Annotated in this window: 31 protein-coding genes and 1 pseudogene; 21 read left to right on the top strand and 11 right to left on the bottom strand. The window is 56.9% G+C overall.

Translation table 11 applies throughout. The annotated features are described in order from the left end of the window. Positions 1-532: 532 nt before the first annotated feature. The 15 genes from Q1A59_RS04105 (at position 533) to Q1A59_RS04175 (ending at position 25,012) form a co-directional block, all read left to right on the top strand. A complete protein-coding gene (locus Q1A59_RS04105) occupies positions 533-1,408 on the top strand; it encodes a DNA adenine methylase (RefSeq protein WP_367280891.1) in 876 nt (291 codons plus the stop codon). A gap of 389 nt (positions 1,409-1,797) precedes the next feature. Then, a complete protein-coding gene (locus Q1A59_RS04110) occupies positions 1,798-2,538 on the top strand; it encodes a restriction endonuclease, SacI family (protein WP_298490430.1) in 741 nt (246 codons plus the stop codon). Between the two features lie 1,526 nt (positions 2,539-4,064). Beyond that, the gene (locus Q1A59_RS04115; protein WP_298407421.1) at positions 4,065-5,522 is read left to right on the top strand and encodes a hypothetical protein; all 1,458 of its coding nucleotides are present in this window, start codon (positions 4,065-4,067) and stop codon (positions 5,520-5,522) included. 442 nt (positions 5,523-5,964) lie between these two features. Beyond that, positions 5,965-8,478, top strand: coding sequence for a hypothetical protein (locus Q1A59_RS04120; RefSeq protein ID WP_298407424.1), 2,514 nt, complete (start codon positions 5,965-5,967; stop codon positions 8,476-8,478). 307 nt (positions 8,479-8,785) lie between these two features. Next, entirely contained in the window at positions 8,786-12,841 is a 4,056-nt protein-coding gene (gene pulA / locus Q1A59_RS04125; protein ID WP_299643997.1) for a pullulanase-type alpha-1,6-glucosidase, read from the top strand. A gap of 18 nt (positions 12,842-12,859) precedes the next feature. Next, on the top strand, positions 12,860-15,070 hold the full coding sequence (locus tag Q1A59_RS04130) for an alpha-amylase family glycosyl hydrolase (RefSeq protein ID WP_299644000.1): 2,211 nt from the start codon (positions 12,860-12,862) through the stop codon (positions 15,068-15,070). A 247-nt stretch (positions 15,071-15,317) separates the two neighbouring features. Then, complete coding sequence (locus tag Q1A59_RS04135) at positions 15,318-16,433, top strand: metal ABC transporter solute-binding protein, Zn/Mn family (protein ID WP_298407430.1); 1,116 nt, start codon at positions 15,318-15,320, stop codon at positions 16,431-16,433. 77 nt (positions 16,434-16,510) lie between these two features. Next, positions 16,511-17,344 carry a metal ABC transporter ATP-binding protein gene (locus Q1A59_RS04140; protein ID WP_298407433.1) on the top strand — a complete coding sequence of 278 codons (834 nt, stop codon included), beginning with the start codon at positions 16,511-16,513 and terminating at the stop codon, positions 17,342-17,344. After that, positions 17,341-18,177 (top strand): metal ABC transporter permease, encoded by an 837-nt coding sequence (locus Q1A59_RS04145; protein ID WP_298407435.1) that lies wholly within the window; start codon positions 17,341-17,343, stop codon positions 18,175-18,177. The genes Q1A59_RS04140 and Q1A59_RS04145 overlap by 4 nt, the downstream gene beginning before the upstream one ends. A gap of 80 nt (positions 18,178-18,257) precedes the next feature. Continuing rightward, complete coding sequence (locus Q1A59_RS04150; protein WP_298407437.1) at positions 18,258-20,930, top strand: CapA family protein; 2,673 nt, start codon at positions 18,258-18,260, stop codon at positions 20,928-20,930. Positions 20,931-21,072: 142 nt separating this feature from the next. After that, complete coding sequence (locus tag Q1A59_RS04155; protein WP_012257866.1) at positions 21,073-21,648, top strand: ANTAR domain-containing response regulator; 576 nt, start codon at positions 21,073-21,075, stop codon at positions 21,646-21,648. Between the two features lie 51 nt (positions 21,649-21,699). Continuing rightward, positions 21,700-22,284, top strand: coding sequence for a hypothetical protein (locus tag Q1A59_RS04160; protein ID WP_298407461.1), 585 nt, complete (start codon positions 21,700-21,702; stop codon positions 22,282-22,284). A gap of 128 nt (positions 22,285-22,412) precedes the next feature. Continuing rightward, entirely contained in the window at positions 22,413-23,360 is a 948-nt protein-coding gene (msrP, locus tag Q1A59_RS04165; protein WP_298407464.1) for a protein-methionine-sulfoxide reductase catalytic subunit MsrP, read from the top strand. A 316-nt stretch (positions 23,361-23,676) separates the two neighbouring features. Then, positions 23,677-24,306: a sulfite oxidase heme-binding subunit YedZ gene (locus tag Q1A59_RS04170; RefSeq protein ID WP_298407466.1), complete on the top strand. Its 630-nt coding sequence runs from the start codon at positions 23,677-23,679 to the stop codon at positions 24,304-24,306. Next, the gene (locus tag Q1A59_RS04175) at positions 24,269-25,012 is read left to right on the top strand and encodes a response regulator transcription factor (RefSeq protein ID WP_066790185.1); all 744 of its coding nucleotides are present in this window, start codon (positions 24,269-24,271) and stop codon (positions 25,010-25,012) included. The genes Q1A59_RS04170 and Q1A59_RS04175 overlap by 38 nt, the downstream gene beginning before the upstream one ends. Here the strand turns inward: Q1A59_RS04175 and Q1A59_RS04180 are convergent. Further along, positions 24,984-26,042, bottom strand: a complete 1,059-nt coding sequence (locus Q1A59_RS04180) for a ketopantoate reductase family protein (protein ID WP_298407471.1) — start codon at positions 26,040-26,042, stop codon at positions 24,984-24,986. The two genes, Q1A59_RS04175 and Q1A59_RS04180, sit on opposite strands and share 29 nt — an antisense overlap. Positions 26,043-26,412: 370 nt before the next feature. On the opposite strand from Q1A59_RS04180, the gene bcp reads away from it, so the two are divergent. Beyond that, positions 26,413-26,877: a thioredoxin-dependent thiol peroxidase gene (bcp, locus tag Q1A59_RS04185; protein ID WP_298407474.1), complete on the top strand. Its 465-nt coding sequence runs from the start codon at positions 26,413-26,415 to the stop codon at positions 26,875-26,877. A 71-nt stretch (positions 26,878-26,948) separates the two neighbouring features. Here bcp and Q1A59_RS04190 read toward each other — a convergent pair whose 3' ends face one another. The 9 genes and pseudogenes from Q1A59_RS04190 to Q1A59_RS04230 all read right to left on the bottom strand — a co-directional run bounded on the left by Q1A59_RS04190 (position 26,949) and on the right by Q1A59_RS04230 (position 37,255). Beyond that, positions 26,949-30,551, bottom strand: coding sequence for a substrate-binding domain-containing protein (locus Q1A59_RS04190; protein WP_298490439.1), 3,603 nt, complete (start codon positions 30,549-30,551; stop codon positions 26,949-26,951). Positions 30,552-30,781: 230 nt separating this feature from the next. Then, positions 30,782-31,459 carry a TetR/AcrR family transcriptional regulator gene (locus Q1A59_RS04195; RefSeq protein WP_298407480.1) on the bottom strand — a complete coding sequence of 226 codons (678 nt, stop codon included), beginning with the start codon at positions 31,457-31,459 and terminating at the stop codon, positions 30,782-30,784. Between the two features lie 91 nt (positions 31,460-31,550). Beyond that, the gene (locus tag Q1A59_RS04200) at positions 31,551-31,757 is read right to left on the bottom strand and encodes a hypothetical protein (RefSeq protein ID WP_298407482.1); all 207 of its coding nucleotides are present in this window, start codon (positions 31,755-31,757) and stop codon (positions 31,551-31,553) included. A gap of 91 nt (positions 31,758-31,848) precedes the next feature. After that, positions 31,849-32,589: a hypothetical protein gene (locus Q1A59_RS04205; protein WP_298407491.1), complete on the bottom strand. Its 741-nt coding sequence runs from the start codon at positions 32,587-32,589 to the stop codon at positions 31,849-31,851. After that, the gene (locus Q1A59_RS04210; RefSeq protein ID WP_298482472.1) at positions 32,586-33,296 is read right to left on the bottom strand and encodes an ABC transporter permease; all 711 of its coding nucleotides are present in this window, start codon (positions 33,294-33,296) and stop codon (positions 32,586-32,588) included. Before Q1A59_RS04210 ends, Q1A59_RS04205 begins: the two co-directional genes overlap by 4 nt. Next, positions 33,293-34,147, bottom strand: coding sequence for an ABC transporter ATP-binding protein (locus tag Q1A59_RS04215; RefSeq protein WP_299644012.1), 855 nt, complete (start codon positions 34,145-34,147; stop codon positions 33,293-33,295). Before Q1A59_RS04215 ends, Q1A59_RS04210 begins: the two co-directional genes overlap by 4 nt. Before the next feature lie 315 nt (positions 34,148-34,462). Beyond that, on the bottom strand, positions 34,463-35,995 hold the full coding sequence (locus tag Q1A59_RS04220) for a tetratricopeptide repeat protein (RefSeq protein WP_298482474.1): 1,533 nt from the start codon (positions 35,993-35,995) through the stop codon (positions 34,463-34,465). 50 nt (positions 35,996-36,045) lie between these two features. Further along, a pseudogene (locus tag Q1A59_RS04225) lies at positions 36,046-36,192 on the bottom strand (zinc-ribbon domain-containing protein); the annotation flags it as partial. A gap of 100 nt (positions 36,193-36,292) precedes the next feature. After that, the gene (locus Q1A59_RS04230) at positions 36,293-37,255 is read right to left on the bottom strand and encodes a GGDEF domain-containing protein (RefSeq protein WP_298400414.1); all 963 of its coding nucleotides are present in this window, start codon (positions 37,253-37,255) and stop codon (positions 36,293-36,295) included. Positions 37,256-37,768: 513 nt separating this feature from the next. On the opposite strand from Q1A59_RS04230, the gene Q1A59_RS04235 reads away from it, so the two are divergent. The 5 genes from Q1A59_RS04235 to Q1A59_RS04255 all read left to right on the top strand — a co-directional run bounded on the left by Q1A59_RS04235 (position 37,769) and on the right by Q1A59_RS04255 (position 42,914). Then, positions 37,769-38,863 carry a site-2 protease family protein gene (locus Q1A59_RS04235; RefSeq protein ID WP_298400416.1) on the top strand — a complete coding sequence of 365 codons (1,095 nt, stop codon included), beginning with the start codon at positions 37,769-37,771 and terminating at the stop codon, positions 38,861-38,863. Between the two features lie 180 nt (positions 38,864-39,043). Further along, on the top strand, positions 39,044-39,907 hold the full coding sequence (locus tag Q1A59_RS04240) for a fumarylacetoacetate hydrolase family protein (protein ID WP_298400418.1): 864 nt from the start codon (positions 39,044-39,046) through the stop codon (positions 39,905-39,907). Positions 39,908-40,021: 114 nt separating this feature from the next. After that, positions 40,022-41,263: a beta-ketoacyl-ACP synthase II gene (gene fabF / locus Q1A59_RS04245; protein WP_298400421.1), complete on the top strand. Its 1,242-nt coding sequence runs from the start codon at positions 40,022-40,024 to the stop codon at positions 41,261-41,263. Positions 41,264-41,268: 5 nt separating this feature from the next. After that, positions 41,269-41,955 (top strand): ribonuclease III, encoded by a 687-nt coding sequence (gene rnc, locus Q1A59_RS04250; RefSeq protein WP_298400423.1) that lies wholly within the window; start codon positions 41,269-41,271, stop codon positions 41,953-41,955. A gap of 101 nt (positions 41,956-42,056) precedes the next feature. After that, a complete protein-coding gene (locus tag Q1A59_RS04255; protein ID WP_298400426.1) occupies positions 42,057-42,914 on the top strand; it encodes an SDR family oxidoreductase in 858 nt (285 codons plus the stop codon). 2 nt (positions 42,915-42,916) lie between these two features. Here the strand turns inward: Q1A59_RS04255 and Q1A59_RS04260 are convergent, their stop codons facing one another. Continuing rightward, positions 42,917-43,957 (bottom strand): zinc-dependent alcohol dehydrogenase family protein, encoded by a 1,041-nt coding sequence (locus Q1A59_RS04260; RefSeq protein WP_299644020.1) that lies wholly within the window; start codon positions 43,955-43,957, stop codon positions 42,917-42,919. Between the last annotated feature and the right edge of the window lie 440 nt (positions 43,958-44,397).

A 44,397-nucleotide genomic window follows, 5' to 3' on the forward strand; every position in this document is an offset into this window, starting at 1 on the left:
TTCGTCACTGCACCGGAGCAGATTCAGATGCTTGAACCGTAGGACGCTTGTGATATATGTGAGGTGACGGTACAGCCCCGGCGACGACTCGGTTATTGGCATCATACTAACCAACGGTCGGCTCGGCGCCCGGATGGCGTAGTCGCCTATCAGTTGGTCTCATTCACGGCAATATGGCTAGTCGGTGGATGGATGATTGCGGCCGGTGCCACTAGCTCGTCAGCGTGGAACGTGGCACAAGCAGAGAGAGACGATGTGCGCTCTTATGGGTGGCAGGAGAAGCGATAGCTTTCCTCGATGCGATGAGCGTACTGCTGAATGGCGTCCTAGTCAAACAGTCGTATGTTGTTTGCGGTCTTGGGTGGATTATCCAGCAACAACAGCCGACTAGAATCGGCTTGAGATAGTTTGCAGCTAAATCTAGGTGAAGCATGTGGTCTGCCTCACTTTTCAAGAGATTGGTTTGCAACGGTGTACTATCAGCTCTATAATAGCAGCAGGAGCAATCTCATCTAGAGGCAGTAATAAGTCCATGAGAAGAAACAGCACAATCTCACCAGTCATCAAGCCAAGCAAAACGCGAATTATAGCATTTGGGTGGTATGGCGGAAAATTTTCACACCTTGATTGGCTCCTTCCCCTTCTCCCTGCCTGCCATCATTATTGCGAGCCATTTAGTGGTTCGGCTGCTGTTTTGTTGAATCGCGATCCCTCACCTATAGAAACATACAATGACATTGACGGTGAAGTTGCAAACTTCTTCCGAGTCTTGAGAGATGAGCCAGAACGTTTGATAAGGGCAATTGGACTCACGCCTTTTTCGCGGGAAGAATTTGCAATAGCTTGTAAGATAGACCCATCATTAGACCCGATTGAACGTGCAAGAAGATTTTATGTTCGTGCCCGTCAAGTTCGAACAGGTTTGGCTCAATCTGCAACGCTAGGACGATGGGCCAATTGTAAAAACACCAGCCGAGCAGGGATGGCAGGCGCTGTATCTCGTTGGCTCGGTGCCGTTGAAGACCTACCAGATATAGCGCTGCGCTTATTGCGTGTGCAAATTGAAAACAGGCCTGCTATCGATGTCATACGTTTGTATGATTCACCAAGCACACTTTTTTATTGTGATCCTCCATATATTCATGACACACGGGGTGACAATAATGCTTATGCCTACGAAATGAGTGATGAAGAACACTGTGAGCTAGCATCAGTATTAGATTCGGTTCAAGGTCTTGTGGCTATTTCAGGTTATGATTGTGACTTAATGAACGAGCTATATCCTTCTCCAAAGTGGTACAAGAACATCGCTCCAACTAAAACAATACACTCAACCAAAGACGAGCGAACAGAGATTCTGTGGACAAATTACGACCCCAAAACAGTCAACTCCAAAACGCTATTTTAGGATAGAGCAATGAGCAGACCTGACGAGATTCTTTCAAAAATCCTGAGACGTGCTTCGGCAGATATAACCACGCCAGTTCTTTCAGACGATGATATTCGCTCACGGGTTGAGTATGTATGCCGCCAGATTAGCAATCGGGCATGTGCGAGACTCCTCATGGCTTGCCTATTAGCTAAAATAGATCGACCAGAGGTTGATCCTCGGAAGCCATATACTGAAATCCGCGACTCTGATGCTTTCTCTGGTCGCTCTTATGATGAAAAGTACATTACTCAGTTAATAAAAATCATTTGCCATTAAACTCAACAACCGCTTTTCTTACCCCTGCATTTCGCAATTTAGACAGACCTCTTACGACAGATTTAGATTTGGTAGGAAGACCTCGGCAAGTGTACAAAGCGACTCTACAATTACTTGATGACGTTTATCAAAAGAAAGTAACAGCAGAAGATTTATTAACTGAATTAGTGCGTATACTACTGCTTATGCGAGAAGAGAAGCAGACAAGAATCAATACCTTACTTGCTGGATTTTCATCTGAAAATACGTTACCCCTATCATCTGAAGAGATTATCAATTTGATTAAACAACACCTCCAGTGTAAAAACTCTAGCAGATTGCCCGTTTTGATTGTGGCTGCAGCTTATTATTCTGTGGAAGAAAAACTTGGTGAGCGCATATTGCCATTACATAGTCATAACGCCGCTGATGAACAAACGGGTTCCCTAGGAGATGTGGAAGTATGTCTCAAGAATGATGACCACGTAGTAACGGTGTATGAGATGAAATTGAAACAAGTGACTGTTAATGATATTAACCGTGCGCTTGAAAAGATTGCTTCGACTACTAATAGGATACATAACTATATCTTTATCACCACCGATGATATTAGCGATGAAGTCAAGTCTTATGCGGCAAGATGCTATGAAGAAACTGGTGGAACTGAGATTGCCGTACTTGATTGCATAGGCTTTCTACGTCATTTTTTACATTTTTTCCACAGATCACGAGCTAAATTTTTGGACTCCTACCAAAGTCTTGTATTGAGCGAACCAGATAGTGCAGTGAGTCCGCCTCTAAAAGAAGTCTTTTTGGCATTAAGGCAAGCGGCGGAAGCTGACAGAGAATAGCGTCCCAACCGGCTTTGTATATAATTAGCGCCATCCTACTACAACCTTACGACTCTGGCGAAGGGAAAGGCACGAGGTACCAAAGCATATACATCAAAGCAGCTACCACGTATTTTACAAATGGGTCTTACTATCCTCTCTCCTTGCAGATAGGTGAGTGAATCGGAAATGTTATGACAATTACTTGTAAAAAACCTACAGATTATCTCATCGGAGCAGTACATATGCACGGTTTGCGGTGGTAATGACAATGTAGCTTGAAGAATTAGAACGTCTTTCATAAAAGTAGTAACTTGGATCCAATTCGAGAAAAAGCAAGCCATGTTGACATTTACCAATATTGTCATAGATTGGTTTGATGGCTATACTACAATTTAAACCAAGATATATACAGCCCGGTTCCTTGCTCAGTATTGAGCCGTCCGGCACAAGCTTCTGTTCAATAACTTGACGTCTGAGCGAATGTCATTAACCGACTGACCCAGTAAGGAGATTTGGTAGGGCTACTCCAGACCTTGAAAGATACCCCACTGCCTTCGATTCTTGTTATTGGTAGTATTGTATTTCTGCTCCTCACTTTCGTGAGAAAACAGATGGAGTGGTTAAAATCGAAATGAATGAATTCAACCGATTTGGATCTGCTCTTATTGGTATTATTTTGATCATATCTGGAACTAGTCTTTATTTAGTACCGACATTTGGAATTGATGCTGTTCCAGCCCCAAGAGCAAACGACTATTCAACGAGCGTAGGCGACCATTGGACGTGTCACAAGGTAAGAGACTGGGCATTACAACCCGATGGTTCGTACTAGTGGAAAGGGTTATCACCCGGTTCATCCGATTGCTTAGAAGTAGGCTAAGATGGGGGGCTACTCTAACAACTACGGAACGGCGAGAACCTTAAACTCGTTATTCGGGCAGATGATGATTTTATTGAATTGAACATTTGCAATAGTCAATACACTGTCGATGAAATTACCGCCGGTGAAATCTGCATTCCCCAACAACCTGAGCTGTGGCCCAAAGTCAAGGGAACATTGATCGTAACAGGATCAGATAGATTTTTGGTGGGTGTGAGAAAGTAGGGAAGGCATGTCATAACATACATACCGTTGGGCGTCGCGAATGTATCTGGAGGGGTTTTGTCTGTATAACCGCATCGAGCAACATTCCACAGGAGAGTGCAAGATGTCAGGACGCGACGATACCCTAGTTGATGAGGACGGCTATATCTATAAAAGAGGCCCAGATGGAAGATACCATCTCGCAGGCCTTCTTGGCTTACTTCAAGATACTTATAGACCCAAAGATGATTTTCTACCTGAAGTAGCGAGGGACTCTCGCGGTGATATAATTTTTTCAGACGGACATAAGATTTTGTATCGTCCCAAGATTTTTTATTATAGAAAGAGTGATGGAAAGAGTAATGGGGAAGTTTTTTCCGGAGATATGGGGGCAGTGGGTCTTCTGCTTATCCTTGGAGCCATACTTGCTATCCACGTAGTCATACTTGCGGTTTACATCTTGATTGGGTTACTCAAGGGCTGGCTCTTCCTCGTAGAGCGGTTTCCCCGCACTATGCTAGTCATCCACCTGCTGATTGGAATGGCTGCTGTAGGTAATGGACTATATCTGGCCGGTTTTGATTGGAAGGTACAACTCATCGGAGTTGCGTTCGTACCAGCCTTGTGGGGATGGGTATGGCTTACTGTTCGACAACCAATGATTTTTATGCCAATCAACACTGTGCTGGTTGGTGGTGGATTGTGGATTGCTGCTCAATTAACTAGCTCTCAATGGCAACCCACGTGGTTTCGGCTTACCACTGGTATTCCCCTCATAGGTAACCTTCCACTCCTTTCGGCAGTTCTACCCACACTAATTTGGGTGTGGGTACTAGGCACCCAACGCTGGCCACGCTTCTTTCAACCACTGAACTTGTTGGTGTTAGGAGCCATTGCTTGCTTCCTGCTGCTGCGTGTTTGGACTGAATGGCAACCACTCTGGGAAACGTGGGTCAGACCAGTGCCAGTATTACCCCAAGTCACCGGCTGGCTCATATTGCTTTTGCCGTTAGGAATATGGCTGTGGCAAAAGGGACAAGTTCGCTGGCCGTTGCTTTTCACTATCTTCAATCTGCTCATCTTTGGCGGGATGCTAGGATTGACTGCCTATCATACCCAGCCGGCTTGGCTCGCTACGTGGTACCACTGGATGGCCGGCCTGCCCTTTGCAGTCGCCCCTATCCTGACTATTAGCCTAACTCCCATCACGCTGTGGGGTTGGAACCAAGTCAGCCGTCGTTGGGCAAAGATATGTGTCATTCCCAACTTGCTCCTTACTGGTAGCATTATGTGGCTTATTCTGGATCGCACCCGCTCGCTATGGGGCGATAAGTGGCAAACCATATGGGGGGATGTTCCTCTTCGTTTCGATCCGGCACTACTCGTGTTCGTCCTACCGTTAGCCGTTTGGACTTGGCATCAGGCTCGTCAACGCTGGCCACATTCTCGGAACGTCGCACGAGTCGTATTGTGGGGAGGTGCCCTGTGGTGGATCGCTGAACGCACCCGAAGTATATGGTACGAAGGATGGAAGACCTTCACCGGCCAAGCAGCCCTCGATTTGGCTCTGCTGGCATTGCTTTTGCCGTTTCTATGTTGGATATGGTCACAATTGTACCGGCGCTGGCCGAAGATGGTAAGAATTGTCACTTGGATAGGAGTAACTGTAATCCTGATGTGGACGATAGGACGACTGTTGCCTGAATCGACAACGGTCTTTCGTACCATCGTCGCCTTTCTCCCACTATGCACGTGGGGGTGGTTGCGGCTGTTACATTATCGGCCTCGCATAGGGTGGCCTGCGACTTTGCTACCGTTTGTCGGTGTAGGGTTGTTAGCTTGGCTAGCCCCCGAATATTTTCAAGCACAACTATCAATTCTTATAACTTGGCTAGCCGAACAAGGAATGCATATTTGAAAAACACTCTCATACTATCTCACCACGCACCCTACCCGCCTGCTGCCTAGTCGTAGCCGGTGACAACCGATATGGTTTGCCAGCACGGGCGGCATTGCGCGGGTCCGCGCTCGCACTGCGAAGGAAGTTTCGCTGATCTCAAGAACGGCTAGCTTGTCCGCTGCTTCTCAGCTTCGACAACGAGATACACCTTGACAAGAGGAAGATGCAGCGCGCTGAAGCCTAACCCTTCCACACTATACCCAACCGCACTTATCAGACACGGTGCATTGCACTTCCTCTACGTTGGGCTGGATCACGCACACGCTCCGTCACCCTTCCTGACTCTCAGTAGGTTTTGGTACGGCGAACCCTTACAATACGAAGTATCGATTTGGTGGAATAACACCTTCGCACGAAGGTAACAGTTCGTTTACCAATGTGACCACAAGAGGACAACGATATGCCCACATCACCTGTATCTCATCTCCGTCGGACTACGGTTACCTACGGGCTGCTCGTGGCATTGTTCGTTGTGCTCCTGCAACCAACGGCAGGTTTGTCACTGGCGAACGGTGACGCTGTCGTTTACAGTGACACTCTCGATCCGGCATTTCAGAATTGGTCGTTTCAAACCACGGTGAACCTCACGACCTCATCGCCGACGCACGGCGGCAGCGCCCATGCCATCGCGGTGACCTACCAGCCCGGCAACTGGGGCGCCCTGTGGCTGGTGCGACCCGGCGGCAATATCTCCCTCGCCGGCTATACCGCATTGCGCTTTGCTATCCACGGCGGCAGCGCTGGCGGGCAACAGATTCGGGTGCAGGTTGGCACTGGCACTAACTATCCGACCAATCAAGTAGACCTCACCACCTACCTGCCCGGCGGCCCGGTCGCAGGTGAATGGCGGGTTGTGACCATCCCCTTGGCCGATCTGAATGTAGCAGGTGGTTTCTTAGGCTCAATCGCCTTTCAGAGTGCGGTAAACAGCGGGCAAGCAACCTTTTACCTCGACGATTTGCATCTGCTGGCCGGGACAGAACCGCCGCCAGAACCCGGCGTCTCGGCCACCATTCGCATCCAAACCGACGGCAACACGATACCGATTAGTCCCTACCTCTTGGGGTCTAACTTACCTGTATGGTTGAATCCGACAAAACTCGCGAATGAAACCTTTCGCACCTATACTGCCGCCGCTGGCATTCGCCTCTTGCGCTTGCCGGGCGGTAGTTGGAGCAACCGCTACGGCTGGTTGAGCTGTGAGCTAGGCCAGAATCAGCCCGGCGCGGTTCCCTGTTCTGATTGGTTTTGGGCCGCGCGACCATCCGACGTGATCGCTTTTCTGCGTGCGACCGGCACCCAAGGGTTATGGGTGGTCAACCCCAACGGTACCTCTAAGGAAGCGGCGGCGCTGGTTGCCTTTTTCAACGGTGATGTGAACGATCATCGCCCCATCGGGGTGGATGTGCGGGGCACCGACTGGCGCACAGTTAGTTATTGGGCGCAGTTACGTGCTGCGCGCGGCTATCCAGAGCCGGTTGGTATCAAACTGTGGGAGTTCGGCAACGAAATCTACGGCGGGAAACCCACTACCGGCGGTGGGCTGTGTCAGCCTTGGGGCTGGGAAGAGGTCTGGACGTGCGATGGCACAGAGTACGTGCTGGGGAAAGGAAGCGGCGCACAGCGGCGTGAGGGCTATCTGGAGTTTCGCGCCGCAATGCGAGCAGTAGATCCGACCATCTTGGTTGGTGCAGTTGGGTTTGAAAACCCCGGCGATCCTCATAATCCAAGTTGGCAGAACTACAACAACTGGGGCAACAAAGTCATCGCCGCCGCCGGTGACGCGCTCGATTTTTACGCGATTCACCCCTATCCGTATGATTACCCACCTGCCAATAATGCGACTGGATACGCTGCTATCCTCGCAAAGCCGCAAGAGCATTTCCGTACCATCCGAACAGCCATCAACGCCGCCTTCGATGCGTTGGCTAGCGGACGACGCGCGCCGATTGCCGTCACCGAATACAACCTCGTTGCAATGCAAGATCAAGACAACGCGCAATTGATGACACGAGCGATCAATGCGCTGTTCTTGGCCGATTCAATCGGGCAGGCAATTCAGCACGGGTATACCATATTTACTCAGTGGGATTTAGCCAACGGGCGAGCCAGCAACGGCACCGAGTACGGCCTGCTGCACGAAGATAATAACTTCTACCGCGCACCGCACTACTACGTCTACCCGCTGTGGGCGCGGTTCGGTACGCACATGCTGCCCGTTACCACATCTCTCAATTCCGCTAGTGAAGCAGCCGTCTACGCCGGACGAGTCAACGCGACCACGCTGTCACTGCTGGTTATCAACAAAATGGCGCGACCGATCACCGCTACCGTTACAGCAGACGGTGAGACAATCGTTGGTGGCAGTGCTTACGAAGTGCGCACTGACTCACCAACGGCGCAGAGCGTCACCTACAACGGTGTCGCGAATCCTTCGGCGACGCTTGGCGAACCGCCTCGCACACTTCAAGCCACAGAGGGAAACCTGACGGTCACATTTGCGCCATGGTCGATCACCCTTGTACATGCAGAGATAGAAGCGGCCACCGGCCCAAGGTTGATGCCGGCCTCAACGACCCTGAGCGGCCGGCCGGGTGAAGCAGTGAGCTACACCTTGACCGTGACTAACAGGGGAAGTACCGCCACCACTTTCACTGTGACGGTCAGCGGTAACCATTGGCCAACGAATGTGCCGGCAACCATCGGGCCGCTTGCAGCCGGTGCTAGCACTACCTTCCACGTAGCCGTGACTATCCCCGATGATCAGACCGGCGTTCATACCGATACGGCCACGATCACAGTAACTGCGCAGAATGATCCGACGAAATCGGCGCAAGCTGTGGTGACGACAATCCGCGCTAGGTTCCGTCTCTTTGTGCCGCTCGTCACAGTAGGTTCAAGTGTACCCCGCTAAAGCGTCAATCACGTCGTGTGAACGTTGGTGCTCGTCGCTTGCGCGCGTACTGGAAAAGTGCGCCACGTGCAAAGCTATACCGGCTATTGCTCTGCACGCCAGCAAATGATGCATTTGCACTAGCCATCATCCGCGAGTGATAGTCCACGACAACTTAGCCCCTGTGTCTCCTAATCAAGCCATTGTTGTTAACAATACAGTTGCACAAACAACCAATAACGAGTATAATAGGACGCAATCCCGGTTATCGGCTCATACGTGCCAACGAGGCCACTCCGCTCAGTCACGCTAGAAACGAGGTTGTGTCGTGCATCACCGCCTGCTCTTTGCCCTCACGATCATTTCCAGCCTGCTCCTGTTGCTAGTACCCCTACCGGTTGCCGCCGCTGGCGAGGAGGTGCGCGGCGAACTCAACAGTTGGGGAAACACGCCGTGGCCAATGTCAGCCAGTCTCGGCGGAACCTTTATCTACGTCAGTGGGCCAATCACCGACGCGAACGACTCCAGCAGTGAATTTAAGTTTTTCAAACAAACCAACCAGTGGTTCGGCAAAGATGCCCCCAACACCATCACCTTTGGTCAAATCGTCAGCGGACTGAGCACCGGTGGCGGCGGCGAGCGCAATCTGCGTTTCAACCATATTAGCGGCAGCTACTATGTCTTTAAGTGGGATGGCAGCGGGCGCGGAGTGGTATTCCAATTGAGCGCCGCCCCCGCCACCATCACCGGCGTCACCCGCAGTCCTACGACACCCACTGCGGGGCAAGCGGTGACAATCACTGCCACCACTAACGTCGCACCTCCCGCTGAACAGGCACTCTGGCTGCGCTACGCCGTCAACGGTAATTGGACGGCGTCGACGGTGGTGAAGATGGCCGGCAGTGGTACGTCATTCAGCGCAACAATCCCGGCCCAAACCGCCGGCACGACCGTAAGTTACTACATCTTCAGTTCGGGGAATGTGAGCGCGATTGCCGGCGCTGACGCCGATCTGATGACGATCAATTTCGACACCAACGGCGGTAGTAATTACAACTACACTGTCAGCAGCAGCCCAAGCACGATTACCCCGGCCCAAGCGCGCGCACTCTGGCTCGATCTGTACACCATTGCATGGAACGGTGGCCCGGCAGCGAGCTTCCGCCTGCTCTACGATCCTGACGGTGGCCTAACGACCGCTGCCGAAGCAACTGCCTGTAGTTTTCCCGCCCCAACAGCGCCATGTTACGTGCCGTTAACTGCCAGCGGCACAGTGATCGGCTACGGCAAAAACCCGAATGCAACTGGCTTAACTCGGCTACTGACCGGCCTGAACGCCACTAATGCCCGCCACTTGCTGCGCGGCCAACTCGTTGTGGCAGCGTATGACAGCGGAGGTAATCGCATTGATGCTACCCGGGTGCAGATACAGAGTGTGCTCGATGATCTGTACGCTGCCAACGCTACTTCACAGACACTCGGCGTAAGCTACAGCGGAAACGTGCCCACGGTGCGGCTGTGGGCGCCGACAGCTCAGTCAGTTGCGCTGCGTCGCTTTACCACTTCGACAACAACCGCGTACACCGATCATCCGATGACGCTCGATCCGGCGAGCGGGGTGTGGAGTATCACCGGCGATGCTTCATGGGACCGGCAGTTCTACTTATTTGCGGTTGAAGTGTATGTACCAGCGGTGGATACCGTCGTTACCAACCTCGTCACCGATCCCTACTCGGTTAGCCTCTCGCAAGATGGCGCTGCCGCCGGTGATGTGCGCAGCCAGTTCGTTAATCTGGACGATGCCGATCTGAAGCCGGCGGGTTGGGATACGCTGAGCAAACCGGCGCTCGCCAATCCTGAAGACATCGTGATCTACGAGGTGCATATCCGTGACTTCAGCGCCAATGATAGCACCGTCGCACTGGCTGATCGTGGTACCTACCGTGCCTTTACCTACGACGGAGCCGGTCCACACCCGAACCCGACCCTCTCGAACGGCATGAACCACCTGCTACAACTGCGGCAAGCTGGTCTGACCCATATCCATCTCTTGCCGACGTTTGACATTGCTTCAGTGATTGAGAACCCTGCCGATCGCACTGAACCGACCATCTCGTTTAATCCGGCCACTGACCGCGCCTCGACCAACCCGCAAACGGCAGTCGCTGCGGCCCGCCAAACCGACAGCTTCAACTGGGGGTACGATCCTTACCACTACGGTGTACCAGAAGGGTCGTACAGCACCAACCCCGACGGCGTCGCGCGCATCCTTGAATTTCGCGAGTTAGTGCAGGCGCTCAACCAGAATGGGTTGCGCGTAGTGATGGATGTGGTCTACAACCACACGGCAGCCAGCGGGCAAGACGACAAGTCGGTGCTGGATCGGATCGTGCCCGGCTACTACTACCGTTACGACACCAACGGCAACCTCTACCAATCGTCGTGCTGCGCCGATACTGCAACTGAGTACGCAATGATGGAGAAGCTCATGATTGATACAGTCGTGCGCTTCGCCACGGCGTATAAGATCGATGGCTTCCGCTTTGACTTAATGAATCTGCATACCCGCCAAAATATGCTCAATGTGCGCGCCGCCCTGCAAGCCCTCACCCCGAGCGGGCACGGCGTTGACGGCAACACGATCTATCTCTACGGTGAAGGCTGGGATTTCGGTTCGGCCCGCGACAAGGGGTTGACCATCTGCCCACACTGCTACGCTCACAAACACAACATGACCGGCAGTGGCATTGGTGTGTTTAACGATGTGATTCGTGATGCGGCCCACGGCGGCTACAGCACCGACACGATCGGCATTCGCCGGCAAGGGTTTATCAACGGCCTCAGTTACGACTGGAACGGTTACAACTATCCTAACCGATTCCAGAGCGATCTACACGTCGTGATGGATACACTCCGCTCGGCGTTGCGCGGCAGTGGCACCGACTGGAACGGGCAGGGTAACCCGTTTACCGACGACCCGCAAGAGGCGATCAACTACGTCGAAAAACACGACAACGAAACCCTCTTTGATCAAAACGTCTTCAAATTGCCTAATGGCGATGGCAGCGGCAATCCGGGCTGGATCGGCAGCAATATTCCGGTCACCTCGATGACCGACCGCGTGCGCAGCCAAAACATGGGGGTGAGTTTGGTTGGGTTGGCCCAAGGCATTCCCTTCTTCCACATGGGCCAAGATATCTTGCGCTCGAAATCGCTCGACCGCAACAGCTACGATTCGGGCGATTGGTTCAATCGGGTCTACTGGGATCGCAGCGCCAACAACTTTGGCCGTGGCCTGCCACCAGCGTGGGATAACAGCACGCGCTGGAGCATTATGACGCCGTTGTTGACCAACACCGCGCTTGATCCCTCGCCCAGCAATATGAACTTCGCTGCCGCTCACATGCGCGAGACGTTGCGCCTGCGCATGAGTTCGCCGCTCTTCCGCCTCACCACCGAAGCCGCCATCAACGCGCGCGTCAGCCACTACAACACCGACAACAGCCGTGATGCGTTGCTGGTGATGAGATTGTCAGACGAAGTTGCGCCTGATCTCGATCCGAACTGGGAGAACATTCTCGTCTTCTTCAACGCCAACACGATCACCCAGACCATCACCATCCCCAATGCGAACGGCTTTGGTCTTCATCCATTGCACACTGATGGCGTTGATGACGATCCGGTGATTGCTACCGCAAGTTTCAACGACACCACCGACACCTTCACCATCCCACCGCGCACCACGGTAGTCTTTGTCTCGACCCAAGCGCTCGAACCGCCCAGCACCATCGACTGGGTGGGATTGATGTACCCGCGCGGCGGTGTCGCGCACGCCATCAACGAAGGCGACTTCGCACCCGCCGGGTTCGATGTCTTCGTGCAAGTCTACGAAGCGGGAGTGACACCGGGAGTTGGGCAAGGCGCCGGGATCGAGTGCTTCTTGCACTGGGGCCGCTACGGCCAACCGTGGAGCGACCTGCCAATGGTATACAACACCGATATTGGCAACAATGATGAATATCGTGCGACCATCCCGAAAGCCACACTAGAGAGCCTCGTACCGGGCACGTATGGCTTTACCGCCTACTGCAAGAAGACGAGTGAAACGGGGCGGAAGTGGAAGGTTGATAGCTACAATATCTCAGTTACCGGTGACGACGATCAAGGTGACGGGCAGATCACGATCATCCCCGCCAACGATAGCGCTAGCGAACCGAATGGCGGTGTCTTCGTTCACCTGTTTGAATGGCGCTGGACTGACGTGGCGCAAGAATGCTCGTTCCTCGGTCAGAAGGGCTACACCGGCGTACAGGTCTCGCCGCCGAACGAGCACATCGTCCCCACCGCCGATCTCGGCGGCAACCCGGCCAACGCCTTCCCATAGTGGGCACGCTACCAACCGGTGACGCATGACACCAGCCGATTCACCAGTCGCAGCGGCACATGGGCCGAGTTCCAGCAAATGGTGAATGCCTGCAACAGCGCCGGGGTAGCGGTGATCGTTGACGCCGTGATCAACCACATGGCCGACATCGAAGTTGGCAGCCCACCGACCGGTACGTCCGGCAGCCAATACCGCTCGCAACCGGCTGGCAGCCGGTTCTACGGCACCCAATACATGCCCGACGACTTCCACCCGGATTGTCTGATCACTAACTATCGGGATCGCAATCAGGTGCAACGCTGCCAACTCGCCGGCCTGCCCGACCTCGACACCGGCAAGCCGGTGGTGCAGAGCAAACTGCGCGCCTACCTGCAAGCGCTGCTCAACGCCGGCGTGCGTGGCTTCCGCATCGACGCTGCCAAGCACATGGCCGCCCACGAGATCGGCGCCATCCTTGATGGCCTCACCCTGCCCGGCGGCGGGAAACCCTACATCTTCAGCGAAGTGATTGACATGGATCCCGCCGAGCGCATCCGAGACTGGGAATACACCCCCTACGGCGACGTGACCGAGTTTGCCTATAGCATCAATGCTATCGGTACGAATTTCAACTGCGGCGGATCACTCAGCAACTTGCAAAACTTCACCGGCGGACTGTTGCCGTCACGGTTCGCCCAGATTTTCGTTGACAACCACGACAATCAGCGCGGCCACGGCCCCGGTGGCGCGTGCGTGGTCGATCACCGCGATGGGCGCGCCCACCTGCTGGCCAACATCTTCACCTTAGCCCAGCCCTACGGCCATCCGTCGGTAATGTCGAGCTACTACTGGACAACTAACCCCAACAGTAACGCTGGCGACAGCCTCGGCCCGCCGAGTAGCAACGATAGCGGCATAACGTGGGGGCCGGGGTTGGGGGCCGACACCCGACCAGTCTACGGGCCGGGCCAAACAGCGAGCGACTACCCGGCCAACTGTTCAGGCAACTATCCCAACCCGGTCACGAGCACCGATCTCGGCAGGTGGGTCTGCGAACACCGCCATCCGGGCATCGCCAATATGGTGCAATTCCGCCAAACCACCCACGGCCAGCCGATCACCAACTGGCAAAACATCGGCGGTGCGCCGAGCAACCACATCGCGTTCGGACGCGGTAACCGCGGCTTCGTCGCCATCAACAACACGGCGGCGGCAGCGACGACCACTTACCAGACCAGCTTGCCAGCCGGGTTCTACTGTGACATCACCAAATACGACTTCGTGGGAGGCATCTGTGTGCTACCGGGAACGACCACGCCAGCCCCGGCCAGCGCGTTGATTGAAGTGAACGGGAGCGGACAGATTGTCAATTACACGCTCGCCGCGCGCGACGCATTCGCTATCCATATCGATGCTCGGCCAGTCTACCAGATCACTGTTAGCAGCGAACCACCCGGCAGCGGCACGGTCAGCGGCGGCGGCACCTACCCGCATGGCGCAGTGATCACGGTTAACGCGACGCCGGCGAGCGGCTACAGCTTCGTCAACTGGACGGAAGGCGCAACTGTGGTTGCGACGACAACAAGCTATAGCTTTGTAGCAACTGGTAATCGGGTGTTGGTAGCCAACTTTGCGCCGGTAGCGACAGCAACACTTACCCCGACCGCCACGGCGACGGCCACCCCGACCGCCACCGCCACCGCCACCCCAGAACCGACCGCAACACCAACGGCGACGGCTACCCCGACCGCCACCGCCACCGCCACCCCAGAACCGACCGCAACACCAACGGCGACGGCTACCCCGACCGCCACGGCGACGGCCACAGCGACCCCAGAACCGACCGCAACACCAACGGCGACGGCCACCCCGACGGCCACCCCGACCGCGACCGCCACGGCGACCGCCACGGCGACCGCCACGGCGACCGCCACAGCTACCGCGACCCCAGAACCGACCGCAACACCAACGGCGACGGCCACGCCGACCGCCACGCCGACCGCCACGGCGACCGCCACACCGACCGCCACGGCGACCGCCACGGCGACCGCCACCCCGACCGCGACCGCAACACCAACGGCGACGGCCACGGCGACGGCGACGGCTACGCCGACCGCCACGGCGACGGCCACCCCGACCGCGACCGCCACGGCGACCCCGACGGCCACCGCCACAGCGACGGCAGTCACCACCGTCACGCCACCGCCCGCACCGCAATATCGGATATACATCCCGTTGATAATGCGGTAACTGCGGTGGATTGAAATATACGTCATCCCTGTAGAGACGCACGACTGTGCGTCTCTACACGGTCATTTGGCGACGCACGGCTGTGTGTCTCTACGACGGGATCACCATCACCTCGCTCACGTCACCGCAAACCGACGGCAGCAACGCACGACTGTACGTCTCTACGGATAACACCCCATTTGACAATTACCCATATATACGCCATAATTTTTTTGAAACAATGTTTCATTACATGGAGGCAAATGCTATGAAATGGATACAACGCATAGCCGTTATCGCCATCGCGATACTGCTGATCACGGCGTGCGGCCAAACCCCGGCGAGCCAACCTACCGCCGCACCTGCAAACACGCCGGTCAGCCAACCTACCGCCGCACCTGCGAACACGCCGGTCAGCCAACCTACTACTGCACCCACCAGCGCCCCAGCCAGCCAGCCTACTGCGGCGCCTGAACCGATCATGGTTATGGCCAGCACCAGCATTGTGGCCGATGTGGTGCGTCAGATCGGCGGTGAGCGGGTGCAGGTTGATACGATTGTGCCGATTGGCGCCGATGGGCATAATTACGAACCAACCCCACAAGATATTGCGCGTATCAGTGCGGCAAAAGCTATTTTCGTGGTTGGTGTCGGCTACGAAGAATTCCTTGATCGCCTGATCGCGAGTTCGGGAACGCAGGCAACAGTTGTGTCATTGTCGGAAAATCTTACCTTGCGCACAATGAGCGAGGAAGAGGTGGGCGGCCATATGCATGATGAACATGGTGACGAGCATGACCACGATGATAAGAAGGACGACGAACACGGCCACGAGCACAGCCATGCCGCCGGTGCAGTTGATGGCCATACGTGGACTGATCCGACCAACGTGAAGGTTTGGGCTGATCTGATTGCTTCCACCCTCAGCCGGATCGATCCGGCAGGCGCTGATATCTACACGGCGCGCGCTGCCGACTATCAGCGCCAGCTTGATGAGCTTGATCGCTGGATTGCCGAGCAATTTGCCGCTATTCCTGCTGAACGTCGGCTGATCGTCTCTGATCACGTCATCTTTGGCTACATGGCAGACCGGTATGGACTGCGGCAAGTGGGCGCGATCATTCCCAGTGTAAGCACCAATGCATCGCCGTCGGCGCAAGAGTTGGCTGCATTGCAAGACCTAATCACCGATCTAGGAGTAAAGGCTATCTTTGTTGGCGATATTGCTAACCAACAGCTGGCTGAGCAGATCGCTCGCGATACCGGCGCTCAGATTGTGCCAGTATTGACCGAGTCGCTCACTACTGCCACAGGGCCGGGGGCAACTTACATCGACTATATGCGCTTCAACGTCCAGCAGATGGCGAATGCGCTGCGCGAGTAATTGATTTCTAGTTTACAATCATGGGACGATGCGATGCATCGTCCCGCTGTATTGTTTTGTGCGACGGAGAATATCGTATGTCCGTCCCATCACTGACTGTATCGACGACAACTGCAGCGGCGACAACCGCGATAGCTGTCGCTATTCGCCATCTGACGGTGCGCTATCGCCAGATCGAGGCGCTGAGCGATGTTTCAGTCGATATTCAGGCTGGTGAACAGATTGCGATTGTCGGCCCGAATGGCGCCGGCAAGAGCACATTGCTGAAAGTTATTGCCGGCCTGCAACCGATTACCGCTGGCGAGGTTCGCATCTTCGGCGTCGAGCGGGCTGAACCAAACATGATTGCGTATGTGCCGCAGCGGTTGCAAGTTGATTGGCGCTTTCCGGTTTCGGTCAGTGATGTGGTCTTGATGGGGCGGGTAGGGCGAATCGGTCTCTTACGCCGACCATCACGTCACGACCGACTATTGGTGCAGCGGGCGCTTGAGCGAGTCGGGCTGGCTGCCTTCGCCAACCGCCAGATTGGTCAGTTGTCGGGCGGTCAGCAGCAACGAGTCTTTTTGGCGCGGGCGCTGGCCCAAGAGGCGCGCCTGTTATTGATGGATGAGCCACTGGTGGGGCTGGATATTCCCTCCCAAGATGAAATCTTTCGCACCCTAGTCGCCTTACGCGCTGAGGGGGTGACAATTTTGACCGCGTTGCACGATTTGCAACAAGCGGCTCGTTACTTTGACCGGGTGATGCTGCTGAACCGCCGGCTGATTGCGTATGCGCCAGCCCGCGAAGCTTTTACCGCTGCCAATCTCGTCGCCACCTATGGCGGTCATCTCCATCTGCAAAGCAGTGGTGATGGGCTGCTGACGGTGGCTGACACCTGCTGCAATCCACCTCTGGATGACACTGTATGATTGAGGTTGTTACCACTCCCCTTGCTTACCCTTTTATGCAACGTGGGCTGATCGCTGCCCTGCTGGTGGGAGTCGTTTGCGCGGTCGTCGGGGTGTATGTCGTCTTGCGCGGCATGGCCTTCTTAGGCGATGCCCTAGCTCACACCATATTGCCCGGTATTGCGATCGGCTATTTAGTGAATGGGGCTAACCGGGGTGCTCTCTTCTGGTGGGCCTTGGGTGCAGCACTGGTCAGCTCGTTCTCGATTGGCGCGGTGAGCCGGGCAGCGCGTATGCGCGAAGACACCGCGATCGGCATTGTTTTTGCAGCAATGTTTGCGCTCGGCGTAGCCCTCATTTCGACCGTGCGCAATTCGGCGGTCGATCTCTCGCATTTTTTGTTTGGGAATATTTTAGGTGTGAGCGAAAGCGATCTGTGGCGGATCGCCGCGTTTGGCGCGGCGGTGTTAGCGGTGATTGCGCTGTTTTACAAAGAGCTGATGGTGATTACGTTCGATCCGGTGCTAGCGGCAACGTTGCGCTTGCCGGTACGCTTCTTCGATTTCTTGCTCTTGACTATGCTAGCAGTGGCAATTGTGGTTGCAATCCAGACGGTTGGCGTCGCATTGACACTGGCAATTCTCGTTACTCCGCCAGCTACTGCCGCTTTCTTCACCTATCGCATGCATACAATGATGATTGCAGCGGCAATCTTAGCAATGCTGGCCGGCGTCGTTGGCCTCTATGCCTCGTATTATCTCAGCATTGCCTCTGGTGCAGCGATTGTGCTCGCCAGTACGCTGATCTTCGCGCTGGTGTGGGCCGGTTCGCACCTCCGTCGCCGCAGCGGCTAATTATGTAGTACAATTGTTGCAGTCCGGTCAACTGCAGGCCGGTTCAAGCCTCTGAACCAACGATTGGCAGAGGTGAGGCAATGATGATTAGCCGGCTGTGGCTCATTTTCACCATAGTGGTTGTATTCATCGCTACACCAGTCGCGCAAGCCCAGCCGCCAGCTGGGCCGCGTTGGGCGCTCAACCGGTGTGGCGCTGGTGATTCGGTGCAGTATACGATCGCAATTGCTGGCGCGATCACGCCCGATGCCCTCATCCCCGGCGGGATCGAGACGCCGAGTTACGCCGAGTCGTTCGCGCCGTTGCGCCCATTTTTAGCTGCTGCCGATCTCGGCTTGGCGACACTGGCCGGGCCATTGGCCGGCGGCCCGGCACCGGCACTCGCCGCAGCGATGGCCGAGAGCAACTTGCTCTTGCTCGGTGCTGCTCATCCACGAGTGCTCGACCGGGGGCCGGCTGGGGTTGATGCCACCTTGCAAACCTTAGCCCGCTACGGCATCTACCAGCACGGCGCTGCGCCTAGCGGCGAGACAGCGCCACCGTTTTTGAAGGTCACGGTGCCGCATCCGGCCTCACCGTTAACGCTCGGCTTCCTCAGCGCGACGTGGGGGCTCGGCGGTAATGCCGATCCGCGCGGCCAGATTAACCTCTTGGCCGACGCTGCCGGGGTCTTGCCAGCGATCAGTTCTGCTATCGAGCAGGCGCGCCGCCAGACTGATTTGGTCGTGGTGATGGCGGCATGGGGCCAGCCAAACGATCCTGATCCGGCCCAAGCCCGGATCAACGCTGCCAGCAACTTGATCACCGCCGGAGCGGATGTGGTCATCGGTAGCATACCGGGTGCGACCGCAACGGTTGACTGGGTGCGATCCGGCGATCGGGAAGGCTTGGTCATCTTTTCCGCCGGCGACCTGATTGGCGCAGCGGAAACGCCAGCAGTGTTGATATATGTGGGCATCACGCGCGACGCAGATGGCGCAGCCCGTGTGACCGGCATCCGCTATTTGCCGATGACCCCCGGCAACGGTAACCGTGGCCCGGCGCCCTTGCCGGTTGCACTCCGTGAACTATCGGCGCTGTTGGGTGATCCCGGCCAATTGCAGGTGGTTGCGCCCCTTCCCCCCACCGGCAAGATTGAGGTCTGTCCGTCGCTGGTGTTACCCGAAGCGCCAGCAACGCCGATTACCGGCGATTTTGCCCGCTTTTACCAGACCTTCGGCAGCGACCAACGACGCGATCTGATCGAAGCCATTGCTCTGCTCGGCTTGCCGCTCGGCCCGGTGCGCCGCGAATTGGCCGGCGATTGTCGGCAAGAAGTAGCTGTGCTCTATACCGAACGCCAGCGACTTGAACTACATCCAGCCAACGATTGGCCCAATCGGGTGCTTGGTTCGCATCTCGGGACAGTAGCCTTCCGGCTGGTATATCCCGATCAAGCAGTAACGCCTCGCACCGATCTGAACGATCCCGCTGCGTTCGCCCATCCACGGTTTCGCACGTTTTACGAGCGGTATGGCGGCCTGAGCGTATTTGGCTACCCCATCAGTGGCGCGCTGACCGAGCGTGATCCGCTGTCAGGACGCGATCTGGTGGTACAGTACTTTGAACGGGCACGGTTTGAGTTGGATCCAGTTGCGCCGTTGCCCGAACAACCAATCTGGCAGGTACGGCTGGGGTTGCTGGGGCGTGAAGTAGGGGCGCAAGCGGCGAGTGTGCTCTGCCCAGCAACCGTCGTACCAAACACAACGGTGCCATCTATAATGGCAACCCCAATCGCTCCGGCAACGAGCGGTGACGTGGTGCAGAGCAATAGCGGTGGAGCAGAATGGATAATGGCTGTCATTCTCGTGTTGGGATTAGCGGCAGTTGGGTTACTGTTGTATATGATGTATGACTTATATTGCTACAGCGAGCAACATCCCACAGCAGGCTTGCGGAGCAGCCGCAGCAGCTATCGATCGGCCAGCACCCCGCCACAATCGTCGCATAGCGACTCCCTTGTGGTAGATAAACCTCAGGAAACGTGGCAAGGCCGGCTGCGCAATTTTGTGCGCCGGAGCCAATCAACTCCCGCGCCGCCATCAGAAGAGACGGTGATCGAGCAACCAGCCGTGGCTGGTGGCCGCTCGCTCTTGGGATGGGTGACGAAACAGAGGAAATTAGCACGTTCAACCCGCAGCGGGCCGGCATGGCGACAACCAACCCGGACGGCAAGCCGCCAAGCCCAACCATTAAGCGCAGTAGCATCACAACCAGCGACCAGCTCGACCGTTCGCCAAACCGATCAGTGGCCGGCAGCCAATGATCGTCCGGCCAACCGGAGTCACTCTGCATCCGGCCAGCCGCCCAACCAACCTGATCCACTGGCCAATCATGAGCTTGATGCTTGGTTTGATGCGCCGGCAAGTATGTTGCGCAACGGGTATGATCCAGCGCGCCTCGAACCGGCCAGCGATCAACCGGTAGACTGGAACGATCTGCCGCCAACCGAGCGTGAACGTTGGCAGATGGAGCTAGGACCGCTGGACGATGATACGGCAGCCGACTTGCCGCCAGCCGAGCGTGAGCGCTGGCAAGCGGAATTGGCTGCACCAGAGTTTGAATTTGACTCTGACTGGCATCGCGCCGAACCGCCCAAGCAGCCCCGCACCACCCACCGGCTCGACGATGCCGAGTTGCCTGCTGATCCGACGCTCGGCCAGCGCTCCAGCACTGAGGATGATGATTTGTTACGGAAACTGCTTGGGTTATAATAAGGTATAGTGTCAAGCGGGCACAAAATCGTTCGCTAGACGGTTGATCGGCGAACGGTTGAATGCTATACTGCCCGCATAAACCAATCCGCTACCGATGCAGCCTGCCGCAGGTTGTCAATCACGATAGAGGAGAGAGCGTATGCCCCAGACGCGACTGGTGATCGCCGACGACGAATCGATCATCCGCATGAATCTGAAAGAGACGCTCGTGAGTCTCGGCTATCTGGTGGTCGGCGAGGCCGGCGACGGCGTGAGCGTGATCAATCTCGCCCGCGAACTACGCCCCGATCTGGTCTTGATGGATATCAAGATGCCGAAACTCGATGGTATTCAGGCTGCCCGCATCTTGACTGAAGAAAAGATTGCGCCGGTGTTACTCCTCACCGCTTACTCTGATCGCGATCTGGTCGAGCGGGCGAAAGAAGCTGGCGTGGTGAACTATATCGTCAAGCCGTTTCGCGAGGCCGAGCTGTTGCCCGCAATTGAGATCGCCATTGCCCGTTATCAAGAATTCCTTGAGATGGATCGGCAAGTGGCCGATCTGAAAGAGACGCTCGAAACCCGTAAGCTGGTCGAACGGGCTAAGGGCATCTTGATGGACACCCAAGGCCTGAAGGAGGCCGAAGCCTTCCGCAAGATCCAGCAACTGTCGATGAATACGCGCAAGTCGATGAAGGAGATTGCGCAGGCCATCTTACTGGCGCACGAGATTTAGTTCGCCAGAGGGCTACTCCCGCCATACGGTGGTAGCCCTCACGCCGCTGTCATGTCATCTGCCGATGCTCCACCACCACCTCCGCTATCACTGCCAGCGCGCTGGCAGCGATACGTTCGGCTGCTTGCACCGCATCTGCTGACGGTTATCGCTAGCTTGCTACTCTTTACCGCGATCCACGCTTGGGTATTCCCAGCGCCACAACCGGTGGCGCCGCAGTTTGCAACTGCAACCCCGGCGCCGACTGTTCCACCCACACCTCCACCCACACCGCTACCCACCCTCCCGCCAATACCTCTCGACGATGGCTTGCTTCGGCTGACAATCCTTGATCTTCAAGCCGAAAATGCGCAATTACGCACGGCAACCCAGTTATTACGGGCTGCTATGACGCTCGACGAAGCGGTGCAAGCTCTGCAACGGAACGATATGAGCGAAGCTGATCGCGCACTCATGACGGCGCGCCGCGCGCTTGATCGCGCTTATCAGCTTAGTATTGAACCACAAAAAGGCCCTATCGACGCTATCCGCTTGCAGATCAGCCAGATTCGCGATGACCTCGGCGTGCGACCCGAAGGCGCTGACCGCCGGTTGTGGCAGGTGCGCCGGTTGATTTTGGCGTTGGTTGACGAATGAAGGGCATCCGGTTGCAGGGAAGCGGCGTATAATACCGGTAGAGACGTATGGCTTGCATCTCTATGAAGATGCGTAGCCGTGAGTCTCTACCGGCCCTACAATGATGTCATCCCTAGAAAGACCCCATCATGTACCGCGATCCAACGATTCGCTCATCGGATATCACCCCCGAATCGGTCTATCTCAACCGGCGCGCCATCTTACGCGGGTTGGGGATGCTAGGGTTAGGAGCGGCGCTTAGCGCCTGCGGTCTTCCCACTAATACTGAGAATAACAACCAGCTATCTCCTGTTGTCAACGCCGATCTGCGCGACGAGCTGGGCGATCCGGCCAACACCTTTGAACAGATCACCAACTACAACAACTTCTACGAATTCACCACTGACAAAGAAGCGGTCGCCCGCCGCGCCGCCAATTTTGTCACCCAACCATGGACGGTGGAGGTGACGGGGATGGTGCGCAATCCGCGCATCTTCGCCATCGAAGACATCTTGCAGATGTTCGATCAAGAAGAGCGGATTTACCGGCTGCGCTGCGTGGAAGGCTGGTCGATGGTCATCCCGTGGCAGGGGTTCTCGCTGCATAAGCTATTGGCGCTAGTTGAGCCAACTGCTCAAGCGCAATACGTGCGCTTCGAGACACTCTACGATCCTGACCAGATGCCGGGCCAGCGCGATCGCTACTTTCCGTGGCCGTATGCCGAGGGGCTGCGGATCGATGAGGCAATGCACGATTTGACCATTCTCAGCACCGGTCTCTACGGACGCACGCTCTTGCCACAAAACGGCGCACCGTTACGGTTGGTCGTGCCGTGGAAGTACGGCTTCAAGAGTATTAAGTCGATAGTCAAAATCGAACTGACCGACACGATGCCGCTCTCGCTCTGGATGGCAGTTGCGCCGCACGAATATGGCTTCTACGCCAATGTCAATCCCGATGTGCCGCACCCGCGCTGGTCGCAAGCTACTGAGCGACGCATTGGCGAGCTGGGCCGACGTAAGACGCTGCCGTTTAATGGCTATGCCGAGCAGGTAGCGGCGTTGTATGCGGGGATGGATTTGCGGAAGAATTATTAGCGGTACGCTCTTTTGCTACTGCACAGGGCGCAGAGGGTGGTTTACCGCCGAGCGCGCGTGGCCCCGGCATCTGTGTCCTTTGCGTCTTTGCGTTCACCTGCTCTGCTCCTTGGCTCGCTTTGCGTCTTTGCAATCGCCCCCGCTTCCCCATCTCGGCAGGCGCGTGAGGGTGGTGAAAGGGAATTTACCGCAGGGAATGCAGAGGACGCGGAGGGTGGATGCCATCTCCACGGACTCCTCCCCCGCTGGGGGCTTGGGTGGAGAGAGGGTAGATCGAGAAACACGCTCTATTTTAATGATAACTGAATCCATATCTATGACAGCAAATTTCATCCGCCTCGTCCCTCATCTGATCGGACTGCTACCGCTTGCGTTGCTGATTGGTGATGCACTCGGTAACCGGCTGACAGCCAACCCGATCCAATACCTCACCCAGCGCACAGGTTGGTTGGCGCTGGCGCTGCTCTTGGCGTCGCTGGCGTGTACACCACTGAATCGCTGGTTGGGTTGGAAGCCGGTGATGCGCTGGCGCAAACCGCTCGGTCTCTATAGTTTTGGCTATGCTAGCCTGCACCTTGCCATCTTTGGCGCGCTGGATTATGGTCTCGACCTTGACCTGATTGCGCAAGCGGTGATCGAAAAACGCTACATTATCGCTGGCTTTCTGGCATTTCTCCTACTTGTACCGTTAGCCATTACCTCAACTACCGGCTGGCAACGGCGGCTCAAGCAGTGGTGGCGGCGCTTGCACCGGCTGGTCTATCTGGCTGCGGCGCTGGCAGTGGCCCATTACCTCTGGCTAAGCAAAGACCCCCGTCCGGCACTGATAGCCGGCGGCATATTAGCAGTACTGCTGCTAGCCCGCCTCCCGGCTAGGCAAAGCTGGCAGCGCGTGGTACAATGGCGCTATGAGCGAACTGAAAGACAAACTGGTCCTCGTCGTTGATGACGAGCCGCGCATGATTACCTTCATGCGCATGAATTTAGAGCTGGAAGGGATGCGGGTGACAACCGCCACCAATGGCCGTGAAGCGGTCGAAAAGGTGCGCGAAGAGATGCCCGACATCGTGCTACTCGACGTGATGATGCCGGTGATGGACGGATTTGAGGCGCTGCGTCGCATTCGCAGCTTCTCGCAGGTGCCGGTCATTATTCTTACTGCAAAGGATGAAGAAGAAGATCGGGTGCGCGGGCTTGAACTCGGCGCGGATGATTATGTTGGCAAACCCTTCAGTCAACGCGAGCTAGTTAGTCGTATCCGAGCCGTTTTGCGCCGCCATTACACTCAGCCGCCTATCCCGCAGACACTGGTCAAGGTTGATGACCGGCTGAGCATCGACTTTGCTCGCCGCGAAGTGTTGGTTGACGGTAAGCGGGTTAATCTACGCCCGACCGAGTACCGGCTGCTCTACCATCTGGTACAGAATGCCGGCTATGTGCTGACCCACGAGATGCTGCTGAGCAAGGTATGGGGGCCGGAATACCGCGACGAGAGCCATTATTTGCGTCTCTACATCACCTATCTGCGTCAAAAGATCGAAGAAGATCCGGCCAACCCCAAGTACATTTTGACCGAACGCGGCGTTGGGTACCGGTTTGTCGATTTCCCCGGTGCGCGCCGGATCAATCCTGCTGATGCGCCAGTGGTGTAACGTTGCACGCGGCCAACAGCCGTTCGGGTTGGCCGCGGTAATCGTCCCACGCCAATTCACCGCGCGCGATCCCGCCTAACACCCGCCACAACCCGGCATTGACCGGCGCAGCAAGGCCGTGCGCCGCCGCGGTAGCAGCCACCGCGCCGTAGAGAAACTCCCCCTCAGAACGTGGGCGTCCGGCACGCAGATCGCGTAACAACGACGGATCTTTGCCGCCACGCCCACCGGCAACACGCTGGCGCAAGATCGGGTCAAGCAATGCCGGCGGCAACCAACGAATGCCAAACGCGAGCAACGCCGCCGGGTAGCGTGGCAAATTGACCGGTTTCACCCTCATTGCCCGCATCACGGCCAACGCTTCACGCACGGCCGCCCGTTCAAGCGCAATCAGGCGGCGGTCGGCGTACACCTGATCAACCGGCCAGCCGAGAATGGCGGCAGTGGCATTCCCTAGCATGTTCAGTAACGCCTTCGACCACTTCATCGCCCGATAATCAGCGTAACGGCGCACCGTAAACCCGCCTGCGGAAAGTACCGTCTCGGCTAGCGTCAGATCACTCGCCGCACCAACTGGCGCCAAGCCAATTCCGCCCTCTTTGGTGACCGTAATCGTTGTTGGGCCGGTCACGTCAACCGAAGTGGTAATCGTGCCCGAGACGATCCGGTCGGCGCCGAAGGCGGCAGCGAGCGTCTCTTCGTTCCCAATACCGTTCTGCAACGTCAAGATTGCCGCTGGATTGAGTGCGCGCAAGGCAGGAATCGCGCCTGCGGTATCGTACCCCTTCACGCACAAGATCGCGAGCGCTGGCGACTGAAATGTCGGCGGTAGCTCGGCAACTGCGCCGGATACCGTCAGATTAGCTAACTCACACGCGCCGATCCCGCTGACAGCGAGCGGATTGGCGCGCAACGCCGCCGCACCGTTCGGACGGGTCAGCAACGCAACCGGCGGGATATTGGCGGCTTGCGCCAAGCGCGAGAGCACAAGTAACCCGATCGCGCCACCGCCGACAATCACAATGGACATGGAATGCCTCCAGATAGGTTCGATGCAACCGGAACGGGTTCAGTCTACTTCCCGCACTGATGCCAAAAAGCGCTCGGATGGGGTGCGGCGGTTCAACTGCTGCACTCCAGAATAGTACACGCTCACGCCATCAGCGCGTTTGCGTTGGCTATCATCTCAATTAGCCCTTGCGCGCACTGTTGCGAGAGATTGCGTCACCGCGCTCTGCACGGCTCACAATGACAACCATCAAGGTGCGCATCTCCCCGGTTCACCAAGCACACACCGTCACCAACGCTGTAGTATAGCGGAAAATGAACGCTGAGCGATACGCCGATTCGTGCTACCATGAAGGTGCTGGATTCGCGTTTGAGCTAAGGAACCCTAAGGTATGGCAACCCCTCCACAAGTTGGCGATAGCGCACCCGATTTTACGCTGCCGAACGAAGCCGGCGAGCTGGTCTCGCTCAGCCAGTTTCGCGGCAAGAGGGTCATTCTCTACTTCTACCCCAAAGATGACACCCCCGGCTGCACGTCGCAAGCGTGCGGGTTTCGCGATGCCTACCCGGTGATCGAAGAGAAGAACGCGGTCGTCATTGGCATCAGTCCCGACAGCACCAAATCGCATGCCAAGTTCAAGACCAAGCACAACTTGCCGTTCATCCTCCTCGCCGACGAGCAGCACAGCGTCGCGGAAGCATACGGCGTGTGGGGCGAGAAGTCAATGATGGGCAAGAAGTACATGGGCATCATCCGCTCGCATTTTGTGATCGACGAAGAGGGCCGGATTACGCAAGCCGAGGTGAAAGTCAGCCCCGCCGACAGCGTCAAGCGGGCGCTGGCGGCGTTGGAGTAACAGGGTAGGAGCAGGTTTGAAACTCTCTCTTATATCTGACCATAGCTATGGAGCAGGTTTACGCCTCGCTCCTATCCCTCTCCACCTCGTCGGCGGTACTCTTCTGGCGTTTGACCAACCTCTTTGCGAAACACCCGGCTAAAGTAGCTGCTGCTCGAAAAGCCGACTTCGAGCGCAATGTTGGTGATACTCTTGTCGCTTTCGAGCAGCAACCGGCGCGCTTGCAAGACGCGATAGCGGTTGAGATACTCGACTGGCGTGGCGCCGAGTTCTTGCCGGAAACAGTGGGTGAGGTAGTCTTCGCTCATACCAACATAATGGGCGATATCTTGCCGGGTAATCGGGTGGTCGTAATGGCTATGGATGTAAGCCATCGCTTTGCGCACCAGCATCTGCGCCTGATCACTCAGCCGCCGCCGCCGTTCGAGCGCAGCCTGTAGGTGGGTGAGCGTTTCACTGGCGCTGAACATGCCTTTGCCGAGCACCGCCGTCACCCCTTGATTGAGACGGGCCATATCCGTTTCACTCAGTATGCGCCCGGTAATCACGATCACCGGAATATCACGCCACTCTCTACGCGCGCGCATGGTCTCGAGCACTGCAAAGCCATCCATTTCCGGCATCATCAGATCGAGCAGCACTAAAGCGATCTTCTGCTGAGCCAAGATCGCAAGCGCCTCGCGGCCCGACCGGGCGCGTTTGACATGGATGGCGGCATTGTGGGACTGAATGAGGCGAGCGTGCAAGTCGAGCGTATCAGGATCGTCATCAACTACAAGGATGGTTGGATTGCGCTCGGTTGAGCTGGCGGCCAACCAGTATTGGTCGAGCGCGCGGCTGAGATCGGCCAGATCGATCGGCTTGGTGAGATAGTCGAACTCCATCACGGTACCGTGCTGCTCGGTCATCGCGTAGCACAAAAGTGGCAGGTCGCGGGTGGCCGGATTCGCTTTCAGCACCCGGATCGTCTGCCACCATGCCCGTTCGCCTTGGGTCGCATTGAGTACGACGGCGCTATAGCTCTTACTGAGCAATTCACTCAGCCATGCCGCGCTCTCGTCAATCGCGAAGGCGGCGACAGCAAAGCCGCGCTGTTCGAGATAGCGTTGCAGCCGCTCGTCCGGCCCCGTCGCGAGCAACAACACCCGTGGCAAAGCCGGAATAGCCGACACGCTGCGCCGCCGCTTGCTGGCCGGCGCAGTAATCACCGGCAACCGGAAGAAAAATTCTGAACCCTCGCCTTCGATGCCGCTCGAGCGCACCCCGATCTCACCACCGTGTAAGGCAACCAGCCGCTTGCAAATCGCCAACCCCAAACCAATCCCACCATAGCCGCGACTCGAGCTGCGTTCCGAACGCTGGAATTCGTCGAAAATACGCATCTGCTCTTCCGGCGGCAGCCCGATACCAGTATCGCGCACAGTGACCGTGACAGCATCGATTGCCGGGGTAACGGTCAGACTCACGCTGCCGCGCGCGGTGAACTTGATCGCATTGACGACCAAGTTCAGCCCGATCTGATGCAGCCGGGTACGATCACCCCACACCCACGGCCCCTCGGCGGGGATCGAGTCGTTCCACGCCAGATGTTTATCAGCAGCCATCTGCTGGCCGGCCTCGGCCACCGCCCGCATCACCTGCCCCAGATCGACCACTTCGCAGGCCAAGCGCAACTGGCCGGCATCGCTGTTGGCCAGATCAAGCACATCGCTGATCAGGCGAGCCAAATGGCGGGCATTAGCGTAAATCCGCTTCAGATCAGCGCGCATCGCCGCCGGCAACTGGTGCTCGCCGGCAGCGCTCTCGCGCAAGAGCAGATCGCTCATGCCAACAATCAAGTTCAGCGGGGTCTGCAACTCGTGGCTGACCATCGAAAGAAAGCGACTCTTGAGCTGATTGGCCTCTTCGGCCAACCGCCGGCCCTCGTTCGCCGCCCGATACAGGCGAGCCGTATTGAGCGCAGCGCTGATTTGCTGGGCAATCGCGCCGTAGAGATCAAGCCGCGAGGCATCAAACGCGACAAAACCGGCCTCGCTACCGGCGCCGGTCAGCGGGATGAGGGTGAGTTGGAAGGGTTGGCGTGCCGGCAGCCATTGCGCCGGCGGAAAAGCGCGGCTACGGATCCGGATCACCGGCTGTTGCGGCGCAGTCACGGCCCGCAACCGGCACCACGCCACCGGATCATCACCCTCGGCCTCAAAAAAGCCGATCCAGAGCAGCGGCAAGTTTAATTCGGGCAAATGACGAGCCAGAATCTCGTAGATATCACTTTCCGCCAGCGCATTCAACAACCGCGCGGTTAGCCGGCCCAACCGGTTGTTAGTTTGTTGTTGGGAATTGAGGTAGTGCCAATGCTGAAAGCGCATCGCGGCGCTAATCGTTACGCGCGATTCGTCAAGCAGTTCTTTGGCAAGAGGGTGGAACGCCGGATCAAGCAGATTTGGTAGCGCATCACGAATGAAGGAGAGGGCGATTTGCCATTCGTGGGTATCATCACCGGCAGCGGCTACTTGTTTCAGCGTCTGCGCCAACACTGCGCGCACATGGGCCGGATCTGCACGCTGCACAGCTTGGGTAAAGGAGGTCACAAGGCGCAGGCACAGCCGGTACACCTCATCACGGGTAAGACCACGTGATTTGTGACTGAGAATCTCGCCAATCGAGCGCGCAAGCGCGGCAGAGCGATCGGCAGCGTCCGGTTGATCAGCGTGATGGGCAGCCATTTCCAACGCATCGGCCAACACCGCGCTCTGGCTACATCCGCACGACTCGCGGATGACCAACCGGGCCGGCACCTGCACCAAATCTGGCAACGGCTGGCGATCACGTAGGTGGTGAACCATCAATACAAGCGCTTGATAGCCCAGCCGGAAGAGCGGAATCTGCACCGTAGTCAAGGCCGGTTCGTGCAGCAAGCCCTCGGGACGGTCATCGAACCCAATCATCGCCACATCGTCCGGCACCCGCCGGCCCGCCGCGCGCAGCGCCGCAATCGCCCCCAGCGCCGATTCGTCGTTGCTGGCCAGCGCCGCGGTAAAGGGTTGGCCGGTTGTTAACAACTGCTGCATCGCCTCGTAGCCACCGGCGAAAATGTGCCGCCCAAACACGATCAACCGCGGATCGACCGCCAAGCCGAACTGGGCCATTCCTGCCTCAAAGGCGCGCAACCGCTCGCCCGAATCACCGTCGAGATCGGTTTCACTACCGGCAATGAAGGCAATCTGGCGATGACCGTGCTCGACCAGATGGCGGAGAGCGGCAAGGATACCACCGGCGTTGTCGGCGACAATGGTCGGCCCGGATTCACCCGATCCGACAAAGATCATCGGGTGACCAGCGGCGCGGATCGACTGGATTAGGCGCGAGCGGTCAGGATGCTGGAGGGGGTTGATCACGATCAAGCCGTGGGTATTCCACGGCCCCACCGGCACAAAATCGGCATCATTAGCCACCGCTGGCCACGCCGGACGCGGCGGATCGTTAATCTGGCCGGAAGCTCCCATCCCACATGCCAGCAGCAGATGGCACCCCAACTCGTGGGCGGCATGGCGCATGCCGTGATAAATCGGGCTGAGATAACTCAGCGTTAACGCCGTACCGTAAAATTGCCAGCCAGCGATCACGCCCACCGTTGGGCGTCGCGAACGGTGCATCGTTGCCGAACGAGTTCGCATAGGGTATCTATCACTGCTAAGACACAAAGAATAACCAACACAAAGGTACGAAGGCACAAAGGTTTGGATATAGTTGCGCTTGAACACCCTTGTGCTAACCATTATACCCTTTTACGTCTTCGTGCTGCTTGCGCTAGCCATTATCGTCTTTGCAGTATGTTTCTCTCGTAGCCAAAAACGCACCCGATCAAACGCTAACCTGACCACTATATTCGGCACAGCACGGAACGTCAGAGTCTGTTCCGCTCTTGAAAGTTCTTGGCAAAATCCGACTCAGTCCTGCGTAAGCCATATTCCATCACATAAAGTAATTTATCAATCTTCTCCTGCGTTTCTGCTGAGCGCACCCATTGCACTATATCCTGCTGCTTCATCCCCTCATTTAAAATATACGAACTAATCGTATTACTCCACGTTTCCATGATCATCACTGCCAAGTCTACATCCACGCTAGGGTCAACCTCGCCATTTTGGATGGCTTGGCGGATCAGTGCTTGCAGACTCTGCGTCGAACGTTCGCGAACATTAGCAAAGTTTTGGTAATATAAGCCTTCATTAAACATCACCCGGCTGATCGCCTGCACCAAACGCGGGTACACTGAGTTAAACTCCATGCCGGTCTTGACCATCCAGCGAAAATACTCGAAAGCATCCATGTGCCTACTTTCCGGGTGTTTATCCTTGAAGTATTCCATCTTTTCGTGCTCTAACACTGTTAGCAGGTATCGGAATACGTCCTGTTTATCTTCAAAGTATTGGTAGAAGCTGCCCTTGGCAATACCACTATTGGCAACAATACGGTTGATAGAGGCGTTTTCCAAACCATATTCTGCAAATTCATCAATTGCTGCCTTAATAATCTTTTCGCGTTTCTCTTCAGGCAGGTTGAAGAAGGTAGGTTTAGGCATACATCCTCCCAGCAAAAGAAAGAATAAGACAGATAAACAACGAAGACGTGGAGTTCAGTCACCGTGTTTATCTGTTTACTTGTATGTGTCTCTATCGTACCAAAAACAATATACCACCAATAATGGCCGCAATACCGACGATACTAAAGAAAATAACGGTTCCTCTTTCCGAGAGCAGTTGCACAAATCCCTGAATCTTGCCAAGCTGCCAGATCGCTTTCGGTTTGGCGAAGGCAACATACAGCACGAGAACGCCGTACAGGATGAGAAGATACGCGATGAGTGTAAGAGTATCCATAAGAGTTTCTCCGGTATGATGTCGCCACCTTCGCTCCTTGAGCAAAAGATGGTCATCTCATTGTGAAAGAGCGCCAAGGCGCGGAAGAACCCTATTGATGCAACACCTTGTAGAACCGCCGCGCAAACAAGCTGGTGACGAGCAACTGATACCCGACTGCGACCACAACGTACAACCAGACATTCGTGTCGCCCGCGTACAACAGCCAGTACACTTTCATCGGCCAATACGTCGGAATGATGCCGAACAATAGTTCCCAGCCTGCAGGCGCAAAGTAAGCAACGATAGGAACCATCAAGATGATACCGATCAGTTTTAGGAGCGCAAAACCCTGCACCTTGTTTTGCGCAATAGCACCGAAGAGTAGCGCCATCATCGGTGCCGTAGGTGCCGCAGCAATCGCCGAGAGCAGGATCGTTCGTAAATCGAAAGGTGTCAGATTGGCCAAAGGAAAGAGCACAAACATCAGCCCAAAGGTCAGCAGGATCGGAACTGTCACCCGATAGAGGACATATCCACTAAGAGGCAGCGGCGTCACTTGGAGCGCGGTCAGAGTACGGTCATCCTTTTCATCTAAAAGGAGAAAACCGATTACTGCACCAAACACCATCGGACACATACCAATGAAAAAATACGCTAGTAGCACAGGATAGTATTGAGTGAGATCAACGTTGTACTGCTCCATTACCCGGGCAGTGATCGGCGGAACACCCCAACGAATCACTAGCGCCATCAAGATGGGAAGAAAGATCATCCACGAAGTCATGCTATCGCGACGGACGCTACGAATGTCAATCGGAGCAAGTGAACGAAAAACTGTACTGAGCTTCATGTTCTCCGTACCCCTTCTTTTGTGACTACGAAGCGGTGGAATGCACGCAAACTGAGCCACATGATGATGCCCATCCACAATATTGCATAAACAATGCCATATACAATCTGCCACACTGGCACCGACCGAAACGCCGCCTGAATTAAGATAACGACTGCTTGTAACGGATGCAGAAACATCACCCAACTCCGCCAGATGTCGAAGTAGTACAACAATGGCAGAGAGAATCCCATCGTCCACAGTGCAGAAGGCAAGAGAAATTCATTGATCGATTCGTAGCGGGCAACGATGATGAAGCCGTAGAGTGAAAGCATGGCGATGTACAAGACAACCCCCATCACCAGAAAAACCCAGTTGAAGTTCACACCTTGCACAATGACGATAATGATCAGCGTCTCAAACAATGAAAGCAGCCCAAGTGTTAGTACCTTCGAGCCGAGGATTTCCCATGGGCGCAGCGGTGTGACGATCTGCGCCTCCAGCGTACCTTCGCCTTTTTCGAGTAGAATGAGACCTGCCATGAAATAAAAGGAATTAACCGTTAAGTTGATGGTAATGATGGCTGGCCACCAATAGCTCACGGCTGTGATGTCGAACTGTTTGAGCAGGACAACGAAGATAACCGCCGTGAACAACGATACGTAATAGAAACCGTTGCGGAATTGCAGCCTCACATCCCAACGGGCAGCAGAAAGCAGCCGCATCATTCGAGCCTCCGTCCTGTTACTTGAATGAAGATTTGCTCCAGCGTCGCTTCCTGCGTGTGCAGCGTGCGAATGCTGCCTTCACGGAGCAATACTAAAAACTCGCTATTATCCGCAAGACCTGCTAGCGGGAAATCACGCTGGGCAATGGTGCCATTTACACTGAATTCCACACGTACTTCCGCTTTGCCGTAGCGCAGTTTCAATTCATGGGGCGAGTCAATCAAGCAGATGCTGCCATCCACGATGAAGGCAACCCGATCGCACAATTCATCGGCGATGTGCATATCATGGGTCGTTAAGAAGACCGTTCTGCCTGCATCCTTCTGGGCCTTGATGAGGTCTTTGATTTTACGCGCATTGACCGGGTCTAGCCCCGAGGTTGGTTCATCCAAAAACAGCAGGTTTGGATTGTGTACCAACGCACGAGCTACGCTCAGGCGGTTCTTCATCCCCTTAGAGAATTGCGCAACTGGCGTATCGGCATCCTCGCGTAAGCCGACCATCGCCAGCAATTCATCAGGATCGTTCACCTTCCCTTGATATAGTGCCCCGAAGTAGCGCAGATTTTCGCGTGCAGTCAATTTGCTGTAGTGATTAGGCATTTCAAAACTTACGCCAATCTGCTCGAAATAGTCGTAGCCCCACGTGCGTAGGTCGCGGCCAAAGACATGCACCGTTCCCTGAAACCCTTGTAACAGGCGAAACAGTATTTTTTGTGTGGTTGATTTGCCTGCTCCACTCGGGCCGAGGAAGCCAAAGATTTCACCAGCGTCAACGTTGAAGCTAATACCTTTGATAGCAGGTTCAGTTGTGCCGGCATAGGTAAAGATGAGGTTCTCGACGTGAATCATGGTTTCTTCCTGTTTATCTCATTGCCTCACTGTGGACATGTACAGTGCAGGAGAAGGATCGGTATGACCAGAAGGTCATATGACTAAGTGGTCATATTATAGCAGGATTTGCTCTCGTGTCAAGAAAAAACTCACTCTCTCTTCAGGCCATTCCTTGCCTGACTTTCCCCCAATCCTGCATACCACCAAGCAACCACTACCATCCTAACAACGATGGTTTGGCGACTTGTCATACAACCAACCTAGCGTAACTGGGATCGATAGGGGTGAGGATGAGAAGAAGCGTAAAGCTAACGGGAAGCGTAGCAGAGAGAACTACCCAAGAAACAGCGAGGGCGCACTGGCGAAAAGAACGTCAAATCGAGACAGGCGACGAATGAATCCACTAGCACCGTTGCGTTTACCCCCAAGCAGCTCAAGCGCCGTCTCAGCTCGTCGCCGCCACACGCTCGCCGGCGCTTGATCGGCGACCAGCTCAAGCGCGGCCCGGCCATTGGTCAGATCACCACTGGCACTAAGGGCGAGACCGTAGTAAAAACGGGCTTCCACATCGGCGCCGGCTTCCAGCGCAGCAGCAGCGGCAACCTGCGCGCCGGCGGCATCGCCGCAGTAGTAGCGCGTACCGGCCAGCACCGTCAACGCTTCAGGATCGTTGGGCAACACATTGGCCGCCGCCTGCGCCGCTTGCAAGCCGCTGGTACAACGCTCAAAACCGCTGTCGAGATGAAACCGAGCAGCCAATAGCGCGTACCGAGCACGTTCGGCAATAGGGGCAGCAATCACCGCCTGTTCGTAAGCATCGGCAGCGGCGACAAAATCACGGTGAGCAAGGGCTAATCCGGCCTCCGCCAGTGCCAACGCCGGCCCGCTATGACCGGAATCACGCAACCGGCGCAACCGCTCGCCAGCCGCTTCCAGATCGCCACTGTTGAGGTAGGCCAGCGCCAGTAACGGGCCAATGCGCGGGTCAGCAGGGTACGCAGCAGCCAGTTGCTCAAGTTGCTCAACCCCTTGCTGCCGATCACCCAACCGCAGATGGGCATAGGCGCGGTAGATCGCCGCCGCCAAGCCGTGCGGCCCGGCGGGATCAACCTGTGCCAAAAAAGCCAGCGCCAGCCGGTCGTAGCCAAGATCAAGGGCCAGTTGGCCGAGCAACTGCGGGCGCGCCGCCGGTTCAGCGGCGAAGACAGCCGCAAGGGTGGCCGGATCGGGGGCAGACGGCAAGAGCGGATGGGCGAAAGGATCGGGCGGGAAAGGAGTCGCCGGTACGGTGAGGTCAGGGGTTGCGGCAGAGTTGACCAGCGCCGCCAAGATGGCCCGCTGGCCAATCACGAAGCTGGCCCAATCAGCGGGCAGCGCATCAAGCGCGATAACACGATACGTCGCCAATGCCTCCTCGATCCGCCCATTGCGCAGATCATCATCGGCCAGCAACAGATCACGTTGCACGCAGCGATCAGGATCGCAGCGTGTCAACGACTGCCATGTCTGGCGCGCAGCGGCGATGTCACCTTCCATTGCTGCTACACGACCAAGGTAGAGCACCGCAAGCTGGTAGTCGCGGGGGCGCAACCCGGCTTTGATAGCTGCAATCAGCGAACGGCGGGCCGGATCAACCTCGCCGCGCACGATGAGGACAATGCCGCGACGCAGAGCGGCGTCGCTTAGCGTTTCAGTTAGTGTGGAATACGCAGAAAGGGCAGCGCGGTACTTCCCGGCGGCAAAGGCTTTATCGGCCCGGCGCAACGCATCGTAGGGGTCAGGGCGCAAGGCAATCAGAACCGCAGCCACCGCCGCCAATACCAGCGCCACCCATGCGCCAACCTGTTGCCAACGCCAAGCGATCACTCGTCGTTATCGTCTTCTGGGTGCGGGTCGGGGCGACGGCGCGCCGCCTGCGCCTCACGGCGATTACGGCACTTGGGGCAGCGCGTCGGCTCGTTGAGAAAGCCCTTATCGGCGTAGAACTCCTGCTCGCCGGCGGTGAAAATAAAGGTCGCGCCGCAACTGCGACAGATTAATTCCATATCACGATAAAATATCATTGCCATAGACACCTGCCGGGTGGTACGAGGACGAGTGCCGGTGTCATATTGTACCATGGTCAACAGAGAAATGGCATCCCACCGCCACCCTCACCCTCACTCATTCCACCCGCCCCACCACTACCCGGTTCTTGCCGTTTGTCTTGGCCTGTGCCAGCGCAGCGGTTGCAAGCCGCAGCACTGTATCGACATCGCGGCCATGTTGGGGTATCGAGGCCACCCCAATCGAAATCGTGACCGGAAACGGCCAGAGCTGCGAGCGCTCGCTCACCCGCTGGCGCAGCCGTTCGGCCAGCGCCGCTGCGCCGCTAACGCCGGTTTGCGGCAGCACGACCAGAAATTGATCACCAACATCCCAGCGCGCTAACAGATCGCTAGGTCGTAACTGTTCGCGCAGGGTGGTCGCTAGATCGTGGATCATCTGATCGCCGGCGACATAGCTCAGCTCATTGTAGCGGCGCAGATCGTCGCCGTTGATTAGCAAGATGCTACAGGCATGGCTTTGGACCAGCGCGTTATTCATCATCTCGACTAGCTGGCGACGAGCGGCGACACTGTTAAGCAAACCGGTGACCGGATCGAGATCGAATTGCGCTTGGTTGTTGAGCGTAGCTCCCAAGGCGGCCAGTTGCATGATCAGCCGGTTGAGCAACGCATCTTGATCGGCAAAATCGGCAGTGAGTTGGCGCACAATGGTCGCCGGATCGCTGCCGGCAGGGATCTCGTGCCGCCGGATGAGCGGGATTGTCGCGAGATTGAGCCGTTGCGCCTGCCGTTCAAACAGCTTCTGTAGCCGATCGAGCTGGGCCGGCTTCGCCGCCGGTTCGTCAGGTGGCGCGACCATCACAAACTGCGTGTTGCCGGGCTGGTATAGCGTACCGGCCAGCTCTTCACGCAACAGTAGCGCCAACCAGCGCAAGGTGGCCGCTGAAGGTGGTTGCAAAAGTTGGATGTCGATCAAGACGCACGGTGTGGTGGGTTGAGCCAGCCATTCGGCAAAGGCGAGCAGGTTGGCGGTACCGGTGTTCGGATCACGGCGCAACACATCGGCAATAACGGGCATAGTTCCCTCTCTTCAAGCGATTTATGCAATGCTTTTGAGTCGCTACGAAAAGACACAAAGGCGTTAATGGCCTACATGTATAAACTATGCGTTGTTTGCCCGTTTTCGCAAAAATATCACGAAGATTAGACCATAAATTAGGATAATATAATCAACCATACCCTTCAGAATAACACATCGCTCGCGATCGAGACCTCAAGGATGCTGCTCATCCTTACCCCCTCTGCGCCGTTACTCACTTGGCGACTTGGTGTCTGCCCCCACCCCTAGCCCCGCTGAGGGTGGGCCGGGGGCAACCGGTTACTACCGTCGAGGACACCGAGGGCGTATCGGATAAGCATCCGTTCAAGCCGCTTCGCGCCCCTGCACGCCCTTTGCGCCTTGGCGTTTCAGGTCTCGGCGTCGTTGCTCGCTTGGCGGCTTGGTGTAACGCCCTCTTACCCAATCAATATCAATCTACCCGCCTGTGGTATGATGAATCACGACGTCACCGTTGCAAAGGACACTACTGCTATGTTCGACTTCGATACCGCCACTACCCTCCGGATGTTAGCCGCTGAAGTCATGCTGGTGAGCACGAGCGAAGAATTGGTCAATGGCGATCAGCGGGCGGTTCGCTGTCGCGGCCAACTGCTGCTCGAGGCGCAAGCGGCTCACGACACGATTGTGGCGCGGGCGCAGGCGCTCGGTTACACGCCGCTGTTCCAACACGATCCGGCAGGAGCTGCAATCCTATTCATTCCTACTCCACCCAAAGCGCCGCCCTCGCGCTTATGGCTGGCCGTGCTGCTCTTTGTGCTGACCATCATCTCAACTATGCTGGTCGGCGGGCAAGAGTACATCGAAAGCACCGGTCAGCTAGTCTTCAATTGGGGCCATGCGCTCAGTTTCAGCGGCTCGCTGCTCGCGATCTTGCTCGCGCACGAATTAGGTCACTTCTTTGTCGCCCGCCGCGAACGGGTAGCGGTGAGCTATCCCTTCTTTATTCCGATGCCCTTCTTCTTGCTCGGTACGATGGGCGCGTTTATTGCGATCAAGGATCTGGTGCCGAACCGGCGGGCGCTGTTAGCCATCGGGATTGCCGGGCCGTTGGCCGGGTTGGTGGTGGCGATTCCGGTGCTGATGATTGGCCTGAGCATTTCGGAAGTGAAGCAGGTCGTGCCCTTGCCGGGCAGCTTTACTGAGGGGAATTCCCTGCTTTACGCTGCGATCAAGATTTTGATCTTCGGACGTTTTTTGCCTAGCGGTGGCGAGGATGTTTACCTCCACCCAATGGCGTTGGCCGGCTGGGCCGGCCTGTTGGTCACCGGTCTCAATCTACTGCCAGCCGGCCAACTCGACGGCGGCCATATCTTTTTCGCCTTGTTCGGCCCGCGCGCGGCCCGGATTATGAGTATGGTGGTCGCAGTCGCACTACTCGGCCTTGGATTTTTGTGGTCAGGATGGTTTATCTGGGCAGTGATGATTGCCCTCATTGGGCAACAACGCAGCCCGCTGCGCAACGAGATCTCGCCGCTTGAGGGGCCATGGCGCTGGTTGGCATATTTGGGCATCCTGACCTTCATCCTTGTCTTTACCCCAGTGCCGCTGACAGTGATGACACCATAAGCGGCCTTCGATTGGGTGTCTTTCAGTTGATTATCTAACAGCTAGCAACTGCTGTCACGACGAGGACGTAGGCAGCATCTGACCCGCTGCGATCTCTGCGTCCGCTACGGTTACAATCCCCCCGCCCCGGCTGCGGTACAATAGCGCGCACAGGAAGCAGTGTCCAATGTTGGAGGAGCTATGAAGCTGTTGACCTACCGGTACGAAGGGGTTGAGCGGGTAGGAGCGCTGCGCGGCGACGAGGTGATCGATCTCTCGCCAGTGGCGGTGTCAATGCTGGAGTTGATCGAGGGCGGGCCAGAGTTGCTGGCCGAGGCGCGGAAAGTGGTCGAGACGGCTGCCGGTGGCCCGGCGCTAGCAGCGGTGGAATTACGCGCCCCAATCCCACGTCCGCGCAAGAATATCATTTGCCTTGGCATGAATTACGCCGCCCACGCGATTGAGTCGCTGAGGGCGAAAGGCTTGCCGGAAAAGCTGCCCCAGCATCCGGTGTTCTTTAGCAAAATGCCGACGGCGGTAAACCACCCAAATGCACCGGTGCCACTACTGGCCGATGTGTCATCGCAGCGTGACTGGGAGGTTGAGCTGGCTGTGATTATCGGGCGGCGCGGGCGCGATATTCCGGCGAGTGAGGCGTATGATTATGTGTTCGGCTATACCATTTTGAATGATGTCAGCGCGCGCGATTTGCAGTCGCGTCACCACCAGTTCTTCTACAGTAAGAGCCTCGACGGCAGCGCACCGATGGGACCGTGGATCGTCACCGCTGATGAAATCCCTGACCCGCATGCGCTCGGCATTCGCCTGCGCCTCAACGGCGAGCTAGTGCAGAACTCGATGACGCGCGATATGATCTTCGACATTCCCACCTGTATCGCCACCTTCAGTCGCGGCATCACCCTCGAACCGGGTGATATTATCGCCACCGGCACCCCCGCCGGCGTCGGCATGGGTATGACCCCGCAGCGGTGGTTGCAAGCCGGTGACGTGATGGAGGCCGAAATTGACGGAATCGGCGTCTTGCGCAACGAGGTTGTTGCGTAACGAACGGCGGCAGAGCCACACGGCTGTGCGCCCATTACCACCATACCGGCGCGACGTGATATAATGCGCGCCGGTATGATCGTTTTTGATAAACATTCGTAACGAGGAGCGGCCATGGAGCGACGGGTGGTAGTGACCGGTATGGGGGCGATTAGCCCACTAGGTCTCAGCGTAGCCGAACTCTGGCAAGGGATTGTTACAGCGCGCAGCGGTGTCGGCCCGATCACGCTGTTTGATCCCGCCGGTTTTGATACCCGGTTTGCCGCCGAAGTCAAAGGCTTCGATCCAACCAACTACATGGATCGGAAAGAGGCGCGCCGCACTGACCGCTTTGTCCAGTTTGCCGTGGCCGCTACCAGAGAGGCGCTGCGCGACGCCGAATTGGACATTACCCCCGCTAACCGCGATGAGATCGGCGTCTTTATCGCTAGCGGCATCGGCGGCATCGCTACGCTCTCGGAACAGTTAGAAGTATTGCGCAGCCGTGGGCCGGGCCGCATCAGCCCCTTCCTCATCCCCGCCATGATCACCAACCTCGCCGCCGGGCAAGTCTCGATCGTCACCGGTGCGCGTGGGCCAAGCTACTGCGTCACCTCGGCCTGCGCCAGCTCGGCCCACGCATTGGGCGAGGCCGCCGAGACGATCCGGCGCGGGTGGGCCAAGGCGATGATCGTCGGTGGCAGCGAAGCCAGCATTACCCCGATCGGAGTAGCCGGCTTTAACGCGATGCGCGCTCTTTCGACCCGCAACGACGACTACACGCACGCTTCACGACCCTTCGACGCCGAACGCGACGGGTTTGTAATGGGCGAAGGCGCGGCGGTGCTCATTCTCGAAGACCTTGAGTTTGCCCGCGCTCGCGGCGCGCGCATTCTGGCTGAAGTAGTGGGTTACGGCGCCACTTCCGACGCTTACCATATCTCGAACTTGGCCGAAGACGGCGAGGGGGTGGCCCGCGCTATCCGGCTCGCGCTACAGCGGGGTGGCATTGCTCCCAGCGAGGTTGATTATATCAATGCCCACGCCACTTCCACCCCCGCCGGCGATCCGGTGGAGACCGCTGCGATCAAGCAGGTCTTCGGCGGGCGCGAGCAGTCGCCCCCGGTGAGCGCCAGCAAGTCGCAGTTTGGCCATCTGCTCGGCGCCGCCGGCGCGATCGAGGCGGTGGTGACGGTGCTGGCGATGCAACACAACATCTTGCCGGCGACGATCAATTTGCAGCAGCCCGATCCTAACTGCGATCTCGACTATGTGCCCAACCAGCCGCGGCCGGCGACGATTGAGGTGGCGCTGAGTAACTCGTTTGGCTTTGGCGGGCACAATGTCTGCCTTGCCTTCCGCAAGTATCACGGATAATCACGATGGCCGACCGGCTAGCAGCACTCGAACGAGAGCTTGGCCTCACCTTTCGCGATCGCAAGCTGTTACAGACGGCGCTTACCCACCGTTCGCTCTTCAACGAGCAGCCGCATCTGCTGCGCGAACTGACCGATAACGAACGGCTGGAGTTTCTTGGCGATTCGGTGCTGCATTTTGTCACCACGACGTGGTTGTTTACCACGTTTCCCGATCAGGATGAGGCGACACTGACCCATTGGCGGGCGGCGCTGGTTAGCACCAAAGGGCTGGCCGAGTGCGCTGCCCAGCTCAATCTCGGCCAATATGCCTATCTCTCACGGGGTGAAGATAATCCGGTTGGGCGACGGCGTCCAAACTTGCTGGCCGATCTGTTCGAGGCGCTGATCGGCGCGATCTATCTCGATCAGGGGCTGGAAACGGCGAATACGTTCATTGTGCCCTTCTTGCGCGCGCGGATCGATAACATCCGCCAGACTGTGACCGACCCAACCACCGCCTTGCAAGAGCTGGTGCAGGCCCGCCATAAGAGTTTGCCTGCCTATCGCTTGATCGAAGCGCGTGGCCCCGAACACCGGCGCGAATATGTGATGGCTGTGTTGGTCGAAGGGCAAGAATATATCGGTAGCGGCCCCAGCAAAAAAGAGGCTAAAAAAGCCGCAGCCCAAGCCGCCCTCGCCGCATTAACCTAATTCGTGGGACACCCGGCTGTGTGTCCCCCAGCGTGCGACCCCGGCTATGCGGCGCCCCGGCAGTACAGCCGCACAGCGTGCGGCCCCAGCAATGAATCGCTATGAACAACACCTACCTCATTACCGGCGGCACTGGCTATCTCGGCAGCGCACTCATCCGCCATGCCCGCACGCGCGGCATCCCGGTGGTCGCCACCTTTCACAACCAAACCCCGCCATCCCAACCCGGCGTGGTCTGGCAACCGCTCGATCTGCGCGATCCCGCGACGGTGACCGGCTTGATCACTGCCGTACAACCCGTTGCCATCATCCACACCGCTTTCCGCCAATACGAACCAGACTTGATGGCGATCACCGGTGAAGGACCCGGCTACGTCGCCGCCGCCGCAGCGCAAACCGACGCTCGCCTGATCCACATGTCGAGCGACGTTATTTTTGATGGCGAAAAGACAGGCGCATACACCGAAGCCGATCCGCCCAACCCGATCACCGATTATGGCCGGGCCAAAGCGCGGGCCGAAGCGCTGGTGCAGTCGATCTATCCGGCGGCGGCCATTGTGCGCACCTCGCTGATCTACGGCTTCGATCCGCTTGACCGCCACAGTGCCTTTGCGCTGGCGGTAGCGCGTGGTGAACGGAGGGAGAAACTCTTCTACGACGAGCTGCGTTGCCCCGTGTTCGTTGATGATCTGGCGGCGGCGCTGCTCGATCTGGCGCAGAGTGATTATCGCGGGGTGATCCATCTGGCTGGCACCGAGGCGCTCAGCCGCTACGAGTGGGGCCGGCTACTCGCCCAAGCGTATGGCCTTGATCCAGACCGCATTGCCGGCGCGTTCAGCGCCGAAAGCCCCACTCCACGCCCGCGCAACTGCACACTCGACATCAGTCGCGCCCTTGCGTTGGGATACCGGCTACGCGGCGCGCGCGAGGTCTTGCGCGCCGTGGGCCGGTTGCCGTAAACTCAAAACTCGGTGATCACCGTTACGCCTGATCCGCGAAAGCTGTCGAGATCGACCAGCGCCGCCGGCGCTTCATCCAGCCGGATCGGGCGTCCAATCAATCGCTGGGGCTGCACCTTGCCCGACTGGATGAGATCGAGCATGGCGTCGTAGCGATGGGCTTGCATCCCGTGGCTGCCCATGATCACCAGCTCGCGGGCCACGACAATATCCATTGGCAACGGCGGCATGCGTTGCGCGGCCAACAACAGCCCTACCTGCACATGGCGGCCCCGTTTGCGCAGGCTGGCAATCGAGTTAGCACAGGTGGTCGGGCTGCCGAGGGCATCAATCGATAGATGAACCCCGCCGCGGCTTAGATCGCGCACTGCGTTCACCACATCGGCTTCGGCCATCGCGTCAACCACTGCCGCCGCACCCACGGCGCGCGCCAGCTCCAACCGCTCTGGATTGATGTCGATCCCGATCACCTGCCCGCCTAACGCGCTTGCCAGCATGATTGCCGACAAGCCCACTCCACCACAGCCATACACTGCCACCCACTCACCGGCAATGACCCGGCCCAGATCAACCACCGCGCGAAACGCAGTCGCGAACCGGCAACCGAGACTAGCCGCAGTAGCAAAGCTCATGTCATCCGGCAAGCGCACTAGATTGAGATCGGCGCGGTCGAGCGCAACATATTCGGCGAACGATCCCCAATGGGTAAAGCCCGGTTGAAATTGATGATCGCACACCTGCTGTTGCCCAGCTTGACACTGCTGGCAAACCCCACACGCGCAGACAAAGGGTACCGTCACCCGATCGCCAACCCGCCAGCGGGTGACACGCTTGCCGACCGCGACCACTTCGCCGGCCAGCTCGTGTCCCGGTACGTGCGGCAGCGTAATATCGGGATCGTGGCCCATCCAGCCGTGCCAATCGCTGCGGCAGAGACCGGTGGCGCGCACTGCAAGCACCACGCCATCAGGTGACGGTGTCGGATCGGGCACGTTGGCAATCCACGGCATCTGACCAAACGCTTCGTAGTAGACGGCGCGCATGGGTGACTCCTTGATGTTTGGCAACAACCACTTGTACAAACAGCGATGAGGTACGAGGGGCCATTCACGGCTATGCTACCATATCTCGCTTGCGCCAAGAAGATGCCATACGACCCGATGAGTCTTCCATCTACCGACAACGCTATTATCGTTGTCTTTTCGGTAATCGTGGATGTAAGACGCACTCGCACTACAGCGAAGATACTCAGCCGTTTCATACTGCTCGGCAAGGTTTTCCCTGTTTCCCCCGTACACGAGTTATATCCGGCTCGATAGTATAGCGTTTTTAGATGTATCACCGCTTCCAACAGCCATGGTCCTCATCACATCCCCTCCTTTCATCACCCAAGTATGCGAGCACAGAAACATTGTTCCACTATGATTGCCACGCGAGCCCCCTCACCCGTCTGGTATAATACCCAGCCGGCAGACCATTCAGA

Source organism: uncultured Chloroflexus sp., assembly GCF_937951745.1.
Lineage (GTDB): Bacteria > Chloroflexota > Chloroflexia > Chloroflexales > Chloroflexaceae > Chloroflexus.

Coding starts and splice junctions, on each gene's coding strand:
- Q1A59_RS04105 (WP_367280891.1), top strand. CDS start 533: ATGAGAAGAAACAGCACAATCTCACCAGTCATCAAGCCAAGCAAAACG.
- Q1A59_RS04120 (WP_298407424.1), top strand. CDS start 5,965: ATGCCCACATCACCTGTATCTCATCTCCGTCGGACTACGGTTACCTAC.
- Q1A59_RS04135 (WP_298407430.1), top strand. CDS start 15,318: ATGAAATGGATACAACGCATAGCCGTTATCGCCATCGCGATACTGCTG.
- Q1A59_RS04140 (WP_298407433.1), top strand. CDS start 16,511: ATGTCCGTCCCATCACTGACTGTATCGACGACAACTGCAGCGGCGACA.
- Q1A59_RS04145 (WP_298407435.1), top strand. CDS start 17,341: ATGATTGAGGTTGTTACCACTCCCCTTGCTTACCCTTTTATGCAACGT.
- Q1A59_RS04150 (WP_298407437.1), top strand. CDS start 18,258: ATGATGATTAGCCGGCTGTGGCTCATTTTCACCATAGTGGTTGTATTC.
- Q1A59_RS04155 (WP_012257866.1), top strand. CDS start 21,073: ATGCCCCAGACGCGACTGGTGATCGCCGACGACGAATCGATCATCCGC.
- Q1A59_RS04160 (WP_298407461.1), top strand. CDS start 21,700: ATGTCATCTGCCGATGCTCCACCACCACCTCCGCTATCACTGCCAGCG.
- msrP (WP_298407464.1), top strand. CDS start 22,413: ATGTACCGCGATCCAACGATTCGCTCATCGGATATCACCCCCGAATCG.
- Q1A59_RS04170 (WP_298407466.1), top strand. CDS start 23,677: ATGACAGCAAATTTCATCCGCCTCGTCCCTCATCTGATCGGACTGCTA.
- Q1A59_RS04175 (WP_066790185.1), top strand. CDS start 24,269: ATGAGCGAACTGAAAGACAAACTGGTCCTCGTCGTTGATGACGAGCCG.
- Q1A59_RS04180 (WP_298407471.1), bottom strand. CDS start 26,042: ATGTCCATTGTGATTGTCGGCGGTGGCGCGATCGGGTTACTTGTGCTC.
- bcp (WP_298407474.1), top strand. CDS start 26,413: ATGGCAACCCCTCCACAAGTTGGCGATAGCGCACCCGATTTTACGCTG.
- Q1A59_RS04190 (WP_298490439.1), bottom strand. CDS start 30,551: ATGCGAACTCGTTCGGCAACGATGCACCGTTCGCGACGCCCAACGGTG.
- Q1A59_RS04195 (WP_298407480.1), bottom strand. CDS start 31,459: ATGCCTAAACCTACCTTCTTCAACCTGCCTGAAGAGAAACGCGAAAAG.
- Q1A59_RS04200 (WP_298407482.1), bottom strand. CDS start 31,757: ATGGATACTCTTACACTCATCGCGTATCTTCTCATCCTGTACGGCGTT.
- Q1A59_RS04205 (WP_298407491.1), bottom strand. CDS start 32,589: ATGAAGCTCAGTACAGTTTTTCGTTCACTTGCTCCGATTGACATTCGT.
- Q1A59_RS04210 (WP_298482472.1), bottom strand. CDS start 33,296: ATGATGCGGCTGCTTTCTGCTGCCCGTTGGGATGTGAGGCTGCAATTC.
- Q1A59_RS04215 (WP_299644012.1), bottom strand. CDS start 34,147: ATGATTCACGTCGAGAACCTCATCTTTACCTATGCCGGCACAACTGAA.
- Q1A59_RS04230 (WP_298400414.1), bottom strand. CDS start 37,255: ATGCCCGTTATTGCCGATGTGTTGCGCCGTGATCCGAACACCGGTACC.
- Q1A59_RS04235 (WP_298400416.1), top strand. CDS start 37,769: ATGTTCGACTTCGATACCGCCACTACCCTCCGGATGTTAGCCGCTGAA.
- Q1A59_RS04240 (WP_298400418.1), top strand. CDS start 39,044: ATGAAGCTGTTGACCTACCGGTACGAAGGGGTTGAGCGGGTAGGAGCG.
- fabF (WP_298400421.1), top strand. CDS start 40,022: ATGGAGCGACGGGTGGTAGTGACCGGTATGGGGGCGATTAGCCCACTA.
- rnc (WP_298400423.1), top strand. CDS start 41,269: ATGGCCGACCGGCTAGCAGCACTCGAACGAGAGCTTGGCCTCACCTTT.
- Q1A59_RS04255 (WP_298400426.1), top strand. CDS start 42,057: ATGAACAACACCTACCTCATTACCGGCGGCACTGGCTATCTCGGCAGC.
- Q1A59_RS04260 (WP_299644020.1), bottom strand. CDS start 43,957: ATGCGCGCCGTCTACTACGAAGCGTTTGGTCAGATGCCGTGGATTGCC.